Origin of the sequence: Brenneria tiliae (genome assembly GCF_023347575.1) — a bacterium.
GTDB lineage: Bacteria > Pseudomonadota > Gammaproteobacteria > Enterobacterales > Enterobacteriaceae > Brenneria > Brenneria corticis.
In genome coordinates this window covers 1-57671 of sequence record NZ_JAKPCB010000102.1, presented here as the reverse complement: position 1 = coordinate 57671, position 57671 = coordinate 1, and the positions used below count along the sequence as shown (strand labels likewise).

Below are 57671 nucleotides of genomic sequence, written 5' to 3'. Positions count from 1 at the left end.
GGAAAGCGGCATGGCGACGTTGATCCGCTCCAGCTCCTGACGAATGGCCGCCACCCGCTGGCCGGCGGTCATTTTTTCCCGAACGTGCAAATCAATAACGTGCGTTTCGTGGCGGGATATCAAGGTTTGCGGCAGCCATAGCCAGCTGCCCTGGCTGCCGGCCATATCGCAATAGGGGGAGCTTTTCGGGCGGTTGCACAGGGCGCCGGTTGAAGAGAGCGTAAGCACCGTCAGGTTGGCGTCGGCGAAACGCCGCCAGGCCTGGCTGACGGTGGGAAAATTCGCCTCGGGGGGCACAAAGGCCAGTAGAATCCCCGCTTTGGCGGAAAGGCCGAGGCTGCTCGGCGAGGTGGGTAAGGCTTCACAGTCAAAGACGCCGCTCGCGGGCGATTGATGACCGAAAATCGTTGCTCCTGCACGGAAAGACGACAAAATTCCCATAGGTAGTTCCCTCTCTTCAATTGAATCATGCACAAAGCGAATCATTGAATAAAAACAGTCTAATCCCTGAGGCGGGCGCAGTATGAGCTGCTGGTCACGTTTATCCGCGCCGCGTTCAGTGCTGTTTTTGGGAACTTGTCAACGTGCCGACGCCCGCGCCGTCGGGCGTCAGCCTTGGCGCAGACGCGCGGTCAATCCCTTGAGGAAATAGCGCAGCACCTGATCGCCGCAGGCGCGGTAGTTTTTGTGTTCCGGCGCGCGCAGCATGGCGGTCAGTTCCGGCTGCGACAGGCGGAAATCCTGGGACTGCAGAATCTCCTGAATATCGGTGGTTTTCAGGGAAAACGCCACGCGCAGTTTTTTCAGGATAATATTGTTGGTGATTCTGCGCTCCACTTTGGGCGCCGGGCGGCTGTCGTCTTTTCCGCGTTGGCGGATAATCAGCCCGTCAAGGAATGCGCCCATCAGGATATCCGGGCAGGGCTGGTAGCCTTCCTCCTCTTCTTTTTTGATAAAGCCGGCTATCTGCTGCGGGGTGATGCGGGTATCCATCAGCGCCAGGATCTCAATCAACTGCTGGTTATTCAAATTCAACATGTAGCGCAGGCTACGTAGTACATCGTTATTTATCATTACCGGATTTTTCTCGCCGCTTATCAATGGCGGGTAGTATAAAACGCAAGGAAGGATAAAGCGATGCGCGAAAGGATGCCCGACGGACGCGGCGGCGCGCCCGCAGGCATAAGGCCGATCAGTGGAAGGTCTCTCTGCCGGTAAAATGGCCCACCCAGCCCGCGGGGTTGGTAAAGATGCGGATGGCGACGAAATCCGGGGATTCGCCGCTGTCAAACCAGTGCGGCGTATTGGCCGGCACGCGCAACAGATCCCCCGCCTCGCAGGTGAGCCGGAACACGTTGTCGTTAATCGGCACAAAAAAGGTGCCGCTGCCGTAAACGAAAAAGCGCACTTCATCTTCGCTGTGGGTGTGCTCCTGGAGAAATTTTTCCCGCAGTTCCTGACGCTGCGGGTGATCCGGCGTCAGTCTGATCACATCCGATGAGGTATAGCCTTCCTGTTGCTTGAGCCGTTCAATCTCGTCGTGGAAGTGGGCGAGCAGCGCTTCGCTGCTGGATTCGTGGCTGATGCCGTCGACGGGCCAGTGCTCCAGCTGAATGCCGGCGCCGGCGAGCAGCGCGGCGATATCGTCGAAACGTGAGAGCTGTCGCACCGGCTGGGCGATCTGCGGACGTTGGAAAATGGACAGAGTGGTCATGGTCTTCACCTCGGGGATTCATCGCTAGTCCGTTAACCATTATCTTTCTATGGATAAAAAACAAGACGCTTTATTTATATCTTATTCCAGTGTTTTTATAGCCAAAAGGCGGGTGTGTTAATATTTTTAACTAGCGGTTAACGCCATTCCCGATTAGTTAATAGCTATTATCATTTTTGTTATTTAGATTTAAATTTTTCTACTGTTAGCATCCCTTATCGCAACTAACTGTATAAAAATTAGGATAAAAAACCATGACCGCTCATTTTCGTCGTTTAGGTCTGCTGGCATTGCTGGTCGGCCTGGCCAGCAATGCGCAGGCTGCGGATGAATCGCTTTCGCTCAAGGGAAAAACCATCGGCGTCGCCGTGGTGGGGACGCAACATTTCTGGGATCGCGAGGCGTACAAGGGCGCGACCGAAGAGATAGAAAAACTGGGCGGCAGCGTGGTGGGCGTGGACGGCGGGCGCGACAATCAGGTGCACGCCAACAACCACGATATTCTGCTGTCGCGCAAGGTGGACGCGGTGGTGAGCATTCTGGGGGACAGCGCGGTGGAGCCCAAGTTCAAGGCGCTGCGCGACGCGGGCATCCCGGTATTTACCGTCGATCACGTTTCGCCGTATTCCATCAACAACACCACCTCCGACAACTATGCCATCGGCTCCACCATCGGGCGTTACACGGCGGACGTGCTGGGCGGCAAGGGCAATGTAGCGGTGTTCAACGCCTTCTCCAACTCGCTGCGCATCTGCGGCATCCGCTACGATCTGTGGAAATATGTGTTGCAGGACTATCCTGACATCAAAATCATTCAGCCGGAGCTGGCGGAACAGTACTCCAACTCGCCGGAAGACGCGCGCAAGAAAACCCTCGAGCTGCTGAGCCAGCATCCGAAGGGCACGCTGGATGCGATTCACGTGGCGTGCTGGGACCAGCCGGCCATCGGCGTGGTGCAGGCGCTGGAAGAGACCGGGCGCGACAAGGACGTGAAAGTGACGGCGATTGACGCCGGTCCGGAAACGCTGGAAATCATGGCGGAAAAAGAGAGCCCGTTTGTCGCCAACGTCGCGCAGCAGCCGCGTCTGATCGGCACCCTGGCGGCGAAAAACGTGGCCCGCCACTTTGCCGGCGAAGCCCTGCTGCCGCAAACCTTTGTGCCGGTGCTGCCGGTGAAAGGGGAAGCGGAGGCCAAGGCGGCCTATAAGCAACTCGGCTACGGCGAGCTTAAGTAACCCATGACGGCGCACCAACAGGCGGCGGCCCCGGCATCGCCGGGGCTGGCGATGGCGCGGATTGGCAAGCGCTTTGCCGGCGTTACCGCGCTGGAGGATGTTTCGCTGCATGCCGCTCCGGGCGAGATCCACGGCCTGATTGGCGAAAACGGCGCCGGAAAATCCACCTTGATCAAGATCCTGGCCGGGGTGTATGCCCCGGATAGCGGTTCTATCCTGTTCGACGGTCGGCCGGTGCATCCTGTGACGCCCGCCGCCGTCCACGCCCACGGCGTACGGGTTATCCATCAGGAACTCCATTTGATCCCGCACTTTACCGTCGCCGAATCGGTGTTTATCGGTCAGGAGCGCCGCCATCGCTGGCTGGGGCTGGATCGGCGGCGGATGCGCCGGGAAACCGAGCGTTTCTTTCAGCAAACGCTGCAACTGCCGATGGACGCCAACCGCTTAATCAGTGATTTGAGCCTGGCGGAACGCAAGCTGGTGCAGATAGCGCGGGCGCTGATCGACGGCAACGCCCGGCTGGTGGTATTTGACGAACCGACGGCGCCGCTGGAGGCGCGCGAGGCCGGCCTGCTGCTGCAAACCATTCTGGCGCTAAAGCAGCGCGGCATCGCCATTATCTATATTTCCCATTATCTCAACGAGATAGCAGAGATTTGTGACCGTGTCACGGTGCTGCGCAACGGCCGTAAGGTCGCCACGCTGCAGGGGGCGGAGGCCCGGCATATCGACGGCATGATCCAGCTGATGGTGGGGCGCGATATTAACGGCCTGTTCGCCGCGCCGCGTCGCGCCGCCGCGTCCGAGCCGCCTTTTTTGCGCGTGGATAGGCTGACCGACGGGCGGCATTTCCGCCCGCTCGGCTTTTCGCTGGCGCGGGGCGAGATTGTCGGCATCGCCGGTCTGCTGGGATCGGGGCGCGAGGCGCTTATCGACACGCTGTACGGCTTAACCCCGGCGCGCGGCGGACGTATCGAAATTAACGGCGTGGCGCGCCGCATCCGCTCCCCGGTGCGGGCCACCGCGCTGGGGATGGCGCTGGTTCCGCGCGATCGCCGCCATCAGGGGCTGCTTTTGCCCTGGTCGGTGGCGGACAATATCAATCTCTCCTCGCTGCCCGCGGTGGCGAGCCACGGCTGGCTGCGGCGCGCCAGGGCCAACCAGCGCGCGCGCCAACTGTCCGATAAGCTGGATATCCGCCCGCGCGAGGTCGGCCTGCCGGTGCGCTATCTGAGCGGCGGCAATCAGCAGAAAGTGATTCTGGCCCGCTGGCTGAGTACCGCCAGCACGCTGTTTATCCTGGACGAGCCGACGCTGGGGGTGGATATCGGCGCCAAGGCGGAAATCTACCAGCTGACCCGCCAACTGGCGGAGCAGGGGCGCAGCGTGATCGTCTCCTCCAGCGACGCCGGCGAACTGCTGGGACTGTGCGACCGCGTTCTGGTGATGTGGCGCGGCGAACTGATTGCCGATATCGCGACCGAACAACTCTCCGTAGACGCGCTGCTGGCGCTGACCAGCGGCGGCGCGGAAACGGAAAAGGAGGCAATATGATACCTCTTGCCGCTCTGGTGCCGGCCGGCTGGCGGCCGCCGGCGCTGCTCGATAAAATTCCGCTGCTGTTATTCGCCGCGCTGCTGCTGTTTCTGTGCCTGCAGGCGCCCTATTTTCTCTCTTGGCAGAATATCGCCATTATTCTGCGCCAGACGGCGCCGCTGGCGATACTGTGCTTCGGCCTGGTGTGTGTCATCGCCGGCGGCGGCGATGACGTGGTGGCGGGCGGCATCGATCTCTCGCTGCCCGCCATTGCGGTGCTGGCGGTGGCGATCGTCAGCCACGGCCTGACCAACGGCGGCGACGGCTATCTATGGCTGACGCTGCTGGCGGTATCGGCCACGCTGCTGGCGGGCGGGCTGAATGCGCTGCTGGTGGTGCTGGTGCGCCTGCCGCCGCTATTGGCGACGCTGGCCTGTTCCGTGGCGCTCACCGGCCTGACCAATCTGCTGACCCGGCAGCGGCGCATCAGCGTCGGCGATCCGGCTATCGTGGCGTTTCGCGATAACAGCCTGTTGGGACTGCCGCTGGCGGTGTGGTTTATGCTGCTGGTTTTCGCCCTGTTTCAGTTTATTGTCCACCATAGCCGCTGGGGACAGCATTTGCAGGTGGCCGGCGGTAATGCGGAAACGGCGCTGATGTCCGGGCTTTCCGTGCGCGCGCTGGTGACCGGCTCCTATCTGCTGGCGGCGCTGGCGGCGGCGTTGGCCTCTTTGACGCTGCTGGCGCAGGGCTCCGGCAGCTCGCCCGGCACCGCGGAGCCGCTGCTGTTGGAGATGGTGCTGGCGACCTTTATCGGCGCCTCGTTTTCCCGACGCCGGGTGGTCACCATCTGGGGCGCGCTGCTGGGAGCACTGCTGGTCAATGCGCTATCAAACGGGCTGGCGCTGCTGCGGGTGGATATCTTTTGGGTCGGCGCCATCAAGGGCGCATTGATTTTGCTGGTGCTGGGCGCGGCCTCGCTACAGCAGCGGAGGCGCGCATCGTGAAGCAGAGCGTTATGCCTTCCCCGGCCGTGCCGCGGCGGGACAATCTGCTGCTGACGCTGTTTGTCCGCTACGGTTTTTTGCTTATCCTGCTGGCGTTTTTGCTGTTCTTCGCGCTCAGCAGCCCGGTATTTCTGACTTTCGGCAACTGGGGCAACCTGTTGCAGGGGAGCGCGGTGCTGCTGATCGTGGCGCTGGCGATGACGCTGGTGGTCACCGCGGGCGGCATCGACCTGTCGGTGGGGGTGGCGCTGGACTTCGGCGCCGCGTTCGCGCTGGTGGCGCTCAAGGTCTATCAGTTGCCGTGGCAGGCGGCGGTGCTGGCGGCCTTGGCGGGCGGCGCGCTGGTAGGGCTGCTGAATGCCGGGCTGATTATTTATTGCCGCATAAAACCCTTCCTGGCCACGCTGGGCACCTGGTTTATCGGCAGCAGCGTCGAGCGTATCTATACCGACGGCGGCGGCCCGATCGCCTATCGGCGCATGGCGCCGGAATATCACCAACTGGCGGTGGGCGACCTGTGGGGGATACCGCTGCCGATCCTTATCGGGCTGGCGCTGCTGGTGAGCTACTACCTGTTTTTTGAGCGCACCATCGCCGGTAAACGCATTCACGCCATCGGGCTGAATGCGCCGGCGGCGCTGATCGCCGGCGTCAACGTGCGGCGCACGCTGTTCTGGCTGCTGATTGTCTCCTCAATGACCTGCGCCGTCGGCGGGGTGATCCTCTCCGCCAATCTGCGGCAGTTTACCCCGCTGGCGGGGCAGGCGTACCTGATGGACGCCATCGCGGCGGTGTTTATCGGCACCGCGTTCCACGCGCACGTGCGGCCGAACGTGCCGGGTACGCTGATCGGCGTGCTGTTCCTCGCCATGATCGCCAACGGGCTGAATCTGATGGGATTGAACTTTATGGTAAAAGACGCCCTGACCGGCATTATTCTGGTGGTGGCGCTGGCGCTGTCGTTTTTGCAGGGGCGCCTGCGGCAGCGTCGGTAAACGGAGACGGCGGCAGGGCCTGGGATGATAAAAGGAGTCGAAGTGAGTCAGTTTGATGCGGTTTTTGTCGGGTTAACCATTCTGGATATCGCCGGTCGTCCGGTCCGCGCACTCCCGCCCGGCGGCGGGGTGGAGTTTATCGAACAGATCCGCCTGAATCCGGCGGGCACGGCCAGCGGCGCGGCGATGAACGCCGCCAAGCTGGGGATCCGCACCGCCACCGCCGCCTGTCTGGGGGAGGATGAAAAAGCCGACTTTATTCTCGGCGTCTATCGGCGGCTGGGGATTGATTGCTCGCTGGTGCAGCGCACCCGCGAGGCGGAGACGTCCGCCACCATTCTGGCGATCCGCCCGGACGGCGAGCGTTCGGCGCTGCATTATCGCGGCGCCTCCGACCGGCTGTTTATTGCCGAGCAGGATTTTGACGCGGTATGCAATACGCGCTTTCTGCACCACGGCGGCACCGGGCTGCTGGCCAGGATGGATCAGGGACAGAGCGCCCGGCTGCTGCGCCATGCCAAGGCGCGCGGGGTCACCACCAGTCTGGACCTGATCGCCCCGGACGGCGGCACCCTGTCGCTGCTGGCGCCGCTGCTGCCCGATGTCGACTATTTTATGCCGTCGCGCCAGGAAGCGACGTTTTTGTCGGGGCGGGAGAAGCTGGCGGACAGCGCGGCGTTCTTTCTCGATCGGGGCGTGGGGGTATGCATTTTTAAAGCCGGCGCCGACGGTTCCTACGTATTCGGGCAGGATTTTTCGCTGCATATTCCCGCCTATCGGGTCCCGGTGGTGGATACCACCGGCTGCGGCGACAGCTACTGCGGCGGGTTTATCGCCGGGCTGGCGCGCGGCTGGGATCTTGAGCGCGCCTGCCGTCTCGGGTCGGCGGTTTCCGGCCTGGTAGCCACCGGCCTCGGCTCCGACGCCGGCGTGGTGGACTGGGAGGAGACCCTGCGGTTTATGGCGCAGGCGGAGACGTTGTAACCTGTTGACATCTATTGGATTACCCCACCACGACTTCGTTATGCTGAGATTATCAACACCAGGTAATAACAATGGTGGATCGTGGCGTGGTAGGGGTACTGCTGCCACTTACCTGATTTGAATGGGGTTAAAGTGCCTATATCCCAAGGAATACATCCATTTACGCCTACCGCACCGTCGCCAAGTTCTTCAACATACTGCTCCCGGGCAGCGTTATAAATATCGACTCTACCGGCGACATTCCGCACAGTTACAGCCCAAAGAGCAGCGCCATAAACAGTCTGCAAGTTATCGCAAACGAGATGCCGGTGAAGGATAGCCAACTGTCGGTAGATTTGGCCGGCCAAACCAACGCCTGCCTTTTGCGGGTGGACGTAAGCGCCTTTAATCTGTTTCCCCTGAACTTGATTACCATCACGGTTTTTGAAAATGAAGTTGTTATAGGCGAAACGAGCAATGATCATTGTTGAGTCTTCATCGATCATATCGAGAGCCAAGATCCTCTCAACAACCTCTTCATCACTCAGGCCGTTCTCTTCACGAAGTTCATCAATATGTTCAGTGATGAAACCCGGGGATGAGAAGGTCAATTCTTCTACCGTCGCAATATGGTCGTAATCAGCTTTGTCGTAGGTGATTTCCGTGAGGCGGAGCATCACAACGTCATCTGGTAAGAGAAAATAGTGGATATTGGAAATAAAACTCCCGCCTGGAAAAGACGGGAGTTTTGATAAATCTTTAGCGTAACTATCGCCGGTTAAAGAAGGCACCATTCCTTTTTGCTATCCTGAGTCTTGTTATCGCTAAAAAAAACGTGGGTAGCAAAGGTGTTTTCCATGAACCTGGCTACAGACGTCTCGATCATGCGTAAAATCTCTTCACTTACATGCAGATTCGGGTACTGGTTTTTGGGCTTAACCGTAAAGCGTAGTTTTTCGCCACGAATCGCTATTTCCGCAAAGGGCTTAACAACCGTAGTGTCAGCCGCGCGATCAAGATCGCTTTTCAGGGTTACAATGAAGTGCTGAGATTCTTTGTGGGTACGGCTAAGCATCCTACGCACCTCAACGGTGTCAGGAAACGAACGCGACTCAAAACTATTGATCACACTCGTGTTATCACGAATGGTCTGGAAAGAGCGCTGATTCTTTGCTTTAACTTGGCTGTGCAACATATACCCACCTTAGCCCGGGCACTATGTGCCGCCTGGCGTTTGCCTCACCTATGTGAGACCCTTCAGAGCGATTGACGGCATCGTCAACTGTTTAATAAATCTACGGCAAGCATAAGAATTTTACAACCACAAAACCCAACTTACTTCCACACATACAACAGCGGCTCGCCGCCGACAAAGCGCTCCAGCTCGGCGGCGATCATCGCGGTGTGTTTGCTCAGGGTTTCCCGCGTGGCGCCGGCGATATGCGGGGTGATCACCACGTTGTCGAATTCGGTGACGAACGGATGATGGCGCCACAGCGGTTCGCTGTCGTAGACGTCCAGCGCGGCGCCGGCCAGCCGTTTGTCGCGCAGGGCGGCGATCAGATCCTCTTCGCGCACCACCGCCGCGCGCGAGGTGTTGATCAGGTAGGCGTGCGGTTTCATGCGGCTGAGCAGCGCGGCGTTAACCAGGCCCCTGGTCCGCGGGGTGCTGTTCAGGTGCAGGCTGACGAAGTCCGCTTCGGCGAACAGCGCTTCCAGCGTGGTTTTACGTATGCCGGGTTCGTCAATTTCCTCCGCCGCGACGTAGGGATCGGCGATCAGCAACTGCATGCCGAACGCCCGCGCCAGCCTGCCCACCCGTTTGCCGATGCTGCCGTAGCCGACAATGCCCAGCGCCTTGTTGCGCAGTTCGCTGCCTTTAAACACCTCGTACGGGCTCTCTTTGGTGACGTCCCAGACCACGTCCTGCCGCAGGCCGGCCTGCGTAGCGCGGCTTTGCCGATCGTCGCGGGTGAACTCGCCGCGCTTCAGGGCCGCGTGCGCCTGCGGAATATGGCGCGCGACGTTGAGCATCAGCGCCAGCGTCAGTTCCGCGGCGGCATCGGCGTTGCGCCCCGGCGTATAGATCACCGGAATCGCGCGATCCCGCGCCGCGGCGACGTCGATATTCACCGGGTTGGCGCGGGTGCAGGCGATAAGCCGCAGGCGCGGGCAGGCGGCAATCACCCCGGCGGTGATATCGTCATAGCTGGTGATGATGATCTCCGCGTCCTGCGCCAGCTCAATCAGCGCCGCTTCGCTCAGTTTGGGTTTGCCGACGGCCCAGCCGTCCAGCACCAGTTCGCCCAGACGACGAAACCGATCGAGGCTGCCGTCATACTCGGCGGTAAAAATGATTTTCATCATAGCGGCTCTTCTGAAAGCGTATTTAGCGCCTGCTCGCGGGCCAGCCACAGGGGCTGCAACTGGTCGCGCAGCCGGCGAAAGATGGGGAACAGCGTCTGGTAATGGCGATGGGCGCGGGGATCGGGGATAAACGCCTGCCGCCCCGCATCGCCCGCCAGATCCGAGGGAACGATTTTTTCGCCCACGGCGAGCGCCGCCAGCACCGCCGCCCCGCGGGCGCTGAGCTCTTTCACCGGGCTGGCGATCACCTTGCGTCCGGTGCAGTCGGCGATGATTTGCAGCCACCAGGGGGAGGCCGCGCCGCCGCCGGCGATATAGAGATCGCCGCCGTCAGGGTAATCGGTCAGCGAGTCCTTGATGGCGTAGGCCAGCCCTTCGAACACCGCGCGCAGCAGGTGATCGTTGGTGGTGCGCTGGCCGATGCCGAAGAAGCCCGCCCGGGCGAACTGGCTGTAGAAGGGCGCCCGTTCGCCGTTCAGGTAAGGCTGGTAAAACACGCCGTCGCTGCCCGGCGCAATGCGGGCGATACGTTTGCCGAGCTCGTCGAAGTCGGCGGTATCCGCCAACTGCCCCAGCGCCCAGTCAATGTTCGGCGTGCCGGACTGCATGGCGAACAGATTGAGGTAGTGGCCCGGCCAGGCATGGGCGACAAAGCGCGTTTTGGGACTGACGCGCGCCAGACCGCGGCAGACGATGCCGGTGCAGCAGGTGGTGCCGAGGATGGTGAAAATATCCCCGTCGTGAACCGCGCCGATGCCCAGCGCGGCGGCGGAGACGTCCAGCGCGCCGGCGCACACCGGGGTGCCTGGCGGCAGGCCGGTCAGCGCGGCGATATCCTCCCCCAGCGCGCCGGCCGTCTCCTGCGGTTGCAGCAGCGGGGGAAACAGGCGGCGGAACGGGCGCAGTTCCAGCGCATCCAGCACTGTGTCCGACAGGGTTTCATGATGCAGATCCAGCAGCGAGGTGCCGGCATCGGTTAGTTCAAGGTTGGCGCTGCCGGTCAGGCGAAAGCGCACCCAGTCTTTGGCAAAGAAAAAGTAGTCCGCCGCGTGCAGCGACTCGGGTTGATGCCGCGCCAGCCAGTGAAGGATCAGGCTGCTGTTGCACGGCAGCAGCGGGGAGCCGGTGGCGGCGAACAGCGCGGCTTCAAGCGCCGGATCCTGTTTTAGCTGCGCCACCCGCCGCGCCGCGCGGGTATCGCTCCACAGGATGGCGCGACGGATGGGTTCTCCCCGGCGATCGCTCAGCCATACGCCTTCTCCCTGGCCCGTCAGCCCGATGGCTTTTAACCGGCCCTGCCGCAGCAGGGGGGAGCGCGACAGGGTGGTTAACGTCGACAATACCCCTTGCCACAGGCCGTTCATATCCTGTTCGGCATAACCTGAGTGGGGCGTCTCGGTGACGTTGGCGGCGGAGGCGATCTGGTGTTCATTAAACGCGCCGTCAAACAGCACCGATTTAACCTTCGAGGTGCCGATATCAATGCCAATGTAGTAATCCATCCGTCACTCACCTTCTGTATTGCGGGCGAAATCAGGGTAATGGAAAATCCGGCGGCTCTATATTCCTATATTGGCAAAGCAAATTCTGATTTGTGAAATAGATAAGCGGTTTTGCGCCTGCCGTTCATTCTGAACTGCCGCCTGGCTACACCTCAATCCGCTGCGCCAAAATGGCATCCAGCAACCCCGGAAAGCGGCTTTGCATTTCGCCGTGGCGTAAGCGGTTGATATGGGTGGTGCCGATATTGGTGGTGTGGATCAGGCCCGAATCACGCAATACCCGGAAATGGTGGGAGACGCTGGATTTCGGGCGGCCGCCGTCGAGATCGCCGCAGGTGGCTTCGCCCATGCGGGCCAGGCGGCGGACAATCTCCATGCGTACCGGATCGCTCAAGGCGTACAGTACGCGCTCAAGGACAAATTCATCGGCTGTGGGGTGTTTGAATGCTCTCATGGGCGAATTATAGCGGGCGGGTTGTTTAAAATCTATTATTCGAATAATATCGAAATATAGAACTATCCCCTAACTCATATAGGAAACGCCCATGTCAGCACTATTTCAACCCTTTAAACTGAAAGATGTCACGCTGCGCAACCGTATCGCCGTGCCGCCCATGTGCATGTATTCCGCCGATGACGGACTGATCAACGACTGGCATCAGGTGCATTACGCGTCCCTGGCGCGCGGCGGCGCCGGGCTGGTGATCGTCGAGGCCACCGCGGTGGCGCCGGAAGGGCGCATTACCCCGCGCTGCGCCGGTATCTGGAATGATGAGCTGGCGCAGGCGTTCGTTCCGGTGGTCAAGGCGATTAAGGCGGCAGGGTCGGTGCCGGGCATTCAAATCGCCCACGCCGGGCGTAAGGCCAGCGCCAATATTCCGTGGGAGGGGGACGACCATATCGCCGAGGACGATCCGCGCGGCTGGCAGACCATCGCCCCGTCCGCCATCCCCTTTGGCGCCAATCTGCCCAGAAAGCCGCGGGAAATGACGCAGCAAGATATCGACCGCGTGCGCCATGATTTTGTGGCGGCGGCGCGGCGGGCAAAAGAGGCGGGCTTTGAGTGGCTGGAGCTGCACTTCGCCCACGGCTATCTGGGGCAGAGTTTCTTCTCCACGCATTCCAACCAGCGCGGCGATCGCTACGGCGGCAGTTTCGATAACCGCAGCCGTTTTGTGCTGGAAACGCTGGCGGCGGTGCGCGAGGTGTGGCCGGAGCGCTTACCCTTGACCGCTCGCTTTGGCGTGATTGAGTTTGACGGGCGCGATGAGGAGACGCTACGGGAGTCGATTGAGCTGACGCGCCGCTTTAAACAGGCGGGGCTGGATATGCTCAGCGTCAGTATCGGCTTCTCGACGCCGCAGGCTGATATTCCCTGGGCGCCGGCGTTTCTGGGGCCGATTGCCCGCCAGGTTCGTCAGCAGGCGGATATTCCCGTGTCGTCCGCCTGGGGCTTCGGCACCCCCGACCTTGCGCAGCAGGCCGTCGCCGCCGAACAGCTGGATCTGGTGATGGTCGGCAAGGCGCATCTGGCTAATCCGCACTGGAGCTACTTCGCAGCGAAGGAACTGGGTATTGAACGTCCTTCCTGGACCTTGCCCGCCCCTTACGCCCACTGGCTGGAAAGGTATTAATCCCTGCCCGGCGTGAAGGATGACGGCGTTATCGCCGTCATCCGCCATCTTTTTGTCTCTACAGATTGTTTTCCTGCGTATTCAGCGCCTGTTGCAGATCGTCGATCAGATCCTGCGGGTTTTCGATGCCGACGGAGAGGCGCAATAGCTGCGGCGTTATCCCTTTTTGCAACCGTTTTTCCAGCGGCACCGAGGCGTGCGTCATGGCAAAGGGTTGGCTGATCAGGCTTTCCACGCCTCCCAGACTTTCCGCCAGCGTAAACAGCCGGGTTTTCTGGATAACCGCGCGGGCGTAGCCCTCGTCGCCCTGCAAACGCACCGAGATCATGCCGCCCGCGGCGGACATCTGCCGCTGCGCCAGCCCGTACTGCGGGTGGCTGGGCAGCCCCGGGTAGTAGACCTGTTTCACCTGCGGCTGCTGTTCCAGCCAGCGGGCGATGGTCAGCGCGCTTTCACTGTGGCGCGCAATACGCAGCGCCAGCGTACGAATTCCCCTTAAGGTGAGGAAGCTGCTGAACGGATCGAGGATGCCGCCCACGGCGTTTTGCAGATAGGCGAGCTGGGCCGCCAGTTCAGGGTTATCGCCCACCACCGCCAGCCCGGCAATCACGTCCGAATGGCCGTTAAGGTATTTGGTGGCGGAATGGATCACGATATCGAATCCCAGATCCAGCGGCCGTTGCAGGGCGGGGGAGGCGAAGGTGTTATCCGCCACGCTGATAAGCCGGTGTTTTCGGGCGATGGCGGCTATCGCCGCCAGATCCGCCAGCTTGAGCAGCGGATTGGTCGGCGTCTCGACCCAGATCAGCCGGGTCTGCGGAGTGATGGCGCGCTCCAGCGCCTGAGTATCGGCGGGGTCGACGTAGGTGACCTGTAGCCCGGCGGTGCGTTTGCGCACGTTTTCCAGCAGCCGCCAGGTGCCGCCGTAAAGGTCGTCCACCGCCACCACATGGCTGCCGTGATCGAGCAGTTCGAGGATGGTCGAGCTGGCCGCCAGCCCGGAGGCGAAAGCGAATCCCCGCGTGCCGCCCTCCAGTTCGGCGATGGCGGCTTCCAGCGCGCCGCGGGTCGGATTGCCGCTGCGGGAATACTCATAGCCGGCGTGTTCCCCCGGCGCGCGTTGGGCAAAGGTGGAGGTGGCGTAAATGGCGGGCATCACCGCGCCGGTGCCGTCGGGGGTATAGCCGGCGTGGACGGTCTGGGTATCAAAACGGCTCATGGCATATTCCTTGTTATGTCGGAAAAAGGGGGATCAGCGCAGCGTCTGCCGCCAGTGATTCAGCACATCGGTGCGGGTAATCAGCCCCAGAAAGCGTTCGCCATCCAGAATGATGGCGACGTGTCCCTGATCGAAAGTCGCCAGCAGTTCATCGTGCGACGCCTCCTTACGCAGGGTTTTTAGCCGATCGGTCATCGCTTCGCGGGCGGTAAGCGAGAAGTGCTGCGCATTTTTTTTCAGGCTGTTGAGCAGGTCCCACTCATCGATGATGCCCACCACCCGATCGTTTTCCAGCACCGGAAGCTGAGAGATGTCATACAGGCGCATGCGGGCATGGACCACCGCCAGCGTATCGTCGGGGGCCACCGACACCGTGGCGCCTTCGTCGTGCCGGTAGGTGATCAGGTCGCGCAGATCGCCGTGCGGCGGACGTTTGATCAATCCTTGTTCCACCATCCAGTAATCGTTGAACATTTTGGAGAGATATTTGTTGCCGCTGTCGCACACCAGGGTGACCACCCGCTTCGGCTCCGTCTGGGCGCGGCAATAGCGCAGGGCGGCGGCCAGCAGCGTACCGCTCGACGATCCGGCCAGCACGCCCTCCTTGCGCAGCAATTCCCGCGCCGTGGTAAAGGATTCGGCATCGCTGATGGCGTAAGCCTGTTTGACCTGGCTGAAATCGGCCAGTTCGGGGATAAAATCTTCGCCGATGCCTTCCACCCGCCAGCTTCCGGCCTCGCCCACCGCGCCGTGGCGCAGGTAGTCGGTGAGGATTGAGCCCTCCGGGTCGGCCAGCACGAATTCGGTATGCGGCGATACCTGCGCAAAGTAGCGGCTGAGGCCGCCCAGCGTGCCGCCGGAGCCGACGCCCACCACCACCGCGTCAACCTGATGATCCAACTGCCGCCACAGTTCCGGGCCGGTGGAGCGGTAGTGCGCCTCCGGGTTGGCCGGGTTGTTGAACTGGTCGATGTAATAGGCGCCGGGAATTTCCGTCGCCAGGCGGCGGGCATAATCCTGATAGTAATCCGGGTGCCCTTTGGCGACGTCGGAGCGCGTCAGCAGCACTTCGGTTCCCAGCGCCCGCAGATGAAAAATCTTTTCCCGGCTCATTTTATCCGGCACCACCAGCACCAGCCGATAGCCTTTCAGCGCCGCCACCAGCGCCAGTCCCAGACCGGTATTGCCGGCGGTGGCCTCGATAATGGTGCCTCCCGGCCGCAGCCATCCCTGCCGTTCCGCGTGTTCAATCATCGATAAGGCGACGCGGTCTTTGATCGACCCGCCGGGGTTCTGATTTTCCAGTTTTACAAACAGCCGACAGGGGCCGGCGTCGAAATGGGTCAGCTCAAGCAACGGCGTCTGGCCGATAAAGTCGAGCACGGAAGCGGGGATCGCCATGGTTTTTCCGTCCTGATGGGGAAAGGTGATGCACCATATTAGATCCGCTATGAAACCGGATGAACGAAATAAATCACCAATGAATATGCGTATATGTAATATAAAATGCTGTTTGGCCGTGCGGATGTATGGGCGCGCAGCAGTTCGGACGTATATACTTCCGGCGACGGAAAAAGGGAAATCACCCTGCGCAGGCAAAACCGGGGGGGGGAAGTCAGCCTGGTAACGGGGGGCGAATATTGTCCGATGCGGGGAGAATGGCGGCTTAACGCGCGCAGGTTAATGTCCGGCGGGCAGGGGGCTGCCGGCGCTCAATGGCGCAATAGGCGCGTGGCGCAGAAACGATGCGATCATCGTTGCCAGTTTCGCGGTTTCAACCAGGAAGCCATCGTGCCCGTAGAGTGAATCCATTTCCATATAGTGCGCATCGGCGATATGTTGCGCCAGATAGCGTTGCTCAGGCGGGGGGAACAGCAGGTCGGAGGTAATGGAGATCACCAGCGTTCTGGCCGTGATCTTTGCCAGTTCCGCCTGCGCGCTCTTTTTATGCCGGCCGATATTATGGCTGTCCAGCGCGTTGATCAGGCTCCAATAGCTGTAGGCATCAAAGCGGCGGATAAATTTTTCGGCCTGATAGCGTTGGTAGGACGCGGCCAGAAACTGGCTGAATTTGTGGCAATCCTGCTCTGCCTGGGTGTGCTGGTAGGTATGGAAGTTGCGATAAGAGAGCAGGGCGATGCTGCGGGCGGCCATCAGCCCCTGTTTGCCGCCGTGCGGATTGACGCCGTCGAAGGTGCTGTCGGCGCACAGCGCCAGCCGCTGGCTTTCATTAAACGCCAGGCCCCAGGGAGAACTGGCCGCGTTGGCCGCCAGTATCGCCGCGTGCTGAATCCGCTCGGGCTGTTGTATCGCCCACTCCAGCGCCTGTTGTCCGCCCATGGAGCCGCCGGTGAGCAAAAAAATCCGTTCGATGCCCAGATGCCCGGCGAGCAGGCGGTGCGCCGCCACCATATCCCTGACGGTGATTAACGGGAAGTCCAGCAGATAGGGTTTTCCACTGTGCGGATCCGGGCTTTGCGGGCCGGTGGAGCCATACGGCGAACCCAGCACATTGGCGCAGACGATAAAATAGCGCTCGGGATCGAACAGCTTGCCGCCGCCGACCAGCTCCGGCCACCAGCTTGAAACGTCCGAATTCGCGGTCAGCGCATGACATATCCAGACGACGTTGGATCGTTGCCGATTGAGCGCGCCATAGGTGTGATAGGCGATATCGATACGCGGGAGCCGCGTACCGTTCTCCAGCGTAAAGGGCGCGTCATGATGATAATAGCGCGGCGCGGACACGGGGCGTCACTCACTTGCCTGAAGCGCATGTGCGCTATCCGCCTGGCGATCGTCAATATGCGCAACGTCATGCCCGGCCTGTAATTGTGGTTTTAATGATGACATTACTTTCCCCGTCCGATAGAGAAGCCCTGCTGCCAGAAAATCATAATCAAATAGGGTTGTTAACTGCGTAAAAACGCTATTCTTTGCCGTTTTTTGGCAGACGGATAAATTTTGCCGGCGGCGCTTGCCGAGGCGGCGATCGCCATAGCGATTATATGAATGAGCTTTTCCACTATTTGCATTTTACCCCTTGGGGAAAATGGGGATTAATACCTGGGAGCCTCAGCGCAAACGCCCATCGGCGCCGCGGAGGCCGGAAAACCATTGGCCGCGCATCTCGTTGCCGGACTGATTCACAGAGGGATTCACCATGTATCGTTACCGTTGTTGCAGCGACTCCGACAGCTATTCAGGCGATTTTTACGGCGTAATTACGGGAGTCCGCTATGAGCACCATCACATCCTTACCCATACTCGACCTATCGCAGCTTGACGGCAACGCCGAACATCGGGCCGCTTTCCTGGCGAAACTGAACCGCGCCGCCCGGGACGTCGGTTTTTTCTATCTGGCCCATCACGGCGTCAGCGACGCGCTGCAACAGCGGGTACAGCAGCTGGCGCGGGAATTTTTCGCCCTGCCGGACGAAGAGAAACAGCGCGCGGCCATGATTCATTCCCCCCATTTTCGCGGCTATAACCGCGCCGGTTCGGAGTTGACGCGCAATCAGCCGGACTGGCGCGAGCAGTTTGATATCGGCGCGGAACGTCCCGCGCTGTCGCTGCTGGCGGACGACCCCGCCTGGCGGCGGTTGCAGGGCCCCAATCTGTGGCCCGCGGCGCTTCCCGAACTGAAAACCACGCTGCTGCAGTGGCAGCAGGAGATGACGCGCATGTCGCTGCGCCTGCTGCGGGCGTTCGCCGAAGCGCTGGAGTTGCCGGTCACCGCGTTTGATGCGCTGTACGGCGAAAAACCCAATGAGCATATCAAATTGATCCGCTATCCCGCCCAGCCGAACGACGGCAGCCGGCAGGGCGTCGGTTCCCATAAGGATTCCGGCTTTCTGAGCTTTTTATTGCAGGATAACCAGCAGGGGCTTCAGGTGGAAATAGAGCCCGGACGCTGGATCGACGCGCTGCCGCTGGCCGGCTCTTTTGTCGTCAATATCGGCGAACTGCTGGAGCTGGCGACCAACGGCTATCTGCGGGCGACGGTGCATCGGGTGGTTTCGCCGCCGCCGGGCCGGGAACGCCTCTCCATCGCCTTTTTCCTCGGCGCCCAACTGGATGCCGTGGTGCCGGTCTATCGCTTACCCGACCACCTTGCCGCCAAGGCGCTGGGGCCGGCCAGCGATCCGCACAATCCCCTGCTGCGCGACGTAGGCTGGAATTATCTCAAAGGACGGCTGCGTTCCCACCCTGACGTCGCCGCGCGTTATTACGCGGATGTTTTAGCGGCCAAAGAAACCATAACAACCTAAAGAAGGAACTCAGATGAAAAAGCATGTCATTTTCTCTTTGACAGGGATGGCGTTGTCCGCAGGTCTGGCGTTTACCGCGCAGGCCGCCGACGCGCTGCGGGTGGCGGCGGATGCGGTGCCTCACGCCGAAATTCTGGCGCAGGTGCAGAAAATCGACCCGTCGCTGAAGCTGAAAGTGGTGGAGCTGACCAGCGGCATCAATGCCAACGAACTGCTGGCGCACGGCGATATCGACGCCAACTACTTCCAGCACGTGCCTTACCTGCGCGATCAGGAAAAAGCGCTCGGCAAGACGTTTGTCGTCGCGGCGACGGTGCATATCGAACCGCTGGGGATCTACTCCAGAAAACATAAAAGCCTGAGCGAGGTGCCGAACAACGCCAGCGTGGCGGTGCCGAATAACGTCACCAATCTCAGCCGCGCGCTCTATCTGCTGCAAAGCCAGGGACTGATCAAACTGAAGAGCGGCTATAACGACCCGTCAAAAGATCAGGCCACGCCGCAGGATATCGCCGAAAACCCCAAAAATCTGAAAATTATTGAAATCGAATCGCCGCAAATTCCCCGTTCGCTGGATGACGTCGACCTGGCGGTGATCAACGGCAATTATGCGCTGGAAGCCGGGCTGGTGCCGGCGAAGGACGCGCTCGGCCTGGAAAGCGCCGACAATAACCCGTACGCCAATATTCTGGCGACCACGCCGGCGCTGCAAAACGATCCGCGCATCAAACAGCTGGCGAAGGATCTGGAGTCCGGCCGGATAGCCGAGTTTATCAACCAGCGTTACCAGGGATCGGTGATCCCGGTGGCGGGACAGCAGTAATGATTGTGATAGAGCGACTGGGAAAACGTTACTCCGATAACGCCCGGCCTGCGCTGGAGAACGTGTCGTTGACCATTCCCGATGGGTCGATCTACGGCATTCTGGGGCGCAGCGGGGCGGGGAAAAGCACCCTGATTCGCTGCCTTAACCTGCTGGAACGGCCCACCTCGGGGCGGATTCTGATGGACGGGCGGGACATTACCACGCTGTCGCAGCAGGAACTGCGCCGGCATCGCCAGCGCAGCGGGATGATTTTTCAGCATTTTAATCTGCTGCACGCCCGCAACGTGCGGGATAACGTGGCGGTGCCGCTGGAAATCGCCGGCGTCGCCCGCGGGGAACGGGCGGCCAGGGTAGCTGAACTGCTGGATCTGGTGGGGCTGAGCGACAAGGCGCTGGCCTATCCGTCGCAGCTTTCCGGCGGGCAGAAACAGCGGGTCGGCATCGCGCGGGCGCTGGCCGCCCGCCCGCATTACCTGCTGTGCGACGAAGCCACCAGCGCGCTCGACCCGGAAACCACCGAGTCGGTGCTGGCGCTGCTGGCGGATATCAATCGTCAACTGGGTTTGACCATCGTACTGATCACCCATGAGCTGGCGGTGGTCAAGGCCATTTGCGATCACGCGGCGCTGCTGGAGCAGGGGCAGGTGGCGGAGAAGGGTTCATTGCGCGCGCTGCTCTCCGACCCCGACTCGCGGCTGCGCAAAGCGCTGCTGCCGGATTATGACGCCGAACGGGCCTTTTTGCAGCGTCACGGCGTGGAGGACAGCCGCTTATGCAGAGTCGCCTGAGCTGGGAGGATTTTTACGCCCTGATGCTGAACGCCACGCTGGAAACGCTCTATATGGTGGGGCTGGCGGCGCTGTTCACGGTGCTGATCGGTTTGCCGGCGGGGATAACGCTGTTTATCAGCCGTCCCGACGGGGTGCTGCCGCTGCCGTGGGTAAACCGGGTGCTGGGAGGGATAATCAACGTCGGCCGCTCATTGCCGTTCGTGGTGCTGCTGATCGCCCTGATCCCCTTTACCCGCCTGGTGGTGGGAACCACGCTGGGCAGTACCGCGGCGGTGGTGCCCATTACCATCGGCGCGTTTCCCTTCTTTTCCCGGGTGGTGGAAAACGCGTTGGACGAGGTGGATCGCGGCCGGGTGGAGGCGATTCTCTCCATGGGCGGCACCGCCTGGCACGTGGTCGGCAAAGTGCTGTTGCCGGAGGCGCTGCCGGCCATTCTGGCGGGCATTACCCTGACGGTGGTGATGCTGATCGGCTTTTCGTCCATGGCCGGGGTGATTGGCGGCGGCGGCCTGGGGGATCTGGCGATCCGCTACGGCTACCAGCGTTTTAACGATCAGGTAATGGCCGGCACGGTTATTGTGCTGGTGGTGCTGGTGCAACTGGTGCAGTCGCTGGGCGATCGCCTGGTGCGTTCGCTGGCCTATCGGCGTTAAGCCGTCGCCGGGCGTCGGATGCGTTCGACGCCCATCAATTTTCAGATACAGCCGTCCTGGCGACCAGCGGTCTGATTCAGCACGTTGGCGGCTATCTGCGCCGCCAGCCGGGCGATCGCCCGTTGCTGTGCCAGCACGGTGTCCGCCTCGCCGCCGGCGGTATTTTCCGTCAGCTGGCTGCCGCATACCAGTCGGGGGCGGTCGGCAAATCCCAGGCTCCAGTCCGCGGCGAACTTCACGTATTGGTTGGGCCAGACGTCAAAACGGCGCACCTGGAGGTGGATTTTCACCACCGGCTTCCCTTCCTGACGCGCCAGGCCGGAAACATCCTGCGCGCCCAGGCGCTGAACCAGTTCGCTGGAGAGCGCGGTGCGGATCTCGTCGCTTAGCGGGCTTAGCCAGCGCGCGTCGTCGAGCACCACCAGCCCGCTGTCGCCCTGGCGCACCACCAACTGCGGCTGGTCAATCTGTACCGGAACGCCCACCGGCAATACCGCGATGGCGAACGGGGCGGGCGCCGCGGCTGCGGCCGTGTCGGTCTGTGGAGACAGCAGCGTGTAGTAGCGCGGCGCGGTGGAAACGACGCACCCCGTCAGCAGCAATACGCCGGCCAGCAAGGCGCGGCGGAGGGAAGCGGTCATTTTTGGGTTCCTTGGGGAGAGAAGGCGGCGCGTTCCGCCGCCGACGGGGTTGCCGGGCGGCCGCGCAGCAGCGCCTCCGGGTGGCGTTCGAGCAGGTCGGCGAACACCCGCAGCGAGCGCATGGCGCGCCGCATTTCCTGCAATGTCTGCTGCAGATTGAGCATCATGGGCGCATCCTCCGCCAGCAGATCCTGCGTGGCGGCAAGCACCCGGCCGGTCTGACGCAGCGTGCGGTTCGCCTCCGGCAGGGTCTGGCTATTGATCAGCCGCAGGGTTTTATCAAAATCGGCAAGGGTGTTATCCAGATTATGGCCGATGGATTCCAGCGGCAGTTTGTCTATCTTGCCGACGATACTGGCCAGCTGTTCCTGCAACTGTTCGAATCCGCTGTTGACCGTCGGGATCGTCAGCGGCCAGGCGTTGACCTCAAAGGGAACCTTTGCCGCCTGCGGGACAAAATCAAGCGAGACATAGAGCTGCCCGGTCAGCAGATTACCGGCGCGGGCCTGGGCGCGCAGGCCGTGCGCCACCATATCGCGTACGAATAGCGCCGTCTGTCGCCGGGTATCTGTTTCCGCCTTGGGCAATTTTTCCAGCACCGCTCCCAGCCTGTTGGGATAAACTTCGATGCTTACCAGGGTGGGGAAGCGATAGCCGGACTGGCTATAGTCCAGGGCGATGGCGACCACCCGGCCGACCTTGATGCTGGAGAATTCGACGGGCGCGCCGATGGCCAAACCGCGCAGCGATTGTTCAAAGCGCAATTTAAATACTATCGGTTCCCCGTCCGGCGCGGCCATGGCGGATTCGGAGTCCTTCGCCAGCGTGAACGTCGCCTGATCGGCGGCGGGAGGGCTGTTTTGCAGGTGATCGGCAGAGGCGAAAGCGATGCCGCCGGCGATGATGGAGGTCATGGTCTGCGTTTTCAGCCGGAAGCCGTCGGCGCCGAGCGAGACGTCAATGCCGCTGGCGTTCCAGAAATGGCTATCCTGGGTGACGAAACGGTCATAGGGGGCGTCGACAAAGATGTGCAGATTGACGCTGCGGCCGTCATCGGCGAGCTGATAAGAGACGATGCGACCGACCTGAACGCGTCGGTAGTAGACCGGGGAGCCGATATCCAGCGAACCCAAATCGTCCGTCAGCACCTTGAAGCGACGGCCGGGCATACCGTTAATCATCGCCGGCGGGGTTTCCAGCCCGACGAATTCCCTGGCGGACTGCTCTGCGGCGCCTTTGTCCACGCCGATGTAGGCCCCGGAGAGCAGGGTATCGATACCGCTTACGCCGCCGGCGCCGATGCGCGGGCGAACCACCCAGAAACGGGTATCGGAACGGGCGAGATCTTTGGCATTGTTATTCAGCGACACCGTGGCGACGACGCGTGAACTGTTGTCGCTCAGCGCGATCGATTCGACGATGCCGACCGTGACGTCTTTGTATTTAATCGCGGTTTTGCCCGCTTCAAGTCCGGATGCGGTCTGAAAGCTGATGGTGATTTCAGGGCCCTGGGAGATCCACGCGTGGATAAGCATGGCTATGCCGATCAGCGCGGCTACGGCCGGCATCAGCCAGATAAGCGATCCTCGCCAGCGGCGGCGGATAATGACCGGCTCCCCGGGCGTCGGCTGTTGTTCATATTTGCTCGGCATCGTTTTCACCATCCCAGATTAGTCGCGGGTCGTAACTCATGGCGGACAGCATGGTGAAAATCACCACCAGTCCGAAAAACAGGATCCCGCTGCGCGGCTCCACCTCGCTTAAGGCGTTAAATTTGACCAGAGCGGAGACGATGGCCACCACCACCACGTCCAGCATCGACCAGTAGCCGATCAGTTCCGTCAGGCGGTAGAGCGCGGCGCGCTCGCGCATGGCCCAGCGGCTGCGATAGGCCGAGGTGAGCAACAGCAGCCCGAGCGCCAGGAACTTGGTGCCGGGAACCACGACGCTGGCGACAAAGATAAGCAGCGCGATACCGTAGGAGCCCGACTGCCAGAAGTCGATGATGCCGCCGCTTATGGTGCTGTCGCCGCCTCTGCCGAGCAGCGTGCTGGACATCACCGGCAGCACGTTGGCGGGAACGTAGAGGATGATCGCCGTGAGCAGCAGGGCCAGCGGGAGCCGGTGGCCGGCGGCGTGCCGGTGGCGCAGGGGGGAATGGCAGCGCGGACAGCGGGGCGGATGCCGTTCGGCGTGGTCATACCGGCACGCCAGCCCGCAGCAATGGCAGCCAATCACGCCCAGTCGCCGCGCGCGGGAAGGTTGGCTCATGGCATGGCTCCGGCGCCGCGCCGCGCGGATGCAAGCTCCCACAGCGCGTTCGTATCCTGACGGCAGATAATGGCGATAAGAAACATCAGCGCCGCCAGCGCCCAACAGCCGGCGCCGGACGCGACCTGCAAAAAACCGGCGAGTTTGACCGCGGCGACCATCAGCCCCAGCATCCCCACTTCGATCATGCTCCACGGCCGCAGCCGGCGCAGCATCTTCATGGCGGGAATAAAACCGGGCGCCGTCCGGCCGCGCCGCGCAAAGACCAGTACCCACCCCAGGAGCAGGATTTGCAGGCCGGGCACCAGCATCAACAGCAGAAAGGCGCAGACGGCCAGCGGCAGGGTGGCGCCGTGAGACAGGGCGGCGACGCACTGCCAGAGGGTGACCTCATTGCGCAGGCCGTACAGGCTGACCTGCAGGATGGGACACAGGTTGGCGATCATAAAGGCGATGGCCGCGGTCATCGTCAGCGCCAGCCAGCGGTCGAGCGGGAGAGGATTGGCGCGGTACAGCGTCAATCCGCAGCGCCGGCAGCGGGCTTCGGCGCCCGCTGCCAGTGTCCGGCGGTGATATACGCTGTCGCAGTGTCGGCAGATCACCAGATCGGGAAAGGTTTTCATCGCGCCCGGCCATGCTTACTTCAGCAGCTCGAGCAGTTCTTCCGCGCCTTTGTCGATCCCTACCTCGGCGGCGCTTAACGAACCAATGGTGGCGCCGACGTTAAGCGCGTTCGGATATTGCTTGGCGACGTAGGCGTTGAGCAGGCGATTGGTCTGCGCGTCGTAAATTTCCACCGCGTAGCTTACCGAACCGCCCAGCATGCCTTGCTTGCCGCGGATGGATTGCACGATATTATAGGGACCGCCCGCCAAATCGAACTTGGTGACGGTGCCCGCCACCGGCGTGGTGGTTTCCGCGCCGGTCAGGGTCAGCCTGATGCGCAGGGTATGCGGCGCGGCGGCGTTGACCTGTTGGAAACGGGTTTTCAGGGTATTAATAAAGGTGTTCTGCATATACAGGGCCAGCGCCTGGCGATCGTCCTGCTCTATGTCGTCAAACTGGTTATCGGCGCCCTGATAGATGACCACGGGCTCGATAATGACGTTTGCATATTGCTTCCAGTCAACCGGCGTAGCATAACGATAAGGAATGCGGTGTGATTCGTCGCCGCTGTTCGGGCGCAGCTGCGATGAGGAGTCGATGCCCGAGTATAGGGCGGGCTGCGTTCCGGCACACCCGGCTAACGCGATGCCCAGGGTGAGTATTGCCAAACGAAATACCTTGGTGGAAGAGTTCATTTGCAACATCCTATTCAAAAAGTGGCGCTAAACCTGCCGCTGTGCGCAGAGGTCGGCTATGGCGGCAGGGGCGTGCGCTGGCCGCCTTTACAAGGCTTGATCCGGACGGTAAAGTAGTGTTTGCTAACAAAACAAAACCGTACAGTTCAGTTTTCACTGATATCTTTTGTTTGTCAAGAAAATGTACAGGTTGGTTTACTTATAAATCACATCACGGGAGTGACAATGAAGGTACGGACGCAGGCTCGTCGCGAAGCTATCATTGAGGTCGCCGCCAAACTCTTTCAGGAGATGGGCTATGAGCGCGCGTCGATGAATGAACTGGCAAAACGGCTTGGCGGCTCAAAAGCAACGCTGTACAGCTATTTTTCTTCCAAGGAAGAACTGTTCGTCGCCGTTGTCCGCGCCTTCACCACCGTGCACCTGTCCGATGCGGTGGCGGAACTGGCATCGCAGGTGGAGGATAACGTTTCCCTGGAGACCACGCTGATGCGCTTCGGAGAGCGCATGCTGTTCGTCCTGACCAATGACGGCAGCGCGATGGCGGTTTATCGCATGGTGGTGGCGGAAGCGGGGCGTTCGAACATCGGCATGCTGTTTTACCAATCCGGGCCGACCGAATGCATCGACGTGCTGACCATGCTGATGACGGAAGCGATGCAACGCGGCGAACTGCGCCCGGCGGATGCGCGTATCAGAGCGTTGCAATATCTGGCGCTGATTACCGCGGAGTCGGAAGTCCGCCTCTACCAGTGCGATCCTGAGCCGCTGGATACCGGGGAAATTCACCAGATGGTCAGGCGCGCGGTGGATCTGTTTCTTGCCGGCGCGGCGCCCCACGCCGGGGATTAACGCGGCATATGACGAGGAAAACCATTACCAATGAAAATTACTGATGTACGGACCATTTTGGTCAATCGGTATCTGTTTGTCGAAATCACCACGGACGAAGGGCTCAAGGGGATCGGCGAATCCGGCGCCTGGGGGTTTCTCGATGCCTCGAAGGGGGCGGTGGACGCGCTGCGTACCTACCTTATCGGACAGGATCCGCTGCGCATAGAGCATCACTGGCAGTATATGTATCGCTGCTGGCATTTTCGCGGCGCGGCGATTATGGGCGCCATCAGCGCCATTGATATCGCCCTGTGGGATATCGCCGGCAAATACTATGCCGCCCCGGTATACAATCTGCTGGGGGGACGCTGCCGGGACAAGGCGCGGGTCTACGCCCATGCCGGCGGCAAAACCACCGAGGAAACCATTGAAAACCTGAAGAAGGCCAAGGCCCAGGGGTTCACCGCCATCGGTCATCTGTCGCCGTTTCTCGATGAATCGCGCGATACTCCGTATTTCATCACCCACGCCAGGGAAATGGCGGAAGCGATTGAGCGCATCGGCGCCTATCGCGACGCGGTGGGCAATGAGGTGGATTTGTGCATTGAAGTGCACCGGCGGCTGAAACCGGCGGACGCGGTGGTGTTTTCCCGCGGCATTGAGCCGTTTTATCCCTACTTTATCGAAGACCCCATCGGCGCCGATAATTTTGACTCGATGGCCGAGGTGGCGGATAAAATCAACATACCCATCGCCACCGGCGAGCGGCTGAATAATCCGCAGGAGTTCGCCATGCTGATCAAGCGCAATGCGGTTTCCTATGTGCGTCCGGACGTCTGCATGTGCGGCGGTATTACCGGGGCGAAGAAGATCGCCGCGCTGGCGGAAGCGCACGACCTGATGGTGGTGCCGCATAATCCGCTCAGCCCGGTGTCCACCGCCGCCTGTTTGCAGATAGCCGTCAGCATTCCCAATTTCGCTCTGCTGGAGTATCCCGGCGACGACCAGCCGGCGCTGTCGGAAAAATTCGGCGCCACCGGGGTGGAGAACGGGGTGCTGAAAAAAGACATGGTGAAAAACACCTTCCGGTGCACCGACGGATTTATGGAAATTCCGACGGCGGCGGGTATCGGTATAGAACTGGCCGATAATCTGGAGGAGCGTTTCCCCTATCGTCGCCGGGGGCTTAAAACGCGGCTGCACGTTGACGGTTCAGTGGTGGATCAATAACCGACGGCGGCGATGCTCATCGCCGCGCCTATCGGCCATGGAGGGCGCGCCGGCTGCGGCGCAAATCAGATATCCTTCGGCAGCGCATCGATATAGGGTTGAATTTCCGCCCGGTTTTTCAAAACAATCTGCTGGCCGGCCGGCTCGGCGGATTGCGCCGTTTGCAGGCCCAGGCGCTTCAGGGTGTGATACAGAAAAGCCTGCCGGCAGCGTAATTCCACTTCCCCGTTTTCCATGCCGTAATCCAGCTCCAGAATGCGCTTTTGCGTGGCGGAAAGCTCCTGATGCGGGGCCAGCACCAGCGTCAGGATGGTATGCCAGTGCTTATCCGCGGCGGGATCCACCTGCGCCGGTTCGGTGCCGTCAATGCGTAAAATTCGCGTCAGCACAAAGTCGCTGAATTGCCGCCGGGTGTCGCAGAACGCGCGCACGTGCCAGCGAAACCCATCGTGTCCCAGCGCATGGGGGGACAACAGCAGCGAATCATCCAGCGAGGTCGCCGACTGGTAGCTGACCCGGACCGCCATCTTTTTGCGAATCGCCTTGACGATGATTTCCACCGTCTGCTCATTGAGGGTGCGCGCGGGATAATGCGCCCAGTCAACCTCGGGCGCGGTGCCGATAAAGCTGGCGTCGGACTCCAGTATCCCCGTCTCCGTCGCCAGCAGTTCCTCCAGATAACGCTGAGCCGAGCTTTGCGGATAGATGGGCGTGAAAGCGGGGGTGGCGATATAGGTTTTGGCGCTGCGATCGTAAATCAGGTTATCAGGCGCGATTTCGGTGTATTTGGCGATGTCGAGCGAAGCCTGGGGAATTGAGAGTCCGAAAAAAGTGGTCAGATCCGTGCGGTTGATATTCCCTTCCCAGCGCAGACGAAAGTCGATGAACTGAAGGCGACGTTCCAGCCCCCAACTTCGTCCCTTGGGGAGGCGCTCTGAATTTGCTGTAGAATGTTCGGTCATATGCGTATAAATACTAGACGGATATAAAAAGTAGTCGTATTATGATTATACGCTAAAACCGCTTTTTCGTCTACGAGAGGTGCCTGAACTTCAAATATCAACATCTTCTTCTCGCGGGCAGCGCGACATTATTTTTATCGGGTTCGGCGCGCTAGCCGAGTCATTGCAAATATAGATTTTATTAATCCTGTAAATATTGGGAGCTATTGTTATGCCCCTTTTTAACGCACGGCCGCATCGTTTTTATCTTCAGTGGAAGAAATGGTTAATAACTTTTGCTTCCCTGGGATGGGTTGGATATGTGCAAGCATCTGATTATGATGCATTAATCGTTCAGGCCCGGCAGGGTGATATTTCCGGAGCGACGACCTGGCTTTCGCAACAATCCGATCAACGCATATTAACGGCAAATGAAGTGGCGGACTGGCTGCAAATTAACGGCTGGGCCGGGAATGACCATGAGGTAATTAAACTCTGGCGGCGTTACCGGCATGTGGCGATATTACCCGATCGCGCCCTGACCGCGGTCGCCAAAGCCTATCGTAATCTGCGGCAATGGCCGGAATCCCTCGAATTATGGCGTAGCGTGCTGCGGCGTTCGCCGAATAATGACGACGCGCTAAGCGGCCTGATTATGACCCTCGCCGATGCCGGTCAGGTGGCGGAAGCGCTGACCCTGGCGTCGGAGCGGGCTCTGCGGGAGCCTGACGCGGCGCACTGGCGCGAACTGGCATGGGTGCAACGCGTCGCGGGACGCCATGAGGACGCGCTGGCGTCGGTGTCCCACGCCGTGCGGCTCGCCCCGGACAATCGGGCGCTGCTGGGCGATTATAGCGCGGTGCTGGCGAGTAATCGTATCAGCGCGCCGGCGCTCAAGGCGGCGCGGCTGGGGGAACTGCCGCCCGCGGCGTTGCGCCAGCGCGAGTCGGAGGCCGCCGCCGAGCTGGTGCGGATGGCCTTTTTGCCCAGCCCTACCGAGGGCGAGCGTTTCGCGGTGGCGGATCGGGCGCTGGCGCGCTACGACGCCTTGCTGGCCCGCTGGCGCGCCGACCCTGGCGCGCGGGCCGACGTTCGCCGCGCCCGCATCGACAGGCTGGGGGCGCTGTTGGCGCGCTCCCGTATGACCGACGTGGTATCCGAGTATCAATCTTTACGCCGCGACAACGACGCCATACCGCCCTATGCCCGGCTCTGGGCGGCGGCGGCCTACCTTTACCTGCAACAGCCCGATAAGGCGGAACGGCTTTATCGCTCCGTGGCGCGCGACGCGCCGCGGGAAATGCAGCATCCCGACGAGCAAAACAACCTTTTTTACAGCATGGCGGAAAACGAACGCATCGATATGGCGGTGCGGCTGTCCGCGCAGCTCGCCGGTAGCGAGCCTCACCATCGGCGCATTTACGGCTCGCCGCTGCCGGCGCCGAATGACCGCTGGCTGGAGGGGCAGCAGCGCCTTTTACAGTCGCTGTTGTTACACGATGCGCTGCCGCAGGCGCAGCGGCATGCCGAACGCCTGGCCAATACCGCGCCGGCAAACCAGGGGCTGCGCGTCGACCTGGCCAGCGTTTACCTGATTCGGGGCTGGCCGCGCCGGGCGGAAAGGGAACTGAAACGGGCCGAAGGGCTGGCGCCGCGCGATATCCGGCTGGAGACCCAGCAAGGGCTGACCGCGCTGGATTTACAGCAGTGGAGTCAGGCCGATCGGCTGGCCGACGATGCGATCTCCCGTTATCCGGAAAGTAGCGATGCGCGCCGGCTGGAGCGGCTGCGGCGGGTTCATCATATGGCGGAGCTGCGCATCGGCGGCACTCAGGGGATTAAATCCGACAGCCCCGTCGCCGGCAAGCATGACACGGAGATTGACGCCGCGCTTTACGGCGCGCCGATGGCGGATAACTGGCGCCTGTTTTCCGGGTTCGCCTTTAATCAGGGACGCTTTGCCGAAGGGCAGGGCATCAACCGCCTGGTGCGCGGCGGCGCGGAGTTCTCCAGCCGGGATAATTGGCTGGAGGCGGAAGTATCGGGCCAGAACTATGGCGATGGGCAAAAAATAGGCGCGCGTCTTTCCGGCCGGCATGACATTAACGATAGCTGGCGCCTGGGGGGCAGCGCGGAGCGTCTGATGAAGCGCACGCCGCTGCGGGCGCTGACCAACGGCGTGACGGCGAACGGCGGGGAGGCCTATCTGCGCTGGCGGCAAAGTGAAAGGCGGGAGTGGAGAATGGCGCTGGCGCCGGGATGGTTTTCCGACGGTAACCGACGGGTTGAATACAGCCTTGACGGGAAAGAGCGGCTCTATAGCGACGCTTTTGTGACGCTGGATTTCACCCCGTCGGTAAGCGGCAGCCACAACAGCAAGTCCGGCGGTCCTTACTACAGTCCGCACCATGATGTGGCGCTACTGCCCGCCTTAACGCTCGATCATCTGATTTACCGCCGCTATCAGACCGAATGGCGTCAGGAAGTGGTCGCCGGGGCCGGCGGTTACTGGCAGCAGGGCGAGTCGCGCGGAGCCATTACCTCGCTGGGGTACGGTCAGCGTGTGCGCTGGAACGATGTTCTTGACGCCGGAGCCATGGTGAATTGGGACAAACGTCCTTACGACGGCGAGCGGGAACAGAATTTATCGCTGTCTTTCGATGTTAACTACCGTTTTTGAAGGGCTGATGATGCTTTTGAAACATTTGCGTTATTTATTGATGATGGTCGGTATGCTGGCTATTACCGCCTGTTCACAGAGCGATCGCCCGGTATTTGTCGCGCCGGCGGAGCGCCTCCAGCCGGTCAAAGAGCAGGTATGGCCGGCTAATCATTTTATTGTGCTGGCTTACCATGACGTCGAGGACGAGGGGGCGGACCAGCGTTTTATGTCGGTGCGCACCAGCGCGCTTAATGAGCAGTTTGTCTGGCTGCGGGAAAATGGGTATCAGCCGGTATCGGTCGACGATATTCTTCAGGCCCGCTCCGGCGGCAAGCCGCTGCCGGCCAAAGCGGTATTGCTCACTTTTGATGACGGCTACAGTAGCTTTTACCGCCGGGTCTATCCCCTGCTGCAGGCTTATCGCTGGCCCGCCGTGCTGGCGCCCGTGGGGGAATGGCTGGACACCCCGGCCGATCGGCCGGTGAATTTCGGCGGACAGCTGATGCCGCGCGAGCGTTTCCTGTTCTGGTGGCAGGTGCGTGAAATGGCGCAATCCGGGCTGGTGGAGATCGGGGCGCACACCTATGCGCAACATCACGGCGGCGTGGCCAATCCGCAGGGCAACCTGGAGCCGTATGCGGTGAACCGTCTCTATCACCCGGAGAGCGAGCAGTATGAAAGCGCGGCCGACTATCTCCGGCGCGTGGACGACGATATCAAGCTTATCACTCGGCGTATTACCCAGGTAACCGGTAAAGCGCCGCGGGTGTGGGTCTGGCCCTATGGCGCCGCGGGCGGCGTCGCGCTGCAACAGATTAAGCGGCATGGTTATCAATTGGCCATGACGTTGGGCGACGGGCTGGGTTCGACGCGGGAACCCTATAACGTCCCGCGCCTGCTTATCGCCAACAATCCCGACATCAGGCAGTTTGCGCAGATGGTGGTCGATGAACGGGAACGGGAGATTATGCGGGTAGCACATATCGATCTGGACTATGTCTACGATCCCGATCCGGCGCAGCAAAAGCGTAATCTGGATTCGCTGGTGCAGCGTGTCGCCGATTTGGGCATCAATACGGTTTTCCTGCAGGCGTTTTCCGATCCGCAGGGAGACGGCAACGTGCAGTCCCTCTATTTCCCCAACCGCTGGCTGCCGGTGAGAGCCGACCTGTTTAATCATGTCTCCTGGCAGCTCTCCACCCGCGCCAATGTGGTGGTCTACGCCTGGATGCCGGTGCTGGCCTTTGACTTCGGCGCCGATTCGCCGGCCAGGGTTGAAAAAATCGATCTGGCCAGCGGCCGGCTGCGGGTTGACGCCCGGCAGTACAAGCGGCTGTCGCCCTGGAACGCCGAGGCGCGGCAACGCATCATCGATATTTATCAGGATCTCGCCTCCCATGCGGCGTTCGGCGGCATCCTGTTTCATGATGATGCCCTGCTGGCCGATGACGAAGACGCCGGACCGGATGCGCTGCGCGCCTATCAGGCGGCGGGGTTCCCTGACTCCATCGCCGCCATTCGCCGGGATCCGCAGCTGTTCTCCCGCTGGACGCGTTTTAAAAGCGAGGCGCTGATTGACTTTACCCAGACGCTGGCGTCCCACGTGCGCGCTATCCGCGGACCGCAGATAAAAACGGCGCGCAATATCTATGCGCTGCCGATTCTGCAGCCGGAGAGCGAAGAGTGGTTCGCGCAGAATCTGGATGATTTTCTTGCCGCCTATGACTGGACCGCGCCGATGGCCATGCCGCTGATGGAAAACGTGCCGTTAAAAGAGAGCAACGCCTGGCTGGAAAAGCTGGTGCATACCGTCGCCCAGCGCCCCGGCGCGTTAAATAAAACGGTATTCGAACTCCAGGCCGTCGATTGGCGCACGCCGGATCAACGCTGGCTGAGCGCTGAACAGCTGGCCGAGTGGATGAAATGTCTGCAGCTTAACGGCGCCCAGAGCTATGGCTATTACCCCGATAATTTCTTGACCGATCGGCCTGAGCTGAAGGTTATTCGCCCCGTATTTTCATCAGAATGGTATCCGCTGCCATGAGAGACCGTATTGTCGCTTTCTTTATATTGTGCCTGGTGCTCAGCATTCCGGTCGGTATTTTACTGACCTTCACCGGTGAGGTGATGCTGAACTTTATCTTTTTCTGGCCGCTGTTTATGTCGGGACTGTGGATATCCGGCGGCCTCTATTTCTGGTTCCACTACGAGCGCCACTGGCGGTGGGGGAAGGACGTTGCCCCGCCGGCGCTGAAAGGCGAACCGCTGGTTTCCATTCTGATCCCCTGTCACAACGAAGGACCGAATGCGCGAGAAACCATCGAAGCCGCGTTGTCGCAGCGTTATCAGAACATTGAGGTTATCGCCATTAATGACGGTTCCGCCGACGATACGGCGGAGGTGCTTAATCAACTTTCGGACGAGTATGCCAAGCTGCGCGTTATCCATCTGGCCAGTAATCAGGGTAAAGCCGTCGCGTTGCAGACCGGGGCCGCCGCGGCGAAGAGCGATTTGCTGGTCTGCATCGATGGCGATGCGCTGCTGGATCGCGACGCGGTGGCCTATCTGGTGGCGCCGTTGATTGATAATCCGCGGGTGGGGGCGGTGACCGGCAATCCGCGCATCCGTACCCGTTCTACGCTGATCGGGCGTATTCAGGTCGGTGAGTTTTCCTCGATCATCGGGCTGATCAAGCGTACGCAGCGCGTCTACGGCATGATTTTTACCGTGTCGGGCGTGGTGGCCGCATTTCGGCGCCGGGCGCTGGCGGATGTCGGCTACTGGAGCTCGGATATGATCACCGAAGATATCGACATCAGCTGGAAATTGCAGCTGCGTCACTGGTCGATATTTTTCGAGCCGCGCGCGCTGTGCTGGATCCTGATGCCGGAGACGCTGGGCGGATTGTGGAAACAGCGCTTGCGCTGGGCGCAGGGCGGGGCCGAGGTGTTTTTAAAGAATCTGGGTAATCTGTGGTCCTGGCGCTACCGCCGTATCTGGGCGCTATTCTTCGAATACACGATTTCGACGGTTTGGGCCTTTACCTACGCCATCAGCATTCTGCTGTTTTTAATCGGACAGCTGGTTGAGCTGCCGGGAAACATCCAGGTGCAAAATCTGTTTCCGCCGGCCTTTACCGGTATCGTGCTGGCGGCGACCTGCCTGGTGCAATTTTTCGTCAGCCTGCTGATTGAGCGGCGCTATGAGAAAAATATGGCAAGATCGCTTTTTTGGGTCATCTGGTATCCGATGGTTTACTGGATGTTAAGTCTATTTACCAGCCTGGTCAGCTTTCCGAAAGTAATGCTTAAGGTGCGCCGTCAGCGCGCCCGCTGGGTCAGTCCGGATCGTGGTATTGAAAAGGGGTAACCGATGAATTCTCCGTTGATTTTTACCGAGCAGCGTCTGTTTCCGCGAGCGATCGACTTCTTGATGACGCTCTGCGGCTGGGGCGGGTTTATTTGGCTGCTGGAGAAAGGCCTGCTGGCGGCGATACGGCAATCGCCGTGGCAAGGATTTCACGCCAGGCTGCCGGAGCTAAACTCGATTTCTCTGTATCTTGCCATCGGCATTTTCAATGCATTGGTGTTAATCGGCTGGGCAAAATACAATCAGTATCGTTTTGCAACCGAACGGCGTAAACGCGTTGAGGATTTAAGTTCTGAAGAAGTGGCGCGAAGTTTTTCTATTCATGCCGACCAGATCGCTATGCTTAACCAAAACCGGGTACAGCACGTCTGGCATAATGAGAGCGGGAACGTCATTCGCATTGAGGAGACTGGCGTGAATCACGGACTATAATTGGTCATTGGCCATGGACACCCATTATTTTCGATAATGTAAATAATGGGTATTGTTTATTGTCATGATTATGTTGGCTAAATATATTTTATTTGTGAATGCCATAAGTGATTATGAATAGCTGCACAAGATATTCTGCCGATAATAAACAGCGGTGATTATTATAAAGCGTTTAATTGCCGTTTAATATTGGAGATGGCCTACAGTTGTTGTGGGTAAATAGAAGAAATGAAATACTGCCGGTTATTAAGGGCTAGTGATAATAATCGAGGCGCGGCGATTTTCCGCGCGCCCTTGCAGCGTATTATTGCTGGCCACGGGGCACTTTTCACCTAATCCCATAATAGTAAGGTTACTGCGCGGTATATTGCCGCTTTTCGCATAATAGTTCGCAACTGCATTCGCACGCCTGAGCGACAATGACCGGTTGTAGTCGCTATCGCCATTGTTATCGGTATGTCCGTCCACTCTGGCGTGCCGTAACCCTACTGAAGTCAGCGCCGAGGCGATATGTTTAATCGCCGCTTTACTTTTAGGCGTCAGCGTCGCTTTATTATGCCTAAATAAAATTTTTTCCTGGGGAGCCAGCGTCCAGCCATATGATGTATTTTTAAATCCCTGTGATTGTAATACGGAAAGCTGTTCTGGAGTGAAGGAAGTAGGCGGTGCTGATTGACACCCCGTTATCCCGAAAATTGTTATCACTGACAGTAAGGCCATAAGGTCTACTTTCATGGAGTCTCCCGCGTTTATGTTTTATATAGTCGTAGCGTTATGATGCTTTTGTTTGTCCAGATACATGTTTTTATCTGCTTGTTCCATTAATGACTTTAACGTTGAATTTTCATCGGCAATTGCCACGCCGATGCTTAGCGTCATTATAATATTAATTCCGCCGGGCAAACAGATCGGTTCGTTAATTTTTTTATGTATTCTTTTTATAACGGCATCGATATTATTCATATCCTGCGTGTGGGAAAAAAGAATCAGCGCGAATTCATCACCGCCCAAGCGCGCGGGGAGTGATGTTTTACCGACGCAGTGCAGCAGGCGTTTGGCGATGATGACTAAAACCTCATCCCCGACCGTGTGCCCATAGGTGTCGTTAATGTCTTTAAAGCGGTTGCCGTCCATAAAGAGCAGGGCGATGTGTGATTTTTTTTCTTTCTCGCCGAGCAGTTCTTCCAATGCGCTGCAAAAAGCGGCTCTGTTGGCTAATCCGGTCAGCGAGTCGCGCAGCGAGCGCTGCAGCAGCGAGTCGTTTTCTTGCAGCATCTGGTTTTGCCAATGTTCAATTTCATCAATTAGGCTGTTGAAGTCTTGAGCCAAAAGATCTATCTCGGTGATTTTTCCTGCCGGTATTCGCCGGGAAAAATTACGGTTTTCCCTAATGTCATGCACCACGTCGGTAATATCTTGCAGCGCGAAAATCAGCCCGCGATGCAAGCGCCGGGAAATAATAATAGACAGGAGCGATGCTAAAATCACACATAGCGTTAGCGTTACCAGTGAGAAATAAACAAATTGTTTAACCGTTGCATCCGCGCCTGAAATTTCAATTTCTCCAACCAGTTCTCCCCGATGGAAAATAGGCTGGATAACCGAATGGGGAAATAGCCAGCGTATGATTACTTTATCAGTTTTATCCATTGAAATATCATCGATGGCACGCCATTCGGTTAATTTTTTCCCTTTGGAGTCGGTCACGATTGCAACATTGAATTGACCCTGATGACCAAGATTTTTCAATATTTCTTTCGTCGCGACCTCATCCTGAAATACCACCGCGGCTTCCACGCTTTGGCTGAGCGTATAAGCCAATAGCTGGAGGTTTTTTTCCGCGTAGTGTTTAAACGAAATCAGCGAGGCGGTAGTGATCAACATCCATGATACCGTCATGGTAATAATAAGACTTATGGTGCTAATACGGGTCAGGGCGGACCTGAAGGTTATTTTTCTTGTTATATCGGTAGCAAAAGTTCCTTGCTTATTCATGATATTCATTCTGTGGACGTGCGAGAATTAAAACCTCAGGGTTAACCCTGATGCCGGTTCGGGTCAGAGAATCTAAATTAACGGAAAAGTTCACCTTTTTATTGGAGAATATCAGACAAAATGCGCTGCCATAGATACACTCCAGGTTTTGTTCGGCAATCGTCAATAATGGATGATCGGGAAATTTGTTGGCTATTGTTGCCTGTGCTGAAACAGGTTCCTCTCCAAAATATACCGCATCGCATCGTGATGGGGAAAATTCATGAATATTTTTTATTATTACGGAATGAAAGACCGGATTCTTTGGTGCATTCGCCGTCAGGGCGGATAAAAAATAGGCGGAGGAGAATACACAAAGCGTAGGGGTTTTATTTTGCTCAGGCCAGTACGAATAACTGATAATACCGGCCACGGTTTGATAAACCTGGTCGGCCGGCACCAGCGACATTTCATCTCTTAGTCTGGACGGCTCTGTTTTAGCGGAAACTATCGCGGTAGAAAGTAAAAACAGGGCGAATACAGGCCACTTTTTCACCATATCCTAATCCAACCCTAGCAGGAAAAAAATTAATTCAAACATAATGCAATATATTTAATCTTTAGTATGGTATCCAGTTGTTTTTCAGGTTTGTTCCGGGATGGCTGAAAAAGCCGCTTACCGTTTCCTGTTTCCGGCGGCGGTCAAAAAACGCTAACCTCCGGTACGGATCCGGACTTGCATTTGCAGAAATATAAATAATGTAGGAGATGCCGTATTTGGACATATTCGCCATTAAATTGGCCGTCACACCCGTTCTGATGCTGATTGTTTCGTTGGCCGTCAGGAAGTGGGGCGGTTTCGTCGGCGGCATACTTTCCGGTATGCCGCTGACTTCCGGGCCGGTCGCCCTCTTTCTGGCTATCGAACAAGGGCCGCAGTTCGCCGCTCAGGCGGCATCCGGCGCGCTGTCCGGGCTGAGTGCGGTATTGCTCACCTACCTTTTCTATCTTGTCGCCACCCGCGCGCTGGCGATCCCGGCGGCGTGCGTCTGTTCGGTGGCGCTCTTCGGCCTTATCTCCTGGCTGTTGCTGTGTATCGGTGCGCCGCAGGGGGTGATTGTCATCAGCCTGGTGGCGATAGGTCTTATTCTGCGCTTAACCCAGGCCGGGGAAAAAGAGACCAGGGAAACGGCGATACCGTTCTGGGATATTCCGTTGCGGATGCTGACGGCGACCGCGATGCTGTTCGCCATTACCGGTTCGGCGCAGATATTGGGGCCGCAGGTAAGCGGCGTCCTCTCTCCCGTACCGGTTATCGCCTGGCCGCTGACGGTATTTGCCCATAGCCAAAGGGGCCGAGGGGAAATGGCCGCGGTGGTGCGCGGCAACGCGGTCAGCGCCATCGGGGTCATTATCTTCTATTTGACGGTGAGGGAGCTGATACTCAGTGCCGGACTGTTAACCACCTTTGTCGCGGCTTTCGCGGCTTCCGTGCTGGTGACGTCCCTGCTGGCGGAGATTATGCGTCGTTCAGCGAGGGCGGTTGCGTAGATTGCGCAATCGGCGATATCGCAAGTTATGACAACGATACCTGGCCAAAGGCATGTTATTAAATCGCGGTTAAAGACAACGAACTGATAAGTAGAGACAATTATTGTATGCCTAATCGCTGGAAGTCTTTTTTACCCTATGTCCATCCCAGGAATTGGTTATTGTGGTTTGGCCTGGGGGTGCTGTTTCTCCTGGTTCAGTTGCCTTATCCCGTGCTGGTCAAACTCGGCGGCTGGATGGGCCGCCGCTCGATGCGTTTTTTAGCAAGACGGGTGGCGATAGCCAGACGCAACCTGGAACTGTGCTTTCCCGACGCCGACGCGCGGCAGATCGACGCCAGAGTCATCGACAACTTCTCCTCCCTCGGCATCGGCCTGATGGAAACGGGCATGGCGTGGTTCTGGCCCGACCGGCGGATTAAAAAGTGGATTGAGGTGGTCGGGCTGGAGCATTTGCAGGCGGCGGAGGATAAACAGCGCGGGGTTATCGTTATCGGCGTGCATTTTATGACGCTGGAACTGCATTTCCGCATGCTGGGGCACTGCAAACCGATGACCGTGATGTATCGGCCGCATAACAGCGGCGTGATGGAGCTGGTGCAGAAATGGGGACGTTCGAGGTCGGGCAATAAACTGGTCAGCCGCAAAAAGCTGATCGGTATGGTGCACAACTTAAAACGCGGCGGCGTCGTCTGGTTCGCTCCCGATCAGGACTACGGCCCCAAGGGCAGCGTATTCGCGCCGTTCTTTGGCGTACAGCGCACGGCCACCTCCAACGGCACCTTTATCATCGCCAGACTGGCCCGGCCGGAACTGGTTACCGCGGTGGTGATCCGTAAACCCGGCGCCCAGGGGTATCGATTGAGCATTTCCCCCGGGCTGCAAGATTATCCCTACGACGACAACCTGGCGGCCGCGCGCTATATCAATCGAGCTATCGAAGACGAAATCATCAGGGCCCCCGAGCAGTATCTTTGGCTGCATCGGCGTTTTAAAACGCGCCCGGCGGGCGAACCGTCCCTGTATGATTAGCGGCGCTCGATGCCGGGCGCGGAGCGATATTTAACGGTTCGCCGTTTTATCGACTATACTTGTATTTCTTTTTCTGCCTTTCTTAATCAAATCATCGCCGCTGCCGTCAGCCGATGACGAATTTCCCATAGTAAAAGCCCGTCATCACGCCTTCCGGGACGGGCTCTACATGCCGACATGCCTGCGCCAATAAGGTCTGCCAGCTTCTGGATGTTACCTTCAATAGCGCCTGCGCGGATTTTAGCGTTCAGGCTACAAGGCGATTATGAAAATATCCCCACGCGCGTTTATTTTTTCGCGTAAAGTCTCGCCGCCCTGGAATGATATTCTGCCGGTAAGAGGCGAGCTGTTCGGCATGGAGCGCCTGGAACAGCATGGGCGTACGCTTGCCGCCGCTCAGCCGGTGACCCTTTCGCCGCCCGCCGTGATGTTTTTACACCATCGCCTGAACGATAACGCCAAAGTGCTGTTGGCCGCCTACCGCGCCAGCGCAGCGGAGCTGGAAAACGGCGGCAGCGTGGTGCCGGCCGCGGAATGGCTACTGGATAACTATCATCTGGTGGCGGCGCAGATCCGCGAAATCCGCGAAGATCTGCCTCCGCGCTATTACCAGCAGTTGCCGAAATTATCGCAGGGGCCTTTTGTCGGGTATCCGCGGGTATTCGGTCTGGTATGGGCGTTTATCGCCCACACCGACAGCCATGTCGATCCCGAGGCGTTGCGCCGGTTCATCATGGCCTATCAGGGCGTACAGCCGCTGACGATAGGGGAGCTGTGGGCCGTCGCCATTACCCTGCGCATCGTGCTGATAGAAAATCTGCGGCGGCTGGCCGACCAGATGACCGCGGGACGTCAGGCGCGCGCCGAGGCGGAGCTGGCCGCCAACCGTCTGTTGCAGGCGGGGGACGGACAGGCCGCCCTGGCGCAGGAGATCGCCCGTCACCACGATGGGCCGTTATCCGAAACCTTTGCCGCCCAGTTGGTGAAGCGGCTGCGCGATCAGGATCCGCGCACCACCCCGGCGCTGGGCTGGCTGGAACACCGGCTGAATCAGCAGGGGAGTTCGACGGAGAAGGTGGTGCAAAACGCGCAGCAGCGTCTGGGCGTGTCCAACGTCACGGTGCGCAATATTATTACCAGCATGCGGCTGATTTCCGATATCGACTGGGCGACGTTTTTTGAAAGCGTCAGCCTGGTGGATGCGCGTCTGCGGGCGGGCAGCGCCTTCGCGCAGATGGATTTCACCACCCGCAATCGCTATCGCAGCGCCATCGAACAGCTGGCGCGGCAGGCTCCCTGCAGCGAACTGGATATTGCCGAAAAGTCCCTGTCGCTGGCGCAGGAGGAGCCTGATTCGCCGTCTGCCGGCGAGCTTGACGACCGTAAGCGCGAGCCGGGATATTACCTGATTGCCGAAGGCAGGCCGCGGCTGGAAAAGGAGATTGGCTTTCGCCCCAAACCGCTGCTGCGCTTTAACCGCCTGACGCTGCGGGCCGGGCTGGCGGGCTATGTGGGCGCCATCGTCTTTTTTACCGCGCTGTTGCTCGCCGCGGCGCTATCCGTGCTGTCATCCTCCGCCGTTTCCGGCGTCTGGCTGCTGTTTATCGCCTTTATCGGCCTGATTCCGTTTTCAGAGGTGGCGACGGCCTGGGTTAACCGGCTGACGGCCAGCCTGTTCGGCGCCGCGCCGCTGCCCGGTCTGGAGCTGCTGCAAGGGGTGCCGACCCATTGCCGGACCATGGTGGTGATACCCACCCTGTTATCCAGCGAGCAGGATATTCTGCAACAGGTGGAACAACTGGAAGTCCATTACCTCTCCGGCGGCCAGGGCGATATCACCTTTGCCCTGCTGGCGGATGGCGTTGATGCCGATAGCGAAACCCTCGCCGGCGATGGGCTGCTGTTGACGCGGGCATCCCTGGCGATACGGCAGCTCAATCAGCGTTATGACGCAGGCGCGGCCGGCGATCGCTTTTTACTGTTGCACCGCAGAAGGCTGTTCAATGCCGCTGAAAACGTCTGGATGGGCTGGGAGCGCAAGCGGGGAAAACTGCATGAGCTTAACCGGCTGCTGCGCGGCGCCGCCGATACCAGTTTTATCCCGGTCGACGGCGTCGCCGTGCACGTTCCGGCCGATGTGCGCTATGTGATTACGCTGGATGCCGATACCCGTTTACCCCGCGACGCGGCCCTGAAACTGATCGGCAAAATGGCGCATCCGCTTAACCAGCCGCGCTGGGATGCCGCCGGAGAGCGTATCGTCGCCGGCTACGCCATTCTGCAACCCCGCATTACGCCCTCTTTGCCGGCGGGCCATGAAGGCTCGCGCTATCAGCGCATTTTCTCCGCGCCGGGCGGCATCAACCCTTATGAGGCATCGGTGTCCGACGTGTATCAGGATCTGTTCGGCGAAGGTTCCTACACCGGAAAAGGGATCTACGAGGTGGATGCCTTCGAACGGGCGCTGCAGGATCGCATACCGGAAAACAGCCTGCTGAGCCACGACCTGTTTGAAGGCGTTTACGCCCGGGCGGGCCTGGCCTCGGATGTCGAACTGGTGGAGGCGTTTCCTGCGCGCTACGACGTTATCGTAAAACGGCAACATCGCTGGACGCGCGGCGACTGGCAGCTGCTGCCGTGGATCCTGGGGCTGGCGCACGCCGGGGCGGACAAGGCGGCGCGGTTATCGGCGCTGGGCCGCTGGAAAATGATCGACAATCTGCGCCGTTCGCTGCTCGCGCCCAGCCTGTTGCTGCTGCTGTTTTTCTGCGGCGCCCTGCCGTTGGCGCTGGCATGGAAAGGCCTGGCTATGGTGCTGCTGGTGCTGGCGTTTCCCGCCTGCCTGCCCGCCTTCTGGGATGTGATTTCCCGCTGCTGGCGCGGACTGACAAGAGAACAGCCGCTTAAGCAAAGCCATCCTTTCCGCCATCTGTTCAGCGATCTGAAACTGGCGTTTATGCAGGTCTTCCTCTCGCTGGCGTTTCTTGCCGATCATAGCTGGCGCTCGCTGGATGCCTTGATTCGCACCATGGTGCGCTTGACCATCACCCGGCGGCATTTGCTGGAGTGGACCACCGCCGCGCAGTCAGGGCGCCGCCCGCGGCTGACGCTGACGGGTTTTTATCGGCAAATGGTTGGCGGGCTGCTGTTAAGCGTGGCTGTAGTGGGCTGTTCGCTGGCGGCGGCGCCCGGCAATTGGCCGCTGTGGCTGCCGCTGGCGCTGTTGTGGCTGGCGGCGCCGGCGCTGGCGCTGTGGGTCAGCCGGGAACGCGGCATCACGCGGCAGGAAAATATCGCCGCCGCCGACAAGCGCGGGTTGCGCTTGACCGCTCGGCGCACCTGGCGCTTTTTTGAAACCTTTGTCACCGAAGATGAACACCATCTGCCGCCGGATAATTTTCAGGAACAGCCTAAGCCGGTTATCGCTCACCGCACCTCGCCGACCAATATCGGCCTGTATATGCTCTCCACGGTGGCGGCGCGGGATTTCGGCTGGATCGGCATCGCCGATGTGCTTGAACGTCTGGAAGCGACATTAACCACCATGGAGCGGTTGCAGCGTTTCAGAGGCCATTTTCTTAACTGGTACGACACGCGGGAATTACAGACGCTGCTGCCGGCCTATGTCTCCTCGGTGGATAGCGGAAACCTGGCGGGCAATCTGATCGTGCTGGCGAATGCCTGCGAGCTATGGCTGGAGGAGGGCGGGGAACAGGATATTCGCGAGCCGCTGGCCGACCACCTGCAGCTGATTCGCGAGTCGCTGTTTCTGCATCGGGAAACGCAGGGGGAACCGGCGTTGCTCCAGCGGTTAGGCAAGATAGACGCGTTGCTGAACAGTAATCTGCCGCCTGAACGCCTGTTGGCGGAATCGGCGCTGCAGCTGGATCAACTGCTGCGGCTGGCGGAGGGGCTGTTGCCGCACGCCGGGGACGGCGCCGTCCCCGAGCCGCTTTTCTGGATCAACGCCACCCGGCGGATGCTGGCGGCCCACGCCGGCCAACAGGGCGGTTCGGCCGCGCTGAACGGGCGTTTGCAGGCGCTGGCCTCGCGCGCGCGCAAGATGGCGCTGGACATGGATTTCGCCTTTCTTATCGATCCCGAGCGCAAGCTGCTGTCGATCGGCTATTTAATGGCGGAAAATCAGTTGGATGTCAGCTGTTATGACCTGCTGGCCTCCGAAGCCAGGCTGGCCAGCCTGTTCGCCATCGCCAAAGGCGATGCCGCCACCCGCCACTGGTTCCGTCTGGGGCGGGCGGCGGTGCTGACCGGCCGGGGCGCGGCGCTGATGTCCTGGTCCGGTTCGATGTTCGAATACCTGATGCCGTCGCTGGTGATGCAGGCGCCGGTGGGCAGTTTGCTGGAGCAGACGACGCGCCTTATCGTCGCCCATCAGCAGGCCTACGGCCGCAGCGTATCGGTGCCCTGGGGCATTTCCGAGTCGGCGTATAACGCCCGCGATATAGATTTCACCTATCAGTATTCGAATTTTGGCGTTCCAGGTTTGGGATTGAAGCGCGGTCTGGCGGATAACCTGGTGGTGGCGCCCTATGCCACCGGGCTGGCGACCATGGTCGATCCGCTTGCCGCCTGCCGCAACTACGAGCGGCTGGCGGAGATGGGGGCGTCCGGGCGTTACGGCTTCTATGAAGCGCTCGACTTTACCCCTTCGCGCCTGCCGGAGAATAAAAAGGTGGCCATTGTTTACAGCTTTATGGCCCACCATCAGGGCATGACGCTGGTGGCCATCGCCAACGCCCTGCATGACGGCGATATGCGCCGCCGTTTCCATCGCGAGCCGATGATTCAGTCCTGCGAACTGCTGTTGCAGGAGAGCCTGCCGGCCCATGTGGCCATCGCCGAGCCTCAGCCTGACGATGTGAAAGCCAGCGGGAGTGAAAGCCGTAACGAGACCGCCACGCTGCGGCGTTTTTCCGCCACGCCCGCGGGAGCGCCGGTCACGCATTTACTCTCCAACGGCCGCTATGCCGTGATGCTGACCACCAGCGGATCCGGCTACAGCCGCTGGGGCGAGCTGGCGGTGACGCGCTGGCAGGAAGACACCACCCGCGACAGCGCGGGCAGCTTTATTCTGCTGCGCGATATGCGCAGCGGCCGCATCTGGTCCGCCGGCGAACAGGGGCAGCTCAGCGAGTCGGCGGGAAATCTTCCCGTGCCGTCCGGCCTTATCAGCAGCAAAATCGGCGTTGCGGCGCATCGCTACGACGTTATTTTCGGGGAGGATCATGCCTCCTTTATCCGCCATGAACGCACGCTGACCACCACGCTGGACGTACTGGTGTCGGGGGAAAGCGATGGCGAAGTGCGGCGGATAACCCTGACCAACAGCGGGCGGCGGCGGCGTGATATCGAACTGACCTCCTATGCGGAGGTGGTGCTGGCGACCCCCGCCGCCGATAGCGCGCACACCGCGTTTTCCCGTATGTTCGTGCAGACGGAATATCTGGACGAAATCTCCACCCTGACCGCCACCCGCCGGCCGAGATCGCCGGATGAGCAGCCGGTCTGGGCGGCGCATTTTGTGGTGCTGGAGGGGGGGGGCGGCAGCAAAATGCAGTATGAGTCGGATCGCTCCCGTTTTATCGGCCGGGGCAAGTCGGTGATGACGGCGGATGCCATTTTAGGCCATAAGGCGTTGTCCAACACCGCCGGCACCGTGCTCGATCCGATCTTTTCGCTGCGCCAGCAGGTGCGTATTCCCGCCGGTAAAACCGTTCGCCTGGCGTTCTGGACGGTGGTGGCCGCTTCCCGCGATGAACTGATTGACGTGATTGATAAACATCACGATCGCAGCGCCTACGAGCGTGATAAAACCTTTGCCTGGACCCAGGCTCAGGTACAGCTGCGCCATCTCGGCGTGAAGTCCGAAGAAGCCGCGGATTTTCAGCGTCTGGCCGCGCCGATACTATATGCCGACCCGCGTTTCCGGGCGCCGCCTGAATCGATAGTCAACGGCGCGGGAATGCAGTCCGGGCTGTGGCCGCTGTCCATATCGGGCGATCTGCCCATCGTGCTGTTGCGCATTGACGATATCGACGATATGGCGCAGGTTCATCAACTGCTGCGGGCGCATGAATACTGGCGCCTGAAGCTGCTGAACGTGGACCTGGTGATAGTTAACGAACGCTCCTCTTCCTATATCCAGGATCTGCAGATCGCCATTGAAACGGCGATCCGCAGCAGCCAGTCGCGGCCCAGGCTGGAGGGGGCGTCAACCCGCGGCGAGGTGTTTGCGCTACGCGCCGATATGATGACCACCGAAGCCAGAGCCCTGCTGTTATCGGTCGCCCGGGTCTCCCTGACGGCACGTCGGGGGCCGATCTCCCATCAGCTGGCGCTGATTCCCCATTCTCCTCCCGGCGCCCGCCCGCCGCGCACGCCGCCACCGAGCGTGCCGCACAGCGCCCCGCAGCCTGAGATGCTGGAGTTTTTCAACGGCATCGGCGGGTTCGCCCGGCGGGGACGCGAGTATGTCATGCGTCTTGACGCCGGACACGCCACCCCCGCGCCCTGGATCAACGTCATCGCCAACCCGGGATTCGGCTTTCAGGTCTCGGCGCAGGGCAGCGGCTATACCTGGGCGGAGAACAGCCGTGAAAATCAGCTGACGCCCTGGGGCAATGATGCGGTGGTCGACCCCGGCGGCGAGGCGCTGTACGTACGGGATGACGTCAGCGGCGTGCTGTGGACGCCGACGGCGTGGCCGATCAACGACGGCGGTTGCTATATCGCCCGCCACGGCTTCGGCTATAGCCGCTTTACTCATCACGCCAACGACATCGAACTGGAGTTATTACAGTTCGTTCCGCTGGTCGATCCGCTAAAAATATCCCGGCTGCGCCTGCACAATACCTCGCTGCAAACGCGGCAGCTGACCATTACCGGCTATGCCGAGTGGGTATTGGGAACCTCGCGCAGCGGCAGCGCTCCCTACCTGTTAAGCCGGGTGGATGCGCAAACCGGGGCGATGCTGGTCGGCAATCCCTGGTCCGGCGCTTTTCCCGGACGGGTCGGTTTTGCCGATTTAGGCGGCTGGCAGTCGTCGTACACCGCCGACAGAACCGAGTTTCTGGGGCGCAACGGACATATGCGCGCGCCGGCCGCGCTGCTTGAGGGCGTGCGGCTGTCGGGGAATACTGCGGCGGGATACGATCCCTGCAGCGCATTGCAGACCCACGTCACCATCGCCCCCGGCGAGCAGTTGGAGATCGTCTGGTTTATCGGTCAGGAGGCGTCCGCGGCGCAGGCCGGCAAGCTGATCGAGAAATATCGCGAGATCGACCTGGAGCAGGTGCTGGCCGAGGTTGAGGCGCACTGGGCGGCGGTAACCGGCGCGGTACAGGTTAAAACGCCGGACAGGGCGATGGATATTATGCTTAACGGCTGGCTGCTCTATCAGACCCTGTCATGCCGTATTCAGGCGCGCTGCGGCTTTTATCAGGCCAGCGGGGCTTATGGCTTCCGCGATCAGTTGCAGGACGGCATGGCGCTGACCTTTTCCCGTCCGCAGGAGACGCGCAGCCACCTGCTGCGCGCCGCCGGCCGGCAGTTCGCCGAAGGTGACGTGCAGCACTGGTGGCTGCCTCATTCCGGCGCCGGGGTCAGAACCCATATCTCCGACGATCGGGTCTGGCTGGCTTTCGCCACCGCGACCTACGTGCAAACCAGTCAGGATTACGCGGTGCTTGCCGAACCGATCGCCTTTCTGGAAGGGCCGCCCGTGGCGCCGGGGGAGCACGACGCGTTCTTCCAGCCGATGCCGTCGGCGGAATCCGCCTCGCTGTTCGAACACTGCGCCCGCGGTCTGGATCAGTGCCTGCTGCTGACCGGCGCCAACGGTCTGCCGCTTATCGGCGGGGGGGACTGGAACGACGGCATGAACCGCGTCGGGGAAGGCGGCAAAGGGGAGAGCGTCTGGCTCGGCTGGCTGCTGATCCGCACCATCGCCATCTTCGCCCCGCTGGCGGATACGCGTGACGCGCCGCGCGCCGCGCGCTGGCGCCGGCACGCCGAGTCGGTGCGGCAGGCCATTGAACAGACGGCCTGGGACGGCGCCTGGTATCGCCGCGCCACCTTTGATGACGGCAGCTGGCTGGGCAGCCATACTAACGAGGAGTGCGCCATTGATTCGATCGCCCAGTCGTGGGCGGTGCTTTCCGGCGCCGCCGACCCGCAGCGGGCGGCGACGGCGATGGCCTCGCTGGACGAGCACCTGATTCGCCGGCATGACGCTCTGGCGCTGTTGTTCACGCCGCCGTTTGATCGCACCGCGCAGGATCCCGGCTATATCAAAGGCTATCCGCCCGGACTGCGCGAAAACGGCGGGCAGTACACCCACGCGGCGATGTGGTCGGTGCTGGCTTTCGCCCGGTTGGGGCAAGGCAATAAGGCCGGCGAGCTGTTTGCCCTGCTGAATCCGATTAATCATGGCTCGACCCCGGAACAGGCGGCCATCTACCGGGTCGAGCCTTATGTCATCGCCGCCGACGTCTATTCGGTGATGCCGCATGCCGGGCGCGGCGGCTGGACCTGGTACACCGGCTCGGCGGGGTGGATGCACCGCGCGGGCATCGAGGGCATTCTGGGGATCAGCCGCGAAGGCAATCAGCTGCTGCTTAGCCCTTGTATCCCGGATTACTGGCCTGGTTTTGAGGCGGAAATCACCCTCGGGGCGTGCCGTTATCTGATTAGCGTGGTGAATGATAATCACCGCTGCCGGGGAATTTCACAGGCAACACTGGATAATAAGGTCATCCCGGCCGATAACGATAATGTGCGGGTTGAATTGGCCGCGGGGGAGCATCGCATCAGGCTGGTGCTATAAACGGGTTTTCCCCGATTGCTGACGCAACGAGCAAGGGTGATTTGAAGAGAACGGTTGATCGCGTGCGGTGAGGGGGTAGGATACCGGCCTCATTCGCCCGCATCGCTGATGTCGTCTTGTTACCGGATATTAATACGTATTCGCATTGAGGAAAACATGGATAATTTTCAAAAAGATATTGATGAGAGAACCAATCTCACCTCCGCTAACAAGTTTGAACTGTTATTGTTCCGCTTAGGAAGCGCGTCCCGTGAACTGCCGTCGGAGCTGTTCGGTATCAATGTATTCAAGCTGCGCGAGATCGTTCCCATGCCCTCGCTGACCAAAGCGGCGGGGATGAAGTCGCCCATGCTGGGCATGGTGAATATTCGCGGACAGGTTATTCCGGTTATCGATCTCCCCGCCGTCGCCGGCTGCGTGCCGGAGACCGGGCTCAATATTCTGCTGGTGACGGAATATGCGCGCAGCACCCAGGCCTTCGCGGTGGAGTCGGTTGACGATATCGTCCGTCTTGACTGGACTCAGGTGCTTACCGCCGAAGCCGGCGTCAGCAGCAGCTACATCACCAGTATCGCCCGGCTGGACAGCGATAAAGAGAGTAACCGCCTGGCCCAGGTGCTGGACGTGGAACAGATTCTGCACGACATCATCCCGGTCGACCGTAATATCCATATAGACGACGAGCAGGCCAGGGCGTTTAATTTCAAACCGGGGGCGGTTGCCATTGTGGCCGAGGATTCCAAGGTCGCCCGTTCGCTGCTGCAACAGGGGCTGGATATGATGGCGATCCCCGCGGCGATGCACGTGACCGGACTGGAGGCCTGGAAGAAAATCAAGGCGATGGCACAACAGGCGCAGGCGGAAGGCCGACCGATTTCCGACAAAATCGCCTTTGTGCTGACGGATTTGGAAATGCCGGAAATGGATGGCTTTACGCTGACGCGCAATATCAAGCACGATGATTACCTCAGGAATATCCCGGTTATTATCCACTCCTCTCTATCCGGCAGCGCCAACGAAGACCATGTTCGCAAGGTCGGGGCGGATGCCTACGTGGCGAAATTCGAAATCAACGAACTGGCGACGGTTATCCACAGCGTGCTCGACGGCGCCAAACCGGCTCAGGTTCAACGCGGCTGATCGCCGATAATTCAATGACGGCAGCGCGGAAAAAAAAAGCCCGCTTGGGAAACCGAGCGGGCTTTTTTAATTTCTTCCGCCATCCCCAGCGGCATGGGGTAATATTTTCAGCGCAGGCTTTTTCTTATTTAAAATGTTTTTTGCAATGGCGTTTTTATAGTTATTTTTCAGCAAATATTAGTTTTATAAGTTATATGGCCAACGCGTTTTTATTACTGATTTTCATCGTATATTGTCTTCACAAGCGAGAGGAAAAAATATTTCTATTTAATAGGGGATAGCGATGAAATATCAATTTTTTCGGCCGGTGTTGGCCGCAAGCGTATTAATCAGCATCGGTTTTAGCGCCGCCGCCGCCGATCTTACCGTGGCATACCAAACCATCCCCGACCCCTCCCAGGTGGCTCAGGCGGACGGCGCGTATGAAAAAGCCACCGGGCTGAAAATCGACTGGCGCAAATTTGACGCCGGCGCGGAAGTGATTGCCGCGGTGGCCTCCGGCGGGGTGCAGATCGCCTATCTGGGCTCCAGCCCTTATGCCGCCGCGGTCAGCCAGAAGGTGCCGGTTGAAACGCTGCTGATCGCCTCCAAACTGGGCACCAGCGAAGCGCTGGTGGCGCGCAATGGCGCCGGTATCGACACGCCTGCGGATTTGGTCGGTAAAAAAGTGGCGACGCCCTTTGTTTCCACCAGCCATTACAGCCTGCTGGCGGCGCTCAAACACTGGAATATCGACGCGAAAAAAGTGCAGATCCTCAATCTTAACCCGCCGGCGATCAGCGCCGCCTGGCAACGCGGCGATATTGACGCCGCCTATACCTGGGACCCGGCGCTCGGCGTGGCGAAAGCGAGCGGCAAGGTGCTGATCTCCTCCGGCGATCTGGCGAAGCTCGGCGCGCCGACGTTTGATGTCTGGCTGGTGCGCAAAGACTTCGCCGAGAAGCATCCCGAGGCGGCGAAAGCGTTCGCCAAAGTCACCCAGGACGCCTACGCCCGCTATCGCCAGGATCCGCAGGCCTGGCTGGCGGATAAAGGCAATATCGACAAACTGGTGAAAATCACCGGCGCCAAGGCGGAAGATATTCCCGGCTTGTTGCAGGGAAATACCTATCCGCTGGCGGAGGAGCAGCGGGAATCACTGGGCGCGCCGACGGTGAAGGCCATCGGCGATACGGCGGCGTTTCTCAAGGAGCAGGGGCGCATCGATGCCGTTTTGCCTGACTACTCGCCTTATGTTACCGCCAAATATGTCCCGGAATGATGTTTTGACGGCGACCCCGCGCCTGCTGCCGGGCGCGGGATGATTTGCCAGCGGATAGACTGATGACATTACTGAAACTTGAACAGGTTAGCGCGCAATATAGCGCTGGCGAACGGCCGGTGCTGGAAGACATTTCGCTGACGCTGTCCGCCAGCCAGCTGATGGTGGCGCTGGGGCCGTCGGGCAGTGGAAAAACCACGCTGCTTAATTTGATTGCCGGGTTTATTCAGCCGGTCGCCGGGACCATCTCCCTTGACGGTGCGGCCATCAGCGGGCCGGGGCCGGAGCGCGGGGTGGTTTTCCAGCATGACGTTTTGCTGCCATGGCAGGACGTGCTGGGCAATGTGGCTTTCGGGCTGCAGCTGGCCGGCGCGCCCAGGGCCGAACGCGAGCAGAAAGCCCGCAGGCTGCTGGCGCAGGTCGGGCTGACAGGCTATGACCGCCGGGCGGTGTGGCAGCTTTCCGGCGGACAGCGGCAGCGGGTGGGGATCGCCAGGGCGCTGGCGGCCGACCCGCGTATTTTACTGCTGGATGAGCCGTTTGGCGCGCTGGATGCCTTTACGCGCGAGCAGATGCAGGAGCTGTTGCTCACCGTGTGGCAAAAAGCGGCCAAGCCGGTTTTTTTGATCACCCACGATATTGAAGAGGCGATCTTCCTCGCCACCGACCTGATCGTTATGTCGCCCCATCCCGGACGCATCGTCGAGCATCTGAAGCTCGAGTTCGGCACGCGCTACGCCGACGGCGAGAGCGCCAGGGCGATAAAATCCGATCCCTTGTTTATTGAATCGCGGGAGTATGTGCTCTCCCGCGTGTTTGCCGACCGTGAACAGTTTGCAAACCACGAGGAGGGTAAATTGTCATGAGCGCCCTTGATAACGCGACGACGCGGCAAAATAACGCCGGAAAACCGCCCAAACCCAGCGCTAAAAAACCGCTGCCGCTGATTGTTATCAGCTCTTTCAGCGTGACGGGGCTGCTGCTGACCTGGTGGCTGGTCACCCGGCTTAATCTGATTGAACCCCTGTTTCTTCCTTCTCCCGGCGCGGTTTTGCGACGGCTGTGGCAACTGGTGACGGTGGGATATATGGACTCCACCCTGTGGCACCATTTATACGCCAGCCTGCAACGTATCGGACTGGCGCTGCTGGCGGCGCTGGCGACGGCGATCCCGCTGGGGGTCGCCATCGGCCGCAGCCGGATTGCCCGCGGGATATTTGATCCGCTTATCGAGTTCTACCGGCCCATTCCTCCGCTGGCCTATTTGCCGCTGATTGTGATCTGGTTCGGCATCGGCGAGTTTTCCAAAGTGCTGTTGATCTACCTGGCTATTCTGGCGCCGGTGGTTATCGCCACCGCCGGCGGCGTACGCAGCGCGGATCCCGCCAGAGTCAGCGCCGCCCAGACGCTGGGCGCGACGCCGTGGCAGCTGATTCGCTATGTGATTTTTCCCGGCGCGCTGCCGGATATTCTGATCGGGATCCGCATCGGGCTGGGCGTCGGCTGGTCGACGCTGGTGGCGGCGGAGCTGGTGGCCGCCACCCAGGGGCTGGGGTTTATGGTGCAGGCGGCCTCGCAGTTTCTGGTCACCGATGTGGTGATCCTGGGGATTTTGGTGATTGCCATCGTAGCGGTGGTAATGGAGATCGGGCTGCGTTATCTGCAACGCAAACTGGCTCCCTGGCACGGTCAGACATCCTGACGCGGCTATCCTGCTGATGCCCTGCGGCGTCAGCGGGGAGGCGAAGCTAGCGCTCTTCGTGCAACACCCGCCGCAGCGTGCCGAACAGTTCATCGATATGGTCGCGGGTCGCCAGCAGGATCGGGGCGATAATCAACGCATCCCCGGTCGATTTAACGTGCAGCCCCTGCTCAAACAGCTTCTTCTGCAAGCGATAGCCGCGCAGGCCGGGTTTTTCCGCCGGGCGCAGATCGATGCCGCCCAGCAGCCCGAAGCCGCGGATGTCGCTAATCACCGCCAGATCCTGTAATTCAAACAGCTTATCCAGAAAATAGGCGCTGAGCGCTTCGCCCTTGGCGAAAACGTCCTCTTGCTGGTAGAGCCGCAGGGTGGCCAATGCCGCGGCGCAGGCGGCCGGATGGGCGCTCCAGGTGTAGCCGTGAAAGAACTCAATGTTCTGTTCGTCCGCCGCGTTGATAATCTGCTGGTAAATGCGGCGATCGACGGCGACGGCGGCCATCGGCTGGGTGCCGTTGGTCAGCGCCTTGGCCAGGGTAATGATGTCCGGGCGGATATTGAACGTCTGGCTGGCGAACGCCTGGCCCGTGCGCCCGAATCCGCAGATCACTTCATCCATAATCAACAGAATATCATAGCGATCGCACAACAGCCGGATGCGCTCCAGGTAGCCTTTGGGCGGAACCAGCACCCCGGTGGAGCCGGCGATGGGCTCGATAATGCAGGCGGCGATATTTTCTGCGCCGTGCAGTTCAACCAGGCGTTGCAGGTCGTCCGCCAGATAGTCGCCATGTTCGGGCTGGCCGCGGCTATAGCGGTTTTCCTCCAGCCAGGTGTGGCGCAGATGCACCACCTGCGGCCAGCCGCCGGCGAACTGGCGGCGGTTATTGGTCAGCCCGCTCAGGGCCACGCCGCCGAAGTTGACGCCGTGATAGGCGCGTTCGCGGGAGATAAACAGGGTGCGCGACGCCTGTTTGCGGGCGCGCTGGTAGGCGAGCGCGATTTTCAGCGCGCTGTCCACCGCCTCGGAACCGGAATTGACGAAAAAGATGCGGTCAAGCTGCGGCGGCAGGATTTTCGCCAGTTCGCGGGCGGTTTCAAACGCCAGCGGGTGGCTGCGATAAAAGCTGGAGGTATAGTCCAGCGTCAGCAACTGCTGATAAACCGCTTCGGCGATTTCAGGCCGGCCGTGTCCCAACGCCGAGGTAAACAGCCCGGATACCCCATCCAGAATGCGCTTGCCCGCCGGGTCCTGATAGTAAACGCCTTGCGCCTGAGTGAATAACTTCGGGTCCTGGCGAAAGTCGCCGTTAGGAGTAAAAGGGATCCAGAAATTATCGTTAATAAGGTTGCTTATATTTTCCGGCTGTTTGCTCATCGTTGGTTACCTGACTTGTTTGAGGGGGGAGCGTACCCTGCGCGGTCAATGCCAGCTGTTCCCCCAGCTTGAGACGCTGAATTTTCCCCGACGCGCCGCGCGGCAGATTGTCGACCACGTGGAAAGCGCGCGGGGTTTTGTATTTCCCCAGTTTCTGGCGGCACCACTCGCGTAGCGCCGCTTCATCCAGCGGACAACCGTCCTTCAGCACGATGGCGGCGGCGATTTCCTGTCCGTAGTAGGCGTCGGGAACGGCGAACGCGGCGGCTTCCAGCACCGCCGGGTGCCTGACCAGCACATCGTCGATTTCCCGCGGCGCGATATTTTCGCCGCCTTTGATAATCAGCTCCTTCAGCCTGCCGGTAATAAAATAGAAGCCGTTATCATCGCGGTAGCCTAAATCACCGGTACGCAGCCAGCCGTCCCGGATGGCCGCGGCGGTCTGCGCCGCATCCTGGTGGTAGCCGTTCATCACGCTGGCGCCGCGCAGCATGATTTCTCCCACGCGGTTATCCGCCAATGGCTCTCCCCGCGCATCGATCACCGCCGCCTGAACGCCGCAGGGCAGCCCGACGCTGCCGTATACCCGCTCGTCATGAGGGTTGCAGAAAACCAGCGAAGCGGACTCCGTCATCCCCATGCCCTCAACCACCGGGATGCCGAAACGCCGTTCAAACTGCCGATGGTGGGCTTGCGGCAGCGGCGCGGACGCCGAGCGGGCAAATTTCACCTGCGGATAGCGGTGCGCGCCGCCGGGGGCGTTCAATAAAAAGGCGATCATGGTGGGCACCAGATTCAGCCAGGTGCAGCGACGTTTGCTGACGGTCTGCCACCAGGCGGAGACGGAAAAGCGCCCCATGGCGACCAGGCTGCCCCCTGAAAACAGCGGAACCAGGGTGCCGATAACCCAGCCGTTAATATGATAAACCGGCAGGGCGTTCAGCAGCCGATCCTCGGGGCCAAGCCGGTGCCAGCGGCTGATTTCCCGCGCGGCGGCGAACAGATTGGCATGGCTGAGCAGTACCCCTTTGGGCCTGCCGGTAGTGCCGGAGGTGTACATCAATAACGCCGGATGCGCCGGCGCCGGCCGGTAAAGCGCCGCCGGGGGCGCGGATAACGCCTGCGGCGCGGCGGGCCACCGCTCCTCGGTGACGATGGCGGGAGCGGGTGAGGGAAGCCGCCGCGCGACGTTCCGCAAACGGGGCGCGAACTGCCGGGAGGTAAAAATAATGCGCGCGTCGCTGTGGGGGATAATCCACGCCAGCGCCTCGTCGGTTGCCAGCAGATTAAGCGGCACCACCACATATCCCGCCAGCATCAGAGAGAGCGCCAGTCTGACGGTATCAAAACCGCCGCTCAGCAGAAAGGCGATTTTATCCCCCGGCCGGCAGCCTTGCGCCTGCAACCACTGCGCCGTGGCGCTGGCGCTGTGTAATAGCTGGGCGAAACTCAGGGTATCGGCCGACTCCGCGGCCAGAATAAAGTGGGCGTCGGGGCGCGCGGCGGCCTGGCGCAGCAAGCTATCCTGTAACGTCGTCAATGGCGCGTTCATCGGTAGCGCCTCTGCAAATAATCTCCCAGCACGTCCTCCAGCGTCGGAACCTGTTCCGCTATCGGCGAGACGACGCTGACCCGGTTAAAAAAATGACGATAGTTGAGATTATCCGAGAAATGATTTTTGCCCCAGGTGCCGCAGCCCAGCGTCAGGGTAAAGGGCAGGCCGTTATTAAAGTTGCCGCCGGTGGCGAAACAGTGCCCCTGATTGACGATCACCCGGCTGGCCGGCAGCGTAAGCCCGGCCTGCATCGCCTCGCGCTCGTCACGGGTATGCAGGCCCACGGAGTGGCCGGCGCCCTGCCAGCGGTAGATTTCTTTTACCGTCTCACAGGCATGGTGAAAATCGTCAACCTGATACAGGGTCAATACCGGCGCAAGCTTTTCGCCGGAAAAGGGAAACTGCGGGCCGATTCCCTGCTCCTCCACCAGCAGAAAACGCGCTTGACGGCATTCCGCGCGCGCCAGTCCGGCGATTTCCGCCAGCCGCCCGGCGGGGCGGGCAATGCTATCGCGGGCCAGTTTCCCCGCCGACCACAGCGTCTGCCGGAGCTGCCGCTTTTCCGCAGCGCTTAACAGCACTGCGCCTTGCCTGATCAGCGCCGCCAGGGTTTGCCGATAAACCGCCGCCGGAACGATCAGGCTATTTTCCGACGAACAGCTGGTGGCGTTGTCGAAGGTTTTGGAGGCCGCGATATGGGCGGCGGCGCTCTCGATATCGGCGCTTTCGCTGATGATGCTGGCGACATTGCCGGAGCCGACGCCAAAGGCCGGCGTGCCGCTCTGTACCGCCGCGGCGATATTTTTCCGTGAACCGGTGGCGACCACCAGATCGGCCTGTTCCAGTAACTCCTCCGTTTGGCGGCGATTGACCGGCATCGGCAGCATCTGTACCAGATCGCGCGGCGCCTGAACAAAATCCAGCTCGTGGTGGATATACTCCAGCATGCGGGCGCACACCTTTGCCGCCGCCGGGGAGGGGGCGATAATAATGGCGTTGCGGCATTTGACGGCGTTGATGATGTTGTTGATAACCGTGGCGACCGGGTTGGTGGACGGCGTAATCGCCGCCACAACCCCCACCGGCCGGGCGATCTCGATAATCCCTTTTTCCGCTATCTCATTGATGACCCCGACGCTGCGCTTTCCCTGAAGATCGCGCAGCAGGCCGATGGTTTTACGGTAATTCTTCGCCACCTTATCGTTGATATCGCCCAGACCGGTATCCGCAACGGCCTGGGCCGCCAGCGCCTGGTTATGTTCGGGATGGATAATGGCCCAGGCCAGCGCGTCAACCACCCGATCAATTTGCCGTTGCTGGTAGTGATCGATTCTTTGCTGGGCGTCGCGCGCGCGTTTAACCAGCTGGTTTACCGCCGCGTCGCTCTCCGTGGGTGTCGTCTGACATCGAGAGCGGCCGGCGGTCATTTACTCAGGCCCGTAGTGGGATGCCAGATGGCGACGTCCTGCGCATCGATGCGTTTGGGCAGCAGTCCCTCCTTGAAAAAGGCGTCGGCGATATGCTGCTGTTCGCTCAGGCTGTCGGGCGTAACCGGTTTTACCTGATACGTGCGGTTGGCGTTGGCCAGTTTGACCGTATCGACGTCCAGATTTCCCCATAGCGGCCCCAGGAGCGCCGCGGCCTGGTCGGGATTGGCTTTCACCCACTGGCCGGTTTTTTCCAGTTGCTGATAGATGATATTCAGAGTTTCCGGATGCCGGCCGGCGTAATCCGTTGCGGCAAGATAATAGCGCTGATAGCTGGCCAGCCCTTTGCCATCGGCGAGAACCCGCGCCCGTTGCTGAACGATGGCGCTGGAGACAAAGGGTTCCCAGGTCACCCAGGCGTCGATATTGCCGCTTTCCAGCGCCGCCCGGCCGTCAGCCGGCGTCAGGTAGGCCGGCGTAATGTCTTTAAAGGAGAGATTCGCCTTGGTCAGGGCGGCAATTAACAGGTAATGGCTGCCCGCCGCTTTGGTGACGGCGATGCGTTTGCCCTTTAACTCCGCCAGGTTTTTGAGCGGGGAATGCTCCGGCACCAGAATCGCCTGAGCCGCGGGAGATGGGGTTTCCAGCGCAAAGTAGGTCAGCCTGGCGCCGGCCGCCTGTGAAAATACCGGCACCGTGTCCGCCACATCGGCGGAAATATCCACATTGCCCAGGTTAAGTGCTTCCAGCAGCGGCAGCCCGCTGGAGAACTCATGCCAGGTAACCTTCACTCCCTGCTGATTTAAGGTTTTTTCCAGCTCGCCTTGCAGCTTGAGGATGGTCAACAGAGTGGACGATTTTTGGTAGCCGAGGCGCAGGGTCGATTCCGCCTGAGCCGGCGAAAGCGTAAAGATCGGCAATAACAATAGAATCAGTGCGGTCAGGCGGTGATTAACCCAGTGTAATCGCGACATACAAAGATACCCCATCAAGTGAGCGGAAATAAGAAAAATAAGGGGTATGCTTTAGAAAATCCCCTATGCTGTCAAAGATGATATTTATCTTTTTATTGCCGTTTTTTCACCTAGGCGAATATCTTAATATCATTTTGTGCATAGCAAAGATGGTATCGTCGGTAGAGTAAAATAAAAGAAAAACAATAGGATGAGTTTTAGAATTATTGCTACGCCCTGGTTGCGTATTGATTTATCGACGATATTACTCTTTTTAATTTTCAAGCCGATACGTAAATAGCAAACCTCTGCGCACCACGATTAGATGTTAGACTGATCTGTCCTTGATTTAGTGCCCACCTTGTTTTCAAATCAATCAACGAAAGCGAGGTCACTATGTCAAGACAACAATATACTCCGGAGTTCAAGCGCAGAGCCGTTGCATTGCTGCTCGAAAGCG

The 57671-nt window shown here is 60.0% G+C and carries 47 protein-coding genes (1 of these 47 running past the window's edge); 23 read left to right on the top strand and 24 right to left on the bottom strand.

Annotation, left to right across the window (positions count from 1 at the left end; all coding sequences use genetic code 11):
* The 3 genes from MFP24_RS18945 to MFP24_RS18935 all read right to left on the bottom strand — a co-directional run.
* Positions 1-441, bottom strand: partial view of a methyl-accepting chemotaxis protein gene (locus MFP24_RS18945; RefSeq protein WP_249231839.1) — the 5' portion only. 1509 nt of this gene lie to the left of the window's left edge; 441 of the gene's 1950 nt are visible here — the first part of the coding sequence; it begins with the start codon at positions 439-441; the stop codon falls past the left edge of the window.
* Between the two features lie 168 nt (positions 442-609).
* Positions 610-1074: a YehS family protein gene (locus MFP24_RS18940; protein ID WP_249231838.1), complete on the bottom strand. Its 465-nt coding sequence runs from the start codon at positions 1072-1074 to the stop codon at positions 610-612.
* A 118-nt stretch (positions 1075-1192) separates the two neighbouring features.
* Positions 1193-1714 (bottom strand): 1,2-dihydroxy-3-keto-5-methylthiopentene dioxygenase, encoded by a 522-nt coding sequence (locus tag MFP24_RS18935; RefSeq protein ID WP_249231837.1) that lies wholly within the window; start codon positions 1712-1714, stop codon positions 1193-1195.
* Positions 1715-1968: 254 nt separating this feature from the next.
* Here MFP24_RS18935 and MFP24_RS18930 point away from each other — a divergent pair, with 254 nt between their 5' ends.
* From MFP24_RS18930 to MFP24_RS18910, 5 genes are read left to right on the top strand one after another with little or no spacing between them, the layout of a single operon-like run.
* Positions 1969-2949 (top strand): sugar ABC transporter substrate-binding protein, encoded by a 981-nt coding sequence (locus MFP24_RS18930; protein WP_249231836.1) that lies wholly within the window; start codon positions 1969-1971, stop codon positions 2947-2949.
* A 3-nt stretch (positions 2950-2952) separates the two neighbouring features.
* Positions 2953-4506, top strand: coding sequence for a sugar ABC transporter ATP-binding protein (locus MFP24_RS18925; RefSeq protein ID WP_407062028.1), 1554 nt, complete (start codon positions 2953-2955; stop codon positions 4504-4506).
* On the top strand, positions 4503-5495 hold the full coding sequence (locus MFP24_RS18920; RefSeq protein WP_249231835.1) for an ABC transporter permease: 993 nt from the start codon (positions 4503-4505) through the stop codon (positions 5493-5495). The genes MFP24_RS18925 and MFP24_RS18920 overlap by 4 nt, the downstream gene beginning before the upstream one ends.
* An 11-nt stretch (positions 5496-5506) precedes the next feature.
* Positions 5507-6490: an ABC transporter permease gene (locus tag MFP24_RS18915; protein WP_249232168.1), complete on the top strand. Its 984-nt coding sequence runs from the start codon at positions 5507-5509 to the stop codon at positions 6488-6490.
* Between the two features lie 42 nt (positions 6491-6532).
* Positions 6533-7474 (top strand): carbohydrate kinase family protein, encoded by a 942-nt coding sequence (locus MFP24_RS18910; protein WP_249231834.1) that lies wholly within the window; start codon positions 6533-6535, stop codon positions 7472-7474.
* A gap of 38 nt (positions 7475-7512) precedes the next feature.
* On the opposite strand, the gene MFP24_RS18905 is transcribed toward MFP24_RS18910, so the two are convergent.
* The 5 genes from MFP24_RS18905 to MFP24_RS18885 form a co-directional block, all read right to left on the bottom strand.
* Complete coding sequence (locus tag MFP24_RS18905; RefSeq protein ID WP_249231833.1) at positions 7513-8247, bottom strand: hypothetical protein; 735 nt, start codon at positions 8245-8247, stop codon at positions 7513-7515.
* Entirely contained in the window at positions 8232-8648 is a 417-nt protein-coding gene (locus tag MFP24_RS18900) for a hypothetical protein (protein ID WP_249231832.1), read from the bottom strand. Before MFP24_RS18900 ends, MFP24_RS18905 begins: the two co-directional genes overlap by 16 nt.
* A 140-nt stretch (positions 8649-8788) precedes the next feature.
* On the bottom strand, positions 8789-9817 hold the full coding sequence (locus MFP24_RS18895) for a 2-hydroxyacid dehydrogenase (RefSeq protein ID WP_249232167.1): 1029 nt from the start codon (positions 9815-9817) through the stop codon (positions 8789-8791).
* Positions 9817-11322, bottom strand: a complete 1506-nt coding sequence (locus tag MFP24_RS18890) for an FGGY-family carbohydrate kinase (RefSeq protein WP_249231831.1) — start codon at positions 11320-11322, stop codon at positions 9817-9819. The genes MFP24_RS18895 and MFP24_RS18890 overlap by 1 nt, the downstream gene beginning before the upstream one ends.
* Positions 11323-11467: 145 nt before the next feature.
* Positions 11468-11776: an ArsR/SmtB family transcription factor gene (locus MFP24_RS18885; protein WP_249231830.1), complete on the bottom strand. Its 309-nt coding sequence runs from the start codon at positions 11774-11776 to the stop codon at positions 11468-11470.
* Positions 11777-11867: 91 nt separating this feature from the next.
* Between MFP24_RS18885 and MFP24_RS18880 the strand changes: the two genes are divergently transcribed.
* Positions 11868-12956 carry an NADH:flavin oxidoreductase/NADH oxidase gene (locus MFP24_RS18880; RefSeq protein ID WP_249231829.1) on the top strand — a complete coding sequence of 363 codons (1089 nt, stop codon included), beginning with the start codon at positions 11868-11870 and terminating at the stop codon, positions 12954-12956.
* Between the two features lie 58 nt (positions 12957-13014).
* Here the strand turns inward: MFP24_RS18880 and MFP24_RS18875 are convergent, their stop codons facing one another.
* The 3 genes from MFP24_RS18875 to metX all read right to left on the bottom strand — a co-directional run bounded on the left by MFP24_RS18875 (position 13015) and on the right by metX (position 16923).
* Entirely contained in the window at positions 13015-14175 is a 1161-nt protein-coding gene (locus MFP24_RS18875) for a trans-sulfuration enzyme family protein (RefSeq protein WP_249231828.1), read from the bottom strand.
* 33 nt (positions 14176-14208) lie between these two features.
* Positions 14209-15576 (bottom strand): pyridoxal-phosphate dependent enzyme, encoded by a 1368-nt coding sequence (locus MFP24_RS18870; RefSeq protein WP_249231827.1) that lies wholly within the window; start codon positions 15574-15576, stop codon positions 14209-14211.
* A gap of 279 nt (positions 15577-15855) precedes the next feature.
* The gene (gene metX, locus MFP24_RS18865) at positions 15856-16923 is read right to left on the bottom strand and encodes a homoserine O-acetyltransferase MetX (protein ID WP_249231826.1); all 1068 of its coding nucleotides are present in this window, start codon (positions 16921-16923) and stop codon (positions 15856-15858) included.
* A gap of 491 nt (positions 16924-17414) precedes the next feature.
* On the opposite strand from metX, the gene MFP24_RS18860 reads away from it, so the two are divergent.
* Genes MFP24_RS18860 through MFP24_RS18845 form a run of 4 tightly spaced genes read left to right on the top strand, consistent with a single transcriptional unit; the run spans position 17415 to position 20716 of the window.
* Positions 17415-18446: an isopenicillin N synthase family dioxygenase gene (locus MFP24_RS18860; RefSeq protein ID WP_249231825.1), complete on the top strand. Its 1032-nt coding sequence runs from the start codon at positions 17415-17417 to the stop codon at positions 18444-18446.
* A gap of 13 nt (positions 18447-18459) precedes the next feature.
* Positions 18460-19269 (top strand): MetQ/NlpA family ABC transporter substrate-binding protein, encoded by an 810-nt coding sequence (locus tag MFP24_RS18855; RefSeq protein WP_249231824.1) that lies wholly within the window; start codon positions 18460-18462, stop codon positions 19267-19269.
* On the top strand, positions 19269-20060 hold the full coding sequence (locus tag MFP24_RS18850; protein WP_249231823.1) for a methionine ABC transporter ATP-binding protein: 792 nt from the start codon (positions 19269-19271) through the stop codon (positions 20058-20060). The genes MFP24_RS18855 and MFP24_RS18850 overlap by 1 nt, the downstream gene beginning before the upstream one ends.
* Positions 20045-20716: a methionine ABC transporter permease gene (locus MFP24_RS18845; RefSeq protein ID WP_249231822.1), complete on the top strand. Its 672-nt coding sequence runs from the start codon at positions 20045-20047 to the stop codon at positions 20714-20716. The genes MFP24_RS18850 and MFP24_RS18845 overlap by 16 nt, the downstream gene beginning before the upstream one ends.
* A gap of 41 nt (positions 20717-20757) precedes the next feature.
* On the opposite strand, the gene MFP24_RS18840 is transcribed toward MFP24_RS18845, so the two are convergent.
* From MFP24_RS18840 to MFP24_RS18820, 5 genes are read right to left on the bottom strand one after another with little or no spacing between them, the layout of a single operon-like run.
* Positions 20758-21357: a PqiC family protein gene (locus MFP24_RS18840; RefSeq protein ID WP_249231821.1), complete on the bottom strand. Its 600-nt coding sequence runs from the start codon at positions 21355-21357 to the stop codon at positions 20758-20760.
* Positions 21354-23009, bottom strand: coding sequence for a PqiB family protein (locus tag MFP24_RS18835; RefSeq protein ID WP_249231820.1), 1656 nt, complete (start codon positions 23007-23009; stop codon positions 21354-21356). Before MFP24_RS18835 ends, MFP24_RS18840 begins: the two co-directional genes overlap by 4 nt.
* Positions 22993-23628 carry a paraquat-inducible protein A gene (locus tag MFP24_RS18830; protein WP_249231819.1) on the bottom strand — a complete coding sequence of 212 codons (636 nt, stop codon included), beginning with the start codon at positions 23626-23628 and terminating at the stop codon, positions 22993-22995. The genes MFP24_RS18835 and MFP24_RS18830 overlap by 17 nt, the downstream gene beginning before the upstream one ends.
* Positions 23625-24251 carry a paraquat-inducible protein A gene (locus tag MFP24_RS18825; RefSeq protein ID WP_249231818.1) on the bottom strand — a complete coding sequence of 209 codons (627 nt, stop codon included), beginning with the start codon at positions 24249-24251 and terminating at the stop codon, positions 23625-23627. Before MFP24_RS18825 ends, MFP24_RS18830 begins: the two co-directional genes overlap by 4 nt.
* A gap of 15 nt (positions 24252-24266) precedes the next feature.
* A complete protein-coding gene (locus tag MFP24_RS18820) occupies positions 24267-24929 on the bottom strand; it encodes a DUF3313 domain-containing protein (protein ID WP_249231817.1) in 663 nt (220 codons plus the stop codon).
* Between the two features lie 225 nt (positions 24930-25154).
* Between MFP24_RS18820 and MFP24_RS18815 the strand changes: the two genes are divergently transcribed.
* Both MFP24_RS18815 and dgoD read left to right on the top strand, forming a co-directional pair.
* Entirely contained in the window at positions 25155-25781 is a 627-nt protein-coding gene (locus MFP24_RS18815; RefSeq protein ID WP_249231816.1) for a TetR/AcrR family transcriptional regulator, read from the top strand.
* Positions 25782-25811: 30 nt separating this feature from the next.
* On the top strand, positions 25812-26993 hold the full coding sequence (gene dgoD / locus MFP24_RS18810; RefSeq protein ID WP_249231815.1) for a galactonate dehydratase: 1182 nt from the start codon (positions 25812-25814) through the stop codon (positions 26991-26993).
* 65 nt (positions 26994-27058) lie between these two features.
* Here dgoD and MFP24_RS18805 read toward each other — a convergent pair whose 3' ends face one another.
* Positions 27059-27955, bottom strand: a complete 897-nt coding sequence (locus tag MFP24_RS18805) for a BrxR family helix-turn-helix transcriptional regulator (RefSeq protein ID WP_249231814.1) — start codon at positions 27953-27955, stop codon at positions 27059-27061.
* A gap of 301 nt (positions 27956-28256) precedes the next feature.
* Here MFP24_RS18805 and pgaA point away from each other — a divergent pair, with 301 nt between their 5' ends.
* Genes pgaA through pgaD form a run of 4 tightly spaced genes read left to right on the top strand, consistent with a single transcriptional unit; the run spans position 28257 to position 34397 of the window.
* Positions 28257-30614, top strand: a complete 2358-nt coding sequence (gene pgaA / locus MFP24_RS18800) for a poly-beta-1,6 N-acetyl-D-glucosamine export porin PgaA (RefSeq protein ID WP_249231813.1) — start codon at positions 28257-28259, stop codon at positions 30612-30614.
* A gap of 10 nt (positions 30615-30624) precedes the next feature.
* Positions 30625-32640, top strand: a complete 2016-nt coding sequence (gene pgaB / locus MFP24_RS18795) for a poly-beta-1,6-N-acetyl-D-glucosamine N-deacetylase PgaB (RefSeq protein WP_249232166.1) — start codon at positions 30625-30627, stop codon at positions 32638-32640.
* Positions 32637-33965 carry a poly-beta-1,6-N-acetyl-D-glucosamine synthase gene (gene pgaC, locus MFP24_RS18790; RefSeq protein ID WP_249231812.1) on the top strand — a complete coding sequence of 443 codons (1329 nt, stop codon included), beginning with the start codon at positions 32637-32639 and terminating at the stop codon, positions 33963-33965. Before pgaB ends, pgaC begins: the two co-directional genes overlap by 4 nt.
* A gap of 3 nt (positions 33966-33968) precedes the next feature.
* Entirely contained in the window at positions 33969-34397 is a 429-nt protein-coding gene (pgaD, locus tag MFP24_RS18785; RefSeq protein WP_249231811.1) for a poly-beta-1,6-N-acetyl-D-glucosamine biosynthesis protein PgaD, read from the top strand.
* Between the two features lie 246 nt (positions 34398-34643).
* Here pgaD and yfiB read toward each other — a convergent pair whose 3' ends face one another.
* From yfiB to yfiR, 3 genes are read right to left on the bottom strand one after another with little or no spacing between them, the layout of a single operon-like run.
* Positions 34644-35132: an outer membrane lipoprotein YfiB gene (yfiB, locus tag MFP24_RS18780; protein WP_249231810.1), complete on the bottom strand. Its 489-nt coding sequence runs from the start codon at positions 35130-35132 to the stop codon at positions 34644-34646.
* A gap of 21 nt (positions 35133-35153) precedes the next feature.
* On the bottom strand, positions 35154-36392 hold the full coding sequence (dgcN, locus tag MFP24_RS18775) for a diguanylate cyclase DgcN/YfiN (RefSeq protein WP_249231809.1): 1239 nt from the start codon (positions 36390-36392) through the stop codon (positions 35154-35156).
* The gene (gene yfiR, locus MFP24_RS18770) at positions 36385-36930 is read right to left on the bottom strand and encodes a regulatory sequestration protein YfiR (protein WP_249231808.1); all 546 of its coding nucleotides are present in this window, start codon (positions 36928-36930) and stop codon (positions 36385-36387) included. The genes dgcN and yfiR overlap by 8 nt, the downstream gene beginning before the upstream one ends.
* 209 nt (positions 36931-37139) lie before the next feature.
* Between yfiR and MFP24_RS18765 the strand changes: the two genes are divergently transcribed.
* The 7 genes from MFP24_RS18765 (at position 37140) to tauC (ending at position 51901) form a co-directional block, all read left to right on the top strand.
* A complete protein-coding gene (locus MFP24_RS18765; protein ID WP_249231807.1) occupies positions 37140-37922 on the top strand; it encodes a hypothetical protein in 783 nt (260 codons plus the stop codon).
* A 107-nt stretch (positions 37923-38029) separates the two neighbouring features.
* A complete protein-coding gene (lpxL, locus tag MFP24_RS18760) occupies positions 38030-38953 on the top strand; it encodes an LpxL/LpxP family Kdo(2)-lipid IV(A) lauroyl/palmitoleoyl acyltransferase (protein ID WP_249231806.1) in 924 nt (307 codons plus the stop codon).
* A gap of 265 nt (positions 38954-39218) precedes the next feature.
* Positions 39219-47798 (top strand): glycoside hydrolase family 94 protein, encoded by an 8580-nt coding sequence (locus tag MFP24_RS18755; protein ID WP_249231805.1) that lies wholly within the window; start codon positions 39219-39221, stop codon positions 47796-47798.
* A gap of 156 nt (positions 47799-47954) precedes the next feature.
* Positions 47955-48938, top strand: coding sequence for a chemotaxis protein (locus MFP24_RS18750; RefSeq protein ID WP_249231804.1), 984 nt, complete (start codon positions 47955-47957; stop codon positions 48936-48938).
* Between the two features lie 283 nt (positions 48939-49221).
* Positions 49222-50199 carry a taurine ABC transporter substrate-binding protein gene (gene tauA, locus MFP24_RS18745; protein WP_249231803.1) on the top strand — a complete coding sequence of 326 codons (978 nt, stop codon included), beginning with the start codon at positions 49222-49224 and terminating at the stop codon, positions 50197-50199.
* 62 nt (positions 50200-50261) lie between these two features.
* Positions 50262-51065, top strand: coding sequence for a taurine ABC transporter ATP-binding subunit (gene tauB, locus MFP24_RS18740; protein WP_249231802.1), 804 nt, complete (start codon positions 50262-50264; stop codon positions 51063-51065).
* The gene (gene tauC, locus MFP24_RS18735) at positions 51062-51901 is read left to right on the top strand and encodes a taurine ABC transporter permease TauC (protein WP_249231801.1); all 840 of its coding nucleotides are present in this window, start codon (positions 51062-51064) and stop codon (positions 51899-51901) included. Before tauB ends, tauC begins: the two co-directional genes overlap by 4 nt.
* A 46-nt stretch (positions 51902-51947) precedes the next feature.
* On the opposite strand, the gene aptA is transcribed toward tauC, so the two are convergent.
* From aptA to MFP24_RS18715, 4 genes are read right to left on the bottom strand one after another with little or no spacing between them, the layout of a single operon-like run.
* Positions 51948-53276, bottom strand: coding sequence for an omega-aminotransferase AptA (gene aptA, locus MFP24_RS18730; protein WP_249231800.1), 1329 nt, complete (start codon positions 53274-53276; stop codon positions 51948-51950).
* Positions 53239-54828, bottom strand: a complete 1590-nt coding sequence (locus MFP24_RS18725) for a class I adenylate-forming enzyme family protein (protein ID WP_249231799.1) — start codon at positions 54826-54828, stop codon at positions 53239-53241. The genes aptA and MFP24_RS18725 overlap by 38 nt, the downstream gene beginning before the upstream one ends.
* Positions 54825-56258, bottom strand: a complete 1434-nt coding sequence (sauS, locus tag MFP24_RS18720) for an acylating sulfoacetaldehyde dehydrogenase (RefSeq protein ID WP_249231798.1) — start codon at positions 56256-56258, stop codon at positions 54825-54827. The genes MFP24_RS18725 and sauS overlap by 4 nt, the downstream gene beginning before the upstream one ends.
* Positions 56255-57232 carry an aliphatic sulfonate ABC transporter substrate-binding protein gene (locus tag MFP24_RS18715; RefSeq protein ID WP_249231797.1) on the bottom strand — a complete coding sequence of 326 codons (978 nt, stop codon included), beginning with the start codon at positions 57230-57232 and terminating at the stop codon, positions 56255-56257. Before MFP24_RS18715 ends, sauS begins: the two co-directional genes overlap by 4 nt.
* Positions 57233-57671: the final 439 nt, after the last annotated feature.

What these genes read in the sequence shown, in the direction of transcription:
- MFP24_RS18855 (WP_249231824.1), top strand. Translation starts at nt 18,460, where the DNA reads ATGAAAAAGCATGTCATTTTCTCTTTGACAGGGATGGCGTTGTCCGCA.
- MFP24_RS18925 (WP_407062028.1), top strand. Translation starts at nt 2,953, where the DNA reads ATGACGGCGCACCAACAGGCGGCGGCCCCGGCATCGCCGGGGCTGGCG.
- pgaD (WP_249231811.1), top strand. Translation starts at nt 33,969, where the DNA reads ATGAATTCTCCGTTGATTTTTACCGAGCAGCGTCTGTTTCCGCGAGCG.
- MFP24_RS18845 (WP_249231822.1), top strand. Translation starts at nt 20,045, where the DNA reads ATGCAGAGTCGCCTGAGCTGGGAGGATTTTTACGCCCTGATGCTGAAC.
- MFP24_RS18840 (WP_249231821.1), bottom strand. Translation starts at nt 21,357, where the DNA reads ATGACCGCTTCCCTCCGCCGCGCCTTGCTGGCCGGCGTATTGCTGCTG.
- MFP24_RS18930 (WP_249231836.1), top strand. Translation starts at nt 1,969, where the DNA reads ATGACCGCTCATTTTCGTCGTTTAGGTCTGCTGGCATTGCTGGTCGGC.
- tauA (WP_249231803.1), top strand. Translation starts at nt 49,222, where the DNA reads ATGAAATATCAATTTTTTCGGCCGGTGTTGGCCGCAAGCGTATTAATC.
- MFP24_RS18890 (WP_249231831.1), bottom strand. Translation starts at nt 11,322, where the DNA reads ATGGATTACTACATTGGCATTGATATCGGCACCTCGAAGGTTAAATCG.
- MFP24_RS18920 (WP_249231835.1), top strand. Translation starts at nt 4,503, where the DNA reads ATGATACCTCTTGCCGCTCTGGTGCCGGCCGGCTGGCGGCCGCCGGCG.
- MFP24_RS18830 (WP_249231819.1), bottom strand. Translation starts at nt 23,628, where the DNA reads ATGAGCCAACCTTCCCGCGCGCGGCGACTGGGCGTGATTGGCTGCCAT.
- MFP24_RS18880 (WP_249231829.1), top strand. Translation starts at nt 11,868, where the DNA reads ATGTCAGCACTATTTCAACCCTTTAAACTGAAAGATGTCACGCTGCGC.
- MFP24_RS18715 (WP_249231797.1), bottom strand. Translation starts at nt 57,232, where the DNA reads ATGTCGCGATTACACTGGGTTAATCACCGCCTGACCGCACTGATTCTA.
- MFP24_RS18900 (WP_249231832.1), bottom strand. Translation starts at nt 8,648, where the DNA reads ATGTTGCACAGCCAAGTTAAAGCAAAGAATCAGCGCTCTTTCCAGACC.
- yfiR (WP_249231808.1), bottom strand. Translation starts at nt 36,930, where the DNA reads ATGGTGAAAAAGTGGCCTGTATTCGCCCTGTTTTTACTTTCTACCGCG.
- pgaB (WP_249232166.1), top strand. Translation starts at nt 30,625, where the DNA reads ATGCTTTTGAAACATTTGCGTTATTTATTGATGATGGTCGGTATGCTG.
- MFP24_RS18860 (WP_249231825.1), top strand. Translation starts at nt 17,415, where the DNA reads ATGAGCACCATCACATCCTTACCCATACTCGACCTATCGCAGCTTGAC.
- MFP24_RS18875 (WP_249231828.1), bottom strand. Translation starts at nt 14,175, where the DNA reads ATGAGCCGTTTTGATACCCAGACCGTCCACGCCGGCTATACCCCCGAC.
- tauC (WP_249231801.1), top strand. Translation starts at nt 51,062, where the DNA reads ATGAGCGCCCTTGATAACGCGACGACGCGGCAAAATAACGCCGGAAAA.
- MFP24_RS18870 (WP_249231827.1), bottom strand. Translation starts at nt 15,576, where the DNA reads ATGGCGATCCCCGCTTCCGTGCTCGACTTTATCGGCCAGACGCCGTTG.
- MFP24_RS18825 (WP_249231818.1), bottom strand. Translation starts at nt 24,251, where the DNA reads ATGAAAACCTTTCCCGATCTGGTGATCTGCCGACACTGCGACAGCGTA.
- sauS (WP_249231798.1), bottom strand. Translation starts at nt 56,258, where the DNA reads ATGACCGCCGGCCGCTCTCGATGTCAGACGACACCCACGGAGAGCGAC.
- MFP24_RS18885 (WP_249231830.1), bottom strand. Translation starts at nt 11,776, where the DNA reads ATGAGAGCATTCAAACACCCCACAGCCGATGAATTTGTCCTTGAGCGC.
- lpxL (WP_249231806.1), top strand. Translation starts at nt 38,030, where the DNA reads ATGCCTAATCGCTGGAAGTCTTTTTTACCCTATGTCCATCCCAGGAAT.
- dgcN (WP_249231809.1), bottom strand. Translation starts at nt 36,392, where the DNA reads ATGAATAAGCAAGGAACTTTTGCTACCGATATAACAAGAAAAATAACC.
- dgoD (WP_249231815.1), top strand. Translation starts at nt 25,812, where the DNA reads ATGAAAATTACTGATGTACGGACCATTTTGGTCAATCGGTATCTGTTT.
- MFP24_RS18850 (WP_249231823.1), top strand. Translation starts at nt 19,269, where the DNA reads ATGATTGTGATAGAGCGACTGGGAAAACGTTACTCCGATAACGCCCGG.
- MFP24_RS18805 (WP_249231814.1), bottom strand. Translation starts at nt 27,955, where the DNA reads ATGACCGAACATTCTACAGCAAATTCAGAGCGCCTCCCCAAGGGACGA.
- MFP24_RS18820 (WP_249231817.1), bottom strand. Translation starts at nt 24,929, where the DNA reads ATGAACTCTTCCACCAAGGTATTTCGTTTGGCAATACTCACCCTGGGC.
- MFP24_RS18895 (WP_249232167.1), bottom strand. Translation starts at nt 9,817, where the DNA reads ATGAAAATCATTTTTACCGCCGAGTATGACGGCAGCCTCGATCGGTTT.
- MFP24_RS18765 (WP_249231807.1), top strand. Translation starts at nt 37,140, where the DNA reads ATGCCGTATTTGGACATATTCGCCATTAAATTGGCCGTCACACCCGTT.
- yfiB (WP_249231810.1), bottom strand. Translation starts at nt 35,132, where the DNA reads ATGAAAGTAGACCTTATGGCCTTACTGTCAGTGATAACAATTTTCGGG.
- MFP24_RS18755 (WP_249231805.1), top strand. Translation starts at nt 39,219, where the DNA reads ATGAAAATATCCCCACGCGCGTTTATTTTTTCGCGTAAAGTCTCGCCG.
- aptA (WP_249231800.1), bottom strand. Translation starts at nt 53,276, where the DNA reads ATGAGCAAACAGCCGGAAAATATAAGCAACCTTATTAACGATAATTTC.
- MFP24_RS18750 (WP_249231804.1), top strand. Translation starts at nt 47,955, where the DNA reads ATGGATAATTTTCAAAAAGATATTGATGAGAGAACCAATCTCACCTCC.
- MFP24_RS18940 (WP_249231838.1), bottom strand. Translation starts at nt 1,074, where the DNA reads ATGATAAATAACGATGTACTACGTAGCCTGCGCTACATGTTGAATTTG.
- MFP24_RS18915 (WP_249232168.1), top strand. Translation starts at nt 5,507, where the DNA reads ATGCCTTCCCCGGCCGTGCCGCGGCGGGACAATCTGCTGCTGACGCTG.
- MFP24_RS18725 (WP_249231799.1), bottom strand. Translation starts at nt 54,828, where the DNA reads ATGAACGCGCCATTGACGACGTTACAGGATAGCTTGCTGCGCCAGGCC.
- MFP24_RS18905 (WP_249231833.1), bottom strand. Translation starts at nt 8,247, where the DNA reads ATGGTGCCTTCTTTAACCGGCGATAGTTACGCTAAAGATTTATCAAAA.
- MFP24_RS18935 (WP_249231837.1), bottom strand. Translation starts at nt 1,714, where the DNA reads ATGACCACTCTGTCCATTTTCCAACGTCCGCAGATCGCCCAGCCGGTG.
- tauB (WP_249231802.1), top strand. Translation starts at nt 50,262, where the DNA reads ATGACATTACTGAAACTTGAACAGGTTAGCGCGCAATATAGCGCTGGC.
- MFP24_RS18835 (WP_249231820.1), bottom strand. Translation starts at nt 23,009, where the DNA reads ATGCCGAGCAAATATGAACAACAGCCGACGCCCGGGGAGCCGGTCATT.
- MFP24_RS18815 (WP_249231816.1), top strand. Translation starts at nt 25,155, where the DNA reads ATGAAGGTACGGACGCAGGCTCGTCGCGAAGCTATCATTGAGGTCGCC.
- pgaC (WP_249231812.1), top strand. Translation starts at nt 32,637, where the DNA reads ATGAGAGACCGTATTGTCGCTTTCTTTATATTGTGCCTGGTGCTCAGC.